Origin of the sequence: Aquitalea pelogenes (assembly GCF_041914625.1) — a bacterium.
Lineage (GTDB): Bacteria > Pseudomonadota > Gammaproteobacteria > Burkholderiales > Chromobacteriaceae > Aquitalea > Aquitalea pelogenes.
In genome coordinates, this window is sequence record NZ_JAYSDA010000024.1 from 1 (window position 1) to 56,530 (window position 56,530).

Annotated in this window: 53 protein-coding genes and 1 pseudogene (1 of these 54 cut by a window edge); 23 read left to right on the forward strand and 31 right to left on the reverse strand. The window is 59.5% G+C overall.

From position 1 onward, the window contains the following. Positions 1–368 precede the first annotated feature (368 nt). The gene (locus ACE3SE_RS16680; protein ID WP_374556930.1) at positions 369–1,025 is read right to left on the reverse strand and encodes an SOS response-associated peptidase; all 657 of its coding nucleotides are present in this window, start codon (positions 1,023–1,025) and stop codon (positions 369–371) included. Positions 1,026–1,173: 148 nt separating this feature from the next. Here ACE3SE_RS16680 and ACE3SE_RS16685 point away from each other — a divergent pair, with 148 nt between their 5' ends. Together ACE3SE_RS16685 and ACE3SE_RS16690 are read left to right on the forward strand one after the other, a co-directional pair. Continuing rightward, on the forward strand, positions 1,174–1,590 hold the full coding sequence (locus tag ACE3SE_RS16685) for a LexA family protein (RefSeq protein ID WP_374556932.1): 417 nt from the start codon (positions 1,174–1,176) through the stop codon (positions 1,588–1,590). Beyond that, positions 1,587–2,849, forward strand: coding sequence for a Y-family DNA polymerase (locus ACE3SE_RS16690; protein ID WP_374556934.1), 1,263 nt, complete (start codon positions 1,587–1,589; stop codon positions 2,847–2,849). The genes ACE3SE_RS16685 and ACE3SE_RS16690 overlap by 4 nt, the downstream gene beginning before the upstream one ends. A gap of 98 nt (positions 2,850–2,947) precedes the next feature. On the opposite strand, the gene ACE3SE_RS16695 is transcribed toward ACE3SE_RS16690, so the two are convergent. From ACE3SE_RS16695 to ACE3SE_RS16705, 3 genes are read right to left on the reverse strand one after another with little or no spacing between them, the layout of a single operon-like run. Beyond that, positions 2,948–3,511, reverse strand: coding sequence for a DUF4865 family protein (locus tag ACE3SE_RS16695; RefSeq protein WP_374556936.1), 564 nt, complete (start codon positions 3,509–3,511; stop codon positions 2,948–2,950). A gap of 10 nt (positions 3,512–3,521) precedes the next feature. After that, positions 3,522–3,920: a tautomerase family protein gene (locus ACE3SE_RS16700; RefSeq protein WP_374556937.1), complete on the reverse strand. Its 399-nt coding sequence runs from the start codon at positions 3,918–3,920 to the stop codon at positions 3,522–3,524. 7 nt (positions 3,921–3,927) lie between these two features. Next, the gene (locus ACE3SE_RS16705) at positions 3,928–4,248 is read right to left on the reverse strand and encodes a carboxymuconolactone decarboxylase family protein (protein ID WP_374556939.1); all 321 of its coding nucleotides are present in this window, start codon (positions 4,246–4,248) and stop codon (positions 3,928–3,930) included. A gap of 106 nt (positions 4,249–4,354) precedes the next feature. On the opposite strand from ACE3SE_RS16705, the gene ACE3SE_RS16710 reads away from it, so the two are divergent. The 3 genes from ACE3SE_RS16710 to ACE3SE_RS16720 all read left to right on the forward strand — a co-directional run bounded on the left by ACE3SE_RS16710 (position 4,355) and on the right by ACE3SE_RS16720 (position 6,763). Continuing rightward, positions 4,355–5,239, forward strand: coding sequence for a LysR substrate-binding domain-containing protein (locus tag ACE3SE_RS16710; protein ID WP_374556941.1), 885 nt, complete (start codon positions 4,355–4,357; stop codon positions 5,237–5,239). 108 nt (positions 5,240–5,347) lie between these two features. Continuing rightward, positions 5,348–6,055, forward strand: coding sequence for a helix-turn-helix transcriptional regulator (locus tag ACE3SE_RS16715; protein WP_374556943.1), 708 nt, complete (start codon positions 5,348–5,350; stop codon positions 6,053–6,055). A 72-nt stretch (positions 6,056–6,127) separates the two neighbouring features. Then, complete coding sequence (locus ACE3SE_RS16720) at positions 6,128–6,763, forward strand: glutathione S-transferase family protein (RefSeq protein WP_374556945.1); 636 nt, start codon at positions 6,128–6,130, stop codon at positions 6,761–6,763. A gap of 69 nt (positions 6,764–6,832) precedes the next feature. Here ACE3SE_RS16720 and ACE3SE_RS16725 read toward each other — a convergent pair whose 3' ends face one another. Then, positions 6,833–7,447: a DJ-1/PfpI family protein gene (locus ACE3SE_RS16725; RefSeq protein WP_374556947.1), complete on the reverse strand. Its 615-nt coding sequence runs from the start codon at positions 7,445–7,447 to the stop codon at positions 6,833–6,835. A 329-nt stretch (positions 7,448–7,776) separates the two neighbouring features. Beyond that, positions 7,777–8,676 carry a LysR substrate-binding domain-containing protein gene (locus ACE3SE_RS16730; RefSeq protein ID WP_374556949.1) on the reverse strand — a complete coding sequence of 300 codons (900 nt, stop codon included), beginning with the start codon at positions 8,674–8,676 and terminating at the stop codon, positions 7,777–7,779. Positions 8,677–8,896: 220 nt separating this feature from the next. On the opposite strand from ACE3SE_RS16730, the gene ACE3SE_RS16735 reads away from it, so the two are divergent. Then, positions 8,897–10,084: an MFS transporter gene (locus ACE3SE_RS16735; RefSeq protein WP_374556951.1), complete on the forward strand. Its 1,188-nt coding sequence runs from the start codon at positions 8,897–8,899 to the stop codon at positions 10,082–10,084. Positions 10,085–10,193: 109 nt separating this feature from the next. Here ACE3SE_RS16735 and ACE3SE_RS16740 read toward each other — a convergent pair whose 3' ends face one another. Next, entirely contained in the window at positions 10,194–11,108 is a 915-nt protein-coding gene (locus ACE3SE_RS16740) for a LysR family transcriptional regulator (RefSeq protein ID WP_045844720.1), read from the reverse strand. 197 nt (positions 11,109–11,305) lie between these two features. Between ACE3SE_RS16740 and ACE3SE_RS16745 the strand changes: the two genes are divergently transcribed. Next, a complete protein-coding gene (locus ACE3SE_RS16745; RefSeq protein WP_374556954.1) occupies positions 11,306–12,214 on the forward strand; it encodes a lysine exporter LysO family protein in 909 nt (302 codons plus the stop codon). 72 nt (positions 12,215–12,286) lie between these two features. On the opposite strand, the gene ACE3SE_RS16750 is transcribed toward ACE3SE_RS16745, so the two are convergent. Then, on the reverse strand, positions 12,287–13,924 hold the full coding sequence (locus ACE3SE_RS16750; protein ID WP_374556956.1) for a PHA/PHB synthase family protein: 1,638 nt from the start codon (positions 13,922–13,924) through the stop codon (positions 12,287–12,289). A gap of 659 nt (positions 13,925–14,583) precedes the next feature. Here ACE3SE_RS16750 and ACE3SE_RS16755 point away from each other — a divergent pair. Then, positions 14,584–16,461 (forward strand): methyl-accepting chemotaxis protein, encoded by a 1,878-nt coding sequence (locus ACE3SE_RS16755; protein ID WP_374556958.1) that lies wholly within the window; start codon positions 14,584–14,586, stop codon positions 16,459–16,461. Between the two features lie 235 nt (positions 16,462–16,696). On the opposite strand, the gene ACE3SE_RS16760 is transcribed toward ACE3SE_RS16755, so the two are convergent. After that, complete coding sequence (locus tag ACE3SE_RS16760) at positions 16,697–17,617, reverse strand: LysR family transcriptional regulator (protein WP_374556960.1); 921 nt, start codon at positions 17,615–17,617, stop codon at positions 16,697–16,699. Positions 17,618–17,751: 134 nt separating this feature from the next. Here ACE3SE_RS16760 and ACE3SE_RS16765 point away from each other — a divergent pair, with 134 nt between their 5' ends. Then, positions 17,752–18,510, forward strand: coding sequence for an SDR family NAD(P)-dependent oxidoreductase (locus ACE3SE_RS16765; protein WP_374556962.1), 759 nt, complete (start codon positions 17,752–17,754; stop codon positions 18,508–18,510). A 74-nt stretch (positions 18,511–18,584) separates the two neighbouring features. Here ACE3SE_RS16765 and ACE3SE_RS16770 read toward each other — a convergent pair whose 3' ends face one another. Continuing rightward, positions 18,585–19,091, reverse strand: a complete 507-nt coding sequence (locus ACE3SE_RS16770) for a hypothetical protein (RefSeq protein WP_062787821.1) — start codon at positions 19,089–19,091, stop codon at positions 18,585–18,587. Between the two features lie 113 nt (positions 19,092–19,204). Between ACE3SE_RS16770 and ACE3SE_RS16775 the strand changes: the two genes are divergently transcribed. The 5 genes from ACE3SE_RS16775 to ACE3SE_RS16795 all read left to right on the forward strand — a co-directional run bounded on the left by ACE3SE_RS16775 (position 19,205) and on the right by ACE3SE_RS16795 (position 25,026). Continuing rightward, positions 19,205–20,122 carry a LysR family transcriptional regulator gene (locus ACE3SE_RS16775; RefSeq protein ID WP_062787819.1) on the forward strand — a complete coding sequence of 306 codons (918 nt, stop codon included), beginning with the start codon at positions 19,205–19,207 and terminating at the stop codon, positions 20,120–20,122. 109 nt (positions 20,123–20,231) lie between these two features. After that, entirely contained in the window at positions 20,232–21,260 is a 1,029-nt protein-coding gene (locus ACE3SE_RS16780; protein ID WP_374556965.1) for a LacI family DNA-binding transcriptional regulator, read from the forward strand. A gap of 55 nt (positions 21,261–21,315) precedes the next feature. Further along, entirely contained in the window at positions 21,316–22,698 is a 1,383-nt protein-coding gene (locus tag ACE3SE_RS16785) for a sucrose-specific PTS transporter subunit IIBC (RefSeq protein ID WP_374556967.1), read from the forward strand. Beyond that, entirely contained in the window at positions 22,688–24,115 is a 1,428-nt protein-coding gene (locus tag ACE3SE_RS16790; protein WP_374556969.1) for a glycoside hydrolase family 32 protein, read from the forward strand. Before ACE3SE_RS16785 ends, ACE3SE_RS16790 begins: the two co-directional genes overlap by 11 nt. Then, a complete protein-coding gene (locus ACE3SE_RS16795; protein WP_374556971.1) occupies positions 24,112–25,026 on the forward strand; it encodes a carbohydrate kinase family protein in 915 nt (304 codons plus the stop codon). The genes ACE3SE_RS16790 and ACE3SE_RS16795 overlap by 4 nt, the downstream gene beginning before the upstream one ends. Positions 25,027–25,121: 95 nt before the next feature. Here ACE3SE_RS16795 and ACE3SE_RS16800 read toward each other — a convergent pair whose 3' ends face one another. The 5 genes and pseudogenes from ACE3SE_RS16800 to ACE3SE_RS16820 all read right to left on the reverse strand — a co-directional run bounded on the left by ACE3SE_RS16800 (position 25,122) and on the right by ACE3SE_RS16820 (position 32,460). Further along, on the reverse strand, positions 25,122–25,304 hold the full coding sequence (locus tag ACE3SE_RS16800; protein WP_374556973.1) for a hypothetical protein: 183 nt from the start codon (positions 25,302–25,304) through the stop codon (positions 25,122–25,124). A gap of 10 nt (positions 25,305–25,314) precedes the next feature. Then, a complete protein-coding gene (locus ACE3SE_RS16805) occupies positions 25,315–26,793 on the reverse strand; it encodes an efflux transporter outer membrane subunit (protein WP_374556975.1) in 1,479 nt (492 codons plus the stop codon). A 126-nt stretch (positions 26,794–26,919) separates the two neighbouring features. Further along, positions 26,920–30,048, reverse strand: a pseudogene (locus ACE3SE_RS16810) (efflux RND transporter permease subunit); the annotation flags it as partial. Between the two features lie 20 nt (positions 30,049–30,068). Beyond that, the gene (locus ACE3SE_RS16815) at positions 30,069–31,271 is read right to left on the reverse strand and encodes an efflux RND transporter periplasmic adaptor subunit (RefSeq protein ID WP_374556979.1); all 1,203 of its coding nucleotides are present in this window, start codon (positions 31,269–31,271) and stop codon (positions 30,069–30,071) included. Between the two features lie 286 nt (positions 31,272–31,557). Continuing rightward, positions 31,558–32,460, reverse strand: coding sequence for a LysR family transcriptional regulator (locus ACE3SE_RS16820; RefSeq protein ID WP_374556981.1), 903 nt, complete (start codon positions 32,458–32,460; stop codon positions 31,558–31,560). A 226-nt stretch (positions 32,461–32,686) separates the two neighbouring features. Here ACE3SE_RS16820 and ACE3SE_RS16825 point away from each other — a divergent pair, with 226 nt between their 5' ends. The 3 genes from ACE3SE_RS16825 to ACE3SE_RS16835 are packed head-to-tail and all read left to right on the forward strand — an operon-like array spanning position 32,687 to position 35,430. Beyond that, on the forward strand, positions 32,687–33,256 hold the full coding sequence (locus ACE3SE_RS16825) for a TetR/AcrR family transcriptional regulator (RefSeq protein ID WP_045844734.1): 570 nt from the start codon (positions 32,687–32,689) through the stop codon (positions 33,254–33,256). A 58-nt stretch (positions 33,257–33,314) separates the two neighbouring features. Further along, complete coding sequence (locus tag ACE3SE_RS16830; RefSeq protein ID WP_374556984.1) at positions 33,315–34,292, forward strand: aldo/keto reductase; 978 nt, start codon at positions 33,315–33,317, stop codon at positions 34,290–34,292. A gap of 43 nt (positions 34,293–34,335) precedes the next feature. Further along, positions 34,336–35,430 carry an MBL fold metallo-hydrolase gene (locus ACE3SE_RS16835; RefSeq protein WP_374556986.1) on the forward strand — a complete coding sequence of 365 codons (1,095 nt, stop codon included), beginning with the start codon at positions 34,336–34,338 and terminating at the stop codon, positions 35,428–35,430. 91 nt (positions 35,431–35,521) lie between these two features. On the opposite strand, the gene ACE3SE_RS16840 is transcribed toward ACE3SE_RS16835, so the two are convergent. Next, on the reverse strand, positions 35,522–36,268 hold the full coding sequence (locus tag ACE3SE_RS16840) for an SDR family oxidoreductase (RefSeq protein ID WP_374556989.1): 747 nt from the start codon (positions 36,266–36,268) through the stop codon (positions 35,522–35,524). Between the two features lie 133 nt (positions 36,269–36,401). Here ACE3SE_RS16840 and ACE3SE_RS16845 point away from each other — a divergent pair, with 133 nt between their 5' ends. After that, entirely contained in the window at positions 36,402–37,307 is a 906-nt protein-coding gene (locus tag ACE3SE_RS16845; RefSeq protein ID WP_131359676.1) for a LysR family transcriptional regulator, read from the forward strand. A gap of 138 nt (positions 37,308–37,445) precedes the next feature. On the opposite strand, the gene ACE3SE_RS16850 is transcribed toward ACE3SE_RS16845, so the two are convergent. The 7 genes from ACE3SE_RS16850 to cydP all read right to left on the reverse strand — a co-directional run bounded on the left by ACE3SE_RS16850 (position 37,446) and on the right by cydP (position 43,355). Continuing rightward, entirely contained in the window at positions 37,446–39,338 is a 1,893-nt protein-coding gene (locus ACE3SE_RS16850; protein WP_374556992.1) for an FAD-dependent oxidoreductase, read from the reverse strand. Between the two features lie 54 nt (positions 39,339–39,392). After that, on the reverse strand, positions 39,393–39,728 hold the full coding sequence (locus ACE3SE_RS16855) for a hypothetical protein (protein WP_131359673.1): 336 nt from the start codon (positions 39,726–39,728) through the stop codon (positions 39,393–39,395). Positions 39,729–39,943: 215 nt separating this feature from the next. Then, positions 39,944–40,048, reverse strand: a complete 105-nt coding sequence (cydX, locus tag ACE3SE_RS16860; RefSeq protein WP_370302624.1) for a cytochrome bd-I oxidase subunit CydX — start codon at positions 40,046–40,048, stop codon at positions 39,944–39,946. Beyond that, complete coding sequence (locus ACE3SE_RS16865) at positions 40,045–40,404, reverse strand: NifB/NifX family molybdenum-iron cluster-binding protein (RefSeq protein WP_374556995.1); 360 nt, start codon at positions 40,402–40,404, stop codon at positions 40,045–40,047. Before ACE3SE_RS16865 ends, cydX begins: the two co-directional genes overlap by 4 nt. 1 nt (position 40,405) lies before the next feature. Next, the gene (gene cydB / locus ACE3SE_RS16870) at positions 40,406–41,545 is read right to left on the reverse strand and encodes a cytochrome d ubiquinol oxidase subunit II (protein WP_374556997.1); all 1,140 of its coding nucleotides are present in this window, start codon (positions 41,543–41,545) and stop codon (positions 40,406–40,408) included. A 78-nt stretch (positions 41,546–41,623) separates the two neighbouring features. After that, a complete protein-coding gene (locus ACE3SE_RS16875) occupies positions 41,624–43,174 on the reverse strand; it encodes a cytochrome ubiquinol oxidase subunit I (protein WP_374556999.1) in 1,551 nt (516 codons plus the stop codon). Beyond that, on the reverse strand, positions 43,164–43,355 hold the full coding sequence (gene cydP / locus ACE3SE_RS16880; protein WP_062790996.1) for a cytochrome oxidase putative small subunit CydP: 192 nt from the start codon (positions 43,353–43,355) through the stop codon (positions 43,164–43,166). Before cydP ends, ACE3SE_RS16875 begins: the two co-directional genes overlap by 11 nt. 175 nt (positions 43,356–43,530) lie before the next feature. On the opposite strand from cydP, the gene ACE3SE_RS16885 reads away from it, so the two are divergent. After that, positions 43,531–44,874 (forward strand): sigma-54 interaction domain-containing protein, encoded by a 1,344-nt coding sequence (locus tag ACE3SE_RS16885; protein WP_374557002.1) that lies wholly within the window; start codon positions 43,531–43,533, stop codon positions 44,872–44,874. Positions 44,875–45,045: 171 nt separating this feature from the next. On the opposite strand, the gene ACE3SE_RS16890 is transcribed toward ACE3SE_RS16885, so the two are convergent. Both ACE3SE_RS16890 and ACE3SE_RS16895 read right to left on the reverse strand, forming a co-directional pair. Beyond that, complete coding sequence (locus tag ACE3SE_RS16890; RefSeq protein ID WP_374557004.1) at positions 45,046–45,609, reverse strand: cytochrome b; 564 nt, start codon at positions 45,607–45,609, stop codon at positions 45,046–45,048. 13 nt (positions 45,610–45,622) lie between these two features. Beyond that, positions 45,623–46,027 carry a cytochrome b562 gene (locus ACE3SE_RS16895; RefSeq protein ID WP_374557006.1) on the reverse strand — a complete coding sequence of 135 codons (405 nt, stop codon included), beginning with the start codon at positions 46,025–46,027 and terminating at the stop codon, positions 45,623–45,625. A 379-nt stretch (positions 46,028–46,406) separates the two neighbouring features. Here ACE3SE_RS16895 and ACE3SE_RS16900 point away from each other — a divergent pair, with 379 nt between their 5' ends. From ACE3SE_RS16900 to galE, 3 genes are all read left to right on the forward strand, one after another. After that, a complete protein-coding gene (locus ACE3SE_RS16900) occupies positions 46,407–47,894 on the forward strand; it encodes a hypothetical protein (RefSeq protein ID WP_374557008.1) in 1,488 nt (495 codons plus the stop codon). Positions 47,895–48,339: 445 nt separating this feature from the next. Then, the gene (locus ACE3SE_RS16905) at positions 48,340–48,990 is read left to right on the forward strand and encodes a phosphatase PAP2 family protein (RefSeq protein WP_374557010.1); all 651 of its coding nucleotides are present in this window, start codon (positions 48,340–48,342) and stop codon (positions 48,988–48,990) included. A 229-nt stretch (positions 48,991–49,219) separates the two neighbouring features. Beyond that, positions 49,220–50,233 (forward strand): UDP-glucose 4-epimerase GalE, encoded by a 1,014-nt coding sequence (galE, locus tag ACE3SE_RS16910; RefSeq protein WP_374557012.1) that lies wholly within the window; start codon positions 49,220–49,222, stop codon positions 50,231–50,233. Between the two features lie 67 nt (positions 50,234–50,300). Here the strand turns inward: galE and ACE3SE_RS16915 are convergent, their stop codons facing one another. The 4 genes from ACE3SE_RS16915 to ACE3SE_RS16930 form a co-directional block, all read right to left on the reverse strand. After that, positions 50,301–51,299: an acyltransferase gene (locus tag ACE3SE_RS16915; RefSeq protein WP_374557014.1), complete on the reverse strand. Its 999-nt coding sequence runs from the start codon at positions 51,297–51,299 to the stop codon at positions 50,301–50,303. A 70-nt stretch (positions 51,300–51,369) separates the two neighbouring features. Continuing rightward, entirely contained in the window at positions 51,370–52,683 is a 1,314-nt protein-coding gene (locus ACE3SE_RS16920; protein ID WP_374557016.1) for a nucleotide sugar dehydrogenase, read from the reverse strand. Positions 52,684–52,731: 48 nt separating this feature from the next. Next, positions 52,732–53,826 (reverse strand): glycosyltransferase family 4 protein, encoded by a 1,095-nt coding sequence (locus ACE3SE_RS16925; RefSeq protein WP_374557018.1) that lies wholly within the window; start codon positions 53,824–53,826, stop codon positions 52,732–52,734. Next, entirely contained in the window at positions 53,823–54,488 is a 666-nt protein-coding gene (locus tag ACE3SE_RS16930) for a glycosyltransferase (protein WP_374557020.1), read from the reverse strand. Before ACE3SE_RS16930 ends, ACE3SE_RS16925 begins: the two co-directional genes overlap by 4 nt. Before the next feature lie 147 nt (positions 54,489–54,635). On the opposite strand from ACE3SE_RS16930, the gene ACE3SE_RS16935 reads away from it, so the two are divergent. Further along, positions 54,636–55,016: a hypothetical protein gene (locus tag ACE3SE_RS16935; protein ID WP_374557022.1), complete on the forward strand. Its 381-nt coding sequence runs from the start codon at positions 54,636–54,638 to the stop codon at positions 55,014–55,016. Here the strand turns inward: ACE3SE_RS16935 and ACE3SE_RS16940 are convergent. Then, entirely contained in the window at positions 55,013–56,302 is a 1,290-nt protein-coding gene (locus ACE3SE_RS16940; RefSeq protein WP_374557024.1) for an endo-1,4-beta-xylanase, read from the reverse strand. The two genes, ACE3SE_RS16935 and ACE3SE_RS16940, sit on opposite strands and share 4 nt — an antisense overlap. A gap of 32 nt (positions 56,303–56,334) precedes the next feature. Then, positions 56,335–56,530: the 3' end of an O-antigen ligase family protein gene (locus ACE3SE_RS16945; RefSeq protein ID WP_374557026.1), read on the reverse strand. The gene runs 1,094 nt beyond the window's last position; 196 of the gene's 1,290 nt are visible here — the last part of the coding sequence; its start codon lies off the right edge, out of view — the gene reads right to left on this strand; it ends in the stop codon at positions 56,335–56,337.

Here is a 56,530-nt window from a genome sequence, read left to right on the forward strand (position 1 = left end):
AAGCAGCGGCCTGATTTATTCAAAAAGCGCGTAAGCAATCGTCCGGGACTGGACATCTACGGGGTATACAGTGGCTTTTTGAAGGACACCACCACCCGGCCATCCCCTTCAATCATGCCTTGATGCAACATCTTTCAGCTCCCAAGTCAGACCTCCCCAATATGGCGTTTTAACCATTAATACAGCTTGAGAACAGACATACCGAGTTGAGTGACCTGTTTGGTGATGGAGGTATGGAATAGCCGCGTTCAATAAGCTGCTTGACAGCTTCGATCTTGAAGTTTTGGGGAAACGCCCAATCAATGACTTTTGCATAAAAGCCAGTATGAGGCTTTCAAGCCATCAGGAAAAGAAGGAATGATTACAGCTCAATCAAACAAGCTGCCCTGCTCCGGTGCGGCTTCTTTCGGCTTGAGCGGTGCGGGAGCGGCGGTCATCAGTTCGGCGGGGTAGTGAGTAAGAAAGCTGCGTGCCTGTTCGGGATTGGAGCAGTTCAGCCAGTGCATGTACTGATCCGGCGGCACAATCACCAGCGAGCGCTTTTCATCGCCCGGCCGGTGCATGCGCTTCATCAGCGGATGGTGGTCGGCGTTGATGGTGATCTGGGTAAAGGTGTGGCTGATGCTGCCATCCGGCTCGGACCAGGCGCGCCACAGGCCGGCCACGGCAAACGGACTGCCGTCGGCCATGCCGATTTTCCAGCGCTCGGCGCGGCCGGATTCATAACACGGCTCGTAAAAGTGCTGCATGGGCACCAGGCACAGGTTCTGCTGCTGCCAGGCACGGCGGTAGTTAAACAGTTCACCAATGGTTTCGGCGCGCGCATTCATGGTGCTGATGCGCACGCCGGGTGGCTGGTGGCGTTTGGGCACCATGCCGTAGCTGGCCAGCTGCAGCATCGCTTCGCCGTGGCGGCCTTTGACAATGATGGGTGCCAGATAGTCTTGCCAGCACTCGTCCGGCCACAGCAGGTCGCCAGCTGGCAGATTGAAATGGCTTGCCAGCTGGCGCGGGTTTGGGGGCATGAAGTTGATGCACATGGCGGCATGGTATGCCGTCCGGCCCGGCCTTGCCAAGCGTAACGGCTTCGGTTTTTCTCGCGCAAATCCTCACCCTGCACTGCCTGCTTTCTGCTATATTTGATTTTGTACATAATCATATCGAGCAGTTGCCATGCACTACCCCATTCCCCTGTCCCGCTCCAGCCCGCTGCGCATTCCACTGGTGGCCAGCAGCGTGCGTGCCGGTTTTCCCAGCCCGGCCGACGACTACGTGCAGGACAATATCAACCTCAACACCCTGCTGGTGGACGACCCGGACTGCACCTTCCTGATGATGGCCAGCAACGATGCCATCCACGGTATTTTCAAGGGCGACTATGTGCTGATCGACAAAGCACGCAGTCCGGTACACGGCAATGTGGTGGTGGCCGCGCATGAGGACGGCTTTGTGCTGCGCCGCCTGCACAAGCAGCAAGGCATGCTGGCGCTGCTGGCCGATGCGCCCGGCTATCCGCTGATTCCGGCAGAAGGTGATTACACCTTGCAGATATGGGGGGTGGTGATTGCCGTGGTGCGGCGGCTGGTATGAGCACCTTTGCACTGGTGGATGGCAACAGCTTTTACGCCAGTTGCGAGCGGGTGTTCCGCCCGGACCTCATCGGCCGCCCCATCATCGTGCTGTCCAATAACGATGGCTGCGTGGTGGCCCGTTCGGCCGAGGCCAAGGCGCTGGGCATTCCGGCTTTCCTGCCTTTTTTCCAGATACAGCAACAGTGCTACAAGCACCGTGTGGCGGTGTTCTCCAGCAATTACGCGCTGTACGGTGACATGTCGCGCCGCATGATGAGTGTGCTGTCGCGCTTTGCCCCGCAGCAGGAAATCTACAGCATCGACGAATGCTTTCTGGACGTCACAGGCATCCCGGACCTGGACAGCCACGGCCATCGCATCCGCCAGGCGGTGTGGCAGGGGCTGGGTATTCCCACCTGCGTGGGCATGGGTAGCAGCAAGACGCTGGCCAAGCTGGCCAACCATGTGGCCAAGAAGCGGCCGGAGTGGAACGGCGTGTTTGAATGGGACTGGCTGAACCCGCGCGAGGCGGACCGGCTGCTGGCCGAATTCCCGGTCGGTTCAGTGTGGGGGATTGGCCGACGCATTGCCGAAAAGCTGACCCTGATGAATATCCACAGTGCTTTGGACCTGAAACTGGCCGACCCGCGCCACATCAAGCGCAAGTTCAATGTGGTGGTGGAGCGCACGGTGGCAGAGCTGAACGGCGTAGCCTGCCTGGCACTGGAAGACGTGGCTCCGGCCAAGCAGCAAATCATCTCCAGCCGCAGCTTCAGCCGCCTGGTGCACGACCTGCCCTCGCTGTCGGCCAGCATCAGCCACCACGTGGCCCGCGCAGCGGAAAAGCTGCGCGCCCAGGGCTGCGCCGCCGGGCTGATTGGCGTCAGCATCCGCACCAACCCGTTTCGCGACCTGGGACAGTACCACGGCTACACCTGCGTGCCGCTGGTGCACCCCAGTGCCGACACCCTGCTGCTCAACCAGGCGGCCCAGGCAGCGCTACGCGCCATCTGGCGCAAGGAGTTCAGCTACCACAAGGCTGGAGTCATCCTGATGGACATCGGCCCGGCCACCCGTCAGCAGCAGGATATGTTCTGCCCGCTGCCCGACCCCAAACGCAACCGGCTGATGGCCGCCATCGACAAGCTCAACCGGGACTTTGGCAGCGGCACCATCAAGCTGGGGGCCGAAGGCCTGACCGTGGACTGGCGGATGAAGCAGGAAAAGAAATCGCCCTGCTACACCACCCGCGTGGGCGACATCGTGCAACTGCGTTAAGAGCCGCTAACAAAAACCCTGCTGCTGTGTTGCGCCGCCTTGCCGTACTCCATGTACTGTCGGCGTCTGCACGGCTTGCTGGCGCTGATGCGGCACACTCAGGCCCCGGGCGCCACATAGCCAATCCGGTAACAGGTGCCGTCCATCTCCTGCTGCCGGAAGTCCTGTTCGCTACGCCAGGCCGATACCCGCAGCAGCTGCCATTGTCGCGGGTCGTAAGCGGTCAACACCGACACGGCGCCTTGCTGCTGTAGCCAGGCGGCCTGTTCCTGCTCCTGCTGGCGCAAGGCGTCAAACGGCTGACCAGGCAAAATGGCTTGCGTCTGGCAGAGGCACACGCTGGCGGTGGGCATGGCATGGCTCCCGATGCTGTCCCAGACCGGCCAGATATCCACATGCGGCCTGCCAAAGTCGGCGCACAGTGCCTTGAAACCGGGGCTGGAAAGAAAACGGTTGATGCCCTCGTTATCCCGCCACAGGTAGAGCGGCGCATAGGCATTGACGCTGCCCGGCTGCCGGACATCATGTTCGGACCAGAGATAGGCCTTCCATTCGAGCTGGGGAAAGCCATCCAGCAGATGGCCGCGTTCACGGATGCGCTGCCGGATGATGGCCATGTCGTAGTCGGCGGGCAGGACAAAACGGTATTGCATGGCAAGCATGATGGGTCTCCTAACTGTCGCATTCAGGCAGTGCCGACTTGCCATTGCCAAATGACCAGTCTTCCAGCCCGGTGGTGGTAATCACCACCATGATGTCTTGCTGGCGCAGGCCGGGGCTGGCCGCCAGCCGCTCTGCCAGCCGGGCAAAGAATGCGCGCTTGCACGCCGTGCTGCGCGCCCGCCCGGCGGTAATGTGGAACAGGGTGAAGTCCGCGCTGCGCGCACCTTCGGTGGCGAGATAGTCCCGGTCAAACACCAGCTCGCCAGCCCCACATTGCTGGAACACCTGAAAACAGTCGCCCGCCGGTACCTCGAAGCTTTCTTCCAGCGCCTGCTGCAGGCTGTGCGAGATGGCCCGGAGCCAGGACTCCGGCTTGCCGGCCGCCAGTGCGATACGGGTATAAGGCATGGCCGGCTCACTTTCCGTGCGGAATGGCGGCCAGCACATCCACCGCCGATGCAGCGGCAGGCCAGCCGGCGTAAAAGGCCAGATGGGTGATGAGCTCGCCCAGTTCGGCCCGGCTGATGCCATTGTCCATGGCCAGCTGCAAGTGAAACGGCAGCTGTTCCAGCCGGTATAGCGCGGTGAGCGCGGCGACCGTGGCAATGCTGCGCTCGCGCGGACTCAGGCCGGAGCGTTGCCAGACATCGCCAAACAGGAGCGATTGGGTAATTTCAGCCAGCCTGGGGGCCTCGGCTGTCATGTTCTGCATGCTGCGTGAAGAAGAGCTGGTCATGCCTGATTTCCCTGTCGTTTTTGACAGCACCCAGCTTAAGCAGTCAGAATGATTTTGATAATCAAAATGTTTTTGCATTACTGTTCACTTTTTCAGGACTATTACCGTGAGCCGCATCAGCCTGGACCTGGATGTGCTGCGCAGCTTTGTGACCGGTGTGGAGATGGGCAGCTTTGCCATGGCCGCCCAGCGCATGAACCGCTCCACTTCCGCCATCAGCGCCCAGCTGAAAAAGCTGGAAGAGCAAGCCGGCCAGCCCCTTACGCGCAAGGCAGGCCGGGGCCTGGTACTGACACCCGCCGGGGAAGTCATGCTGGCCTATGCCCGCCGACTGCTGGCACTGAATGACGAGGCGGTACAGGCGGTGCAAGGCAGCGGGCTGGAGCAAGGCTGGATACGCTTCGGCATGCAGGAAGACTTTGGCGAATCACTGTTGCCGGCCATTCTGGGGCAGTTTTCCCGTGCCCATCCGCAGTTCCGGCTGGAGGTAAAAGTGGCACGCAATCAGCAATTGCTGGATGGTCTGGCCAAAGGAGAGCTTGATCTGGTCCTGGCCTGGGATGGCGGCCAGCCCTGGCCATATCAACAGGTGATGGGCACGCTGCCACTGTGCTGGATAGACAGCAAGGCCAACCCGTGGCCATACCCGGCGGACAGCGCCCTGCCGCTGGTGGCATTTGAAGCCCCCTGCCTGATGCGGGCAGCCGCCTGCGCCGCACTGGAACAGGCCAATCTGGCCTGGCGGCAGGCTTTTAGCAGCAGCAGCCTGAGCGGGATATGGGCTGCCGTTGCCGCCGGGCTGGGCGTGACGGTGCGCACCCCGGTCGGCGTGCCGGATACGCTGCAATTGCGGCAGGACCTGCCCGCCCTGCCCGACATCCGCCTCATGTTGTATCGTGCCGAATCCACCGCCACAGTCGGCTGCGAACGCTTGTCAGACATTGTCAGCCAGTCCTTGCAGGACTATCTGCATGGACTGGGCGGTGCCTGAGCAGCATCCCGATACCGTCACCATGCTGCCGTGTCCGCGCAAATGCATGCCTGTCACCCGCGCCGCTGTGGCAAGATCGCTGCGTACTTATCACCAGACCAGTATTTCATGTCACGTACGGAAAGATTGTTCACCCTGTTGCAAGCCCTGCGGCAACACCGTTTCCCGGTGACCGGGGCCAGCCTCGCCGATGAGCTGGGCATCAGCCTGCGCACGCTGTACCGCGATATCGCCACCCTGCAGGCACAAGGTGCCGAGATTGAAGGCGAACCCGGCCTGGGCTATGTGTTGCGACCCGGCTTCATGCTGCCGCCGCTGATGTTCAGCGCAGAGGAAATCGAAGCACTGGTACTGGGCTCGCAATGGGTGGCCAAGCGCACCGACACCCAACTAGGCCGTGCCGCACAGAATGCGCTGGCCAAGATTTCCGCAGTGCTGCCCGCTGCATTGCGCCACAGTCTGGATAACAGTTCGCTGCTGGTGGGCTCCCCTTCACAGGCAGAAGCCGATGCGGTGGACTTGTCCATCATCCGTCAGGCCATTCGCGCCGGGTACAAGCTGAGCATCGACTACTGCGACTTACAGGGCAATGTCACCCAGCGCACCATCTGGCCGCTGGCCTTGGGCTATTTCGACCACGTACGCATGCTGGCCGCATGGTGTGAAACACGGCAGGATTTCCGTCATTTCCGGACAGACCGCATCTTTGCCCTGCGTGCGGGCAAGGAGCACTACCCGCACAGAAAGCACGAGCTGCTGAAAGCGTGGCGAGCAGCCGATGCCGCCCGGCAGGCCAAAAACAGTAACAACAGCTGACTACTGACAAAAACTGTCAGTGGCTGGCGTGACAATGGCATCACTCGAGATCAACCCACCGGAGTGAATGCCATGCGTCTTTATTACCACCCCCTGTCGTCTTGCAGCCGCCGCGTGCTGCTTGTTGCCCGGCAACTTGGTTTGCCGCTTGAACTGATACAGGTTGATCTGTTCCGTGGCGAGCAGAACACACCCGCCTTCCTGCAGCTGAACCCGAATCATCAGGTTCCTGTGCTGGAAGACAATGGCCATGTGCTGTGGGAGTCTTACGCCATCATGCAATACCTGGCAGAGCTGACGCCGGATCAGTCCCTGCATGCAGCCAGTGCACGCGAACGGGCCGACGCCAGCCGCTGGATGTTCTGGTGTGCCCAGCACCTGATGCCGCCAATCAGCAGCCTTAATTGGGAGAACGCAATCAAGCAAATGGCCGGGCAAGGCCCGGCCAGCGCGGTGGAAGTAGAACGGGCGGAAGCCGGTTTTGTCGCCGCCGGCCAGATTCTCGATCAGCACCTTGCCGGGCGGGAGTGGATATGCGGCCAACAGCCATCGCTGGCGGATCTGGCCATTGCCGCCCCGCTGGCCGACTGGCAGCAGGCCCGCCTGCCGCTCAAAGAGTTCGGGGAAATCGTCCGCTGGTTCGGCCAGATTCAGGCGCTGGACTGCTGGCAGCAAACCGGGCACATCGCCAGCGTACAGGCGGACTGAGCACGGCAGGCCTGCGCGGCAGCACAATGGCGTGCAGGCCCACACCGGCAAACAGGCGGTCAGCCTTGCTCAGGCCACGCTGTCCGCGCTCAGGTAGGGCGACACATGCTGTAAAGCACGTGCCAGGTAGTCTTCCTTCTCCCCCACCGGGGCCACGTAATGCAGTGCCTCCCGGGCGGCCTGCATGCCTTCAAGCCTGGCAATCAGCCAGAAAGCCAGATATTGCGAGGCCAGGCAGCCCCCTGCCGTTGCCACATTGCCTCTGGCAAAAAACGGCTGGTTCAACACGCTGATACCCGCCTCCTGCACCCAGGGCTTGGTAATGAGGTCGGTACAGGCCGGGATGTCCTGCAACAGTCCAAGCCTGGCCAGTATCAGCGTGCCCGAGCATTGGCCCGCCAGCAGCTGACGGGAGGGGTCCAGCCGCAGCTGCGCCATCAGCGTTTCGTCGGCCACTACATCCCGCGTTTTCAGGCCGCTGCCAACAATCACGGCATCCGCCTCGCAGGCCTGGGCCAGCGAAATGTGCGATTCCAGCACCACGCCATTCATGGACGTCACCCGTGCCGTCGGACTGGCAATGGATACCCGCCAGTCCGGCTTCCTGATGCGGTTCAGGATGCCAAAGGCAATCAGCGAGTCCAGTTCGTTGTATCCGTCGAAGGTAAGAATGGCAATGTGCATGACCGGGCCTCGCTTGTTCGAAGTAATGGTGAAATGCCAGCCTGAGAGCGGCTGACAAAATAGCGTAGCATCCCTGGTGCCAGGCGCGCCGACGCAGACAGTACAAGGGTACGGCAAGGAGGCGCAACGCCGCAGCAGGTTTTTTGTTAGCAGCTCCAGGCTGAATAAGCAGCACAAGCAAAAAACTGGCATGAATACAGGCCATGAACCCAGCAGGATGCAAGCGGTTTCAGGCCAGCTTGAACCTGTCGTGCGGCCTGCGGCACTGCATACCAGCGCCAGTATCATCCGGCTGCCCAGCGACTGCTGACTGGCACCCGGCGCACGGCTCATGGCTGCTGACTGTGCGCGCGCAACTGTCCGGACAGAAAGTCGACAAAGCACGCCACCCGCGCCGCCAGAAAACCCTGACGGTAATACACCGCCCACACCGGCTGCCGCCACGGCAGCATGTCATCGGGCAGCAAGGCGGTGAGATGACCGGCGGCAATATCCCGGTCGACCAGAAAATCCGACAGGCAGGCAATGCCGTTACCGGCCAGCGCCAGATAGCGTAGCGTCTCGCCATTGGAAGCGGTCATCGTCGGCTCTATCGCCAAACCGTCAACATGACCATGCCGCAAGGGCCACAGGTTCAAGGACGAGGGCTGGGAGAAGCCCAGCAGGCGCTGGCGGGCAAGCTCGGCCACCGAGTCCGGCGCACCGTGTTCGGCCAGATAGGCTGGCGACGCCACCAGACGCCAGCGGCTTTCAAACAGCAAGCGCGCATTCAGGGTGGAGTCCTGCAACTGGCCGACGCGCAAGGCCACATCGGCCCCCTGTTCAATCAGGTCCCCTACCATCTCGCCACTGGTCAGCTCCAGCCGTATGCGCGGATAACGACGACAGAACGCGGGCAACAAGGGGGCCAGCACATGATCGAACACCGGCGTGGCGGCATTGATGCGCAACAGGCCGGACGGATGCTCCGCCGCCGACTGCAGCGTCAGCTCCGTTGCCTGCATGCGGCCCAGGATGTCGCGGGCATTCTCCAGGAACCAGCGCCCCTCATCGGTCAGATCCAGCCGCCGCGTGGTGCGCCTGATCAAGCGCACACCCAGCTGTTTTTCCAGCTTGCCGATACTGCGGCTGATGCCGGATGGAGTCAGCCCCAGCTGTTCTGCCGCAGCAGAAAACGAGCCCTCCTCGATCACGGTGACAAAAGCCTGCATGGTTTCTGTGCTCAGCATTGTTGATTTCTAGTCACAAGACATTGGGTTTCAGACGTATTTTTCCTGCTTTTTCAAGCAATGATAATGCGAACTCTTCCTGCATTGCCAACCGACCTCCACGCAAACTCGTGCCGGGGCAGTCCGGTGTCCGCCATCCGCAACTGGCCCCCAGCTGCACCGGCAGGAGCGGAGTACGGGTCACCGGTGATGCCCTCACACTGCTTTAAGGAGTTTTTGCATGCCACTTGCCCTCTGGGCGCTGACACTCAGCGCGTTTGCCATCGGCACCACCGAATTTGTCATCGTCGGGCTGATTCCGACCATTGCCGCCAGCCTGCACGTATCGCTGCCCTCTGCCGGCATGCTGGTCAGCCTGTATGCGCTGGGTGTGGCCATTGGCGCGCCGGTACTGACCGCCCTCAGCAGCCGCCTGCCACGCAAAACCCTGCTGCTGACCCTGATGGCCCTGTTCACGCTGGGCAACCTGCTGGCCTGGCAGGCTCCGGCGTATGGCACGCTGGCCATCGCCCGCGTGCTGACCGGCCTGACCCACGGTGTGTTTTTCTCGATAGGTTCCACCATTGCCACCAGCCTGGTGCCCAGGCAGAAAGCCGCCTCGGCCATTGCGCTGATGTTTTCCGGCCTGACGGTTGCCCTGGTGACCGGTGTGCCACTGGGCACCTTCATCGGCCAGACCTTTGGCTGGCAAACCACTTTTCTTGCCGTCTCCGGCCTTGGCCTGATCGCCCTTGCCGGCAGCTGGCTGCTGGTGCCGGACAACATCGCCCGCACGGCGCCCACCTCCTTGCTCGGCCAGTTTTCGGTACTGGGCAAGCCGCGGTTGTTGCTGGTGTATGCCATGACGGCGCTGGGCTACGGCGGTTCATTCATTGCGTTTACCTATCTTGCCCCGATGCTGGAGCAGGTCAGCGGCTTCAAAGCCTCGGCCACCGGCGTGCTGATGCTGGTTTACGGTATTTCGGTTGCAGTGGGTAATGTCTGGGGTGGCCGCCTGGCCGACCGCAAAGGCCCGGTACGGGCGCTGCAGATCATCTTTGCAGGCCTGGCCCTTGCGCTGGTATTGCTGGCGCTGACCGCCAGTTCGCAATGGCTGGTGGTGCTCACCATCTTGCTGTGGGGTGCGGTGGCATTCGGCAATGTGGCCGGCCTGCAGCTTTACGTGGTGCAACAAGCCCAGCGCGATGCACCGCATGCGGTGGATGTGGCATCCGGCCTGAACATTGCCGCATTCAACCTGGGCATTGCATTCGGTGCCTGGGCGGGCGGCCTGATTGTCGAGGCAATGGGCATCATGGCCACCCCGTGGATTGGCGCGCTGATCGTACTGCTGGCACTGGCGCTCACCACCTGGTCCGGCGCACTGGACCGTCGTGCCAGCCCCACGCTGGCAAACTGCACGCCATGAGCGCCCCTGCCTGGCCACGCTGCCTTCCCTGATGACGGGTGGCGATTTGAAAAGGCGCTAGCGGGGAGTCAGCACGCTGTCACAGGCCGATATTGGACTGGCTGCGGTTTCAGGGCAGGAGCGGGAAAAACGCGGGATTGGAAAAGTCACTGACCAGCCAGTCGTATACCACGCGAACCCGCGCTGGAACCGGGCTGCGTTGTGGCCGGTACACACTCAGCGCCCACGGGGTAGGTGCCAGCTCGGGCAGCACCTCCACCAGCTCGCCGCTGCGCAGGTGCGGTATGGCGACAAAACCGGGCATCTGGGCAAAACCAAAGCCTGCCAATACCGCGGCACACTCGGCTTGCGTACTGTTGCTGATGAATGCCAGCTCCCGCGGAATCCACTGCGACTCCTGGCGGAAAAACCAGGGCCACGGTTTGCCGGTGCGCTGGTCGATGGTGCCGACCACTGGCTGTTGCTGCACGTCCTTCAGCGTGCGCGGTACCCCGCAGCGGGCCAGCAAGCCGGGGGCGGCCACCATGTAGAACGGCACTTCGGCCACTTGCCGCGCTACAAAGCGGCTGTCCCGGATCAAGCCGTGGCGGATGCCGATATCAATCTGCTCATCCACCACATCGGTTTCATCATCTTCCAGATGCAGTTCGAAATGCAGGCCCGGATACTGCTGGCGCAAGCGTGCCAGGCTGTGTACCAGGCTGGTCTGGCCGATGGCCTCCGGCGCGGTCAGCCTTACCGTGCCTTCCACCTGCTGGGCCGCATTGGCTTCCGCGCCGCGGAACAGGCAATCAATCCCCTCCACGCCTTGCCTGGCGATATGTGCCAGACGCTCGCCTTCGCGGGTAATCCGGCACTGGCGGGTATTGCGATGGAACAATAGCTCGCCGAACTGGCTTTCCAGCTCCTGGATGGCACGGGTCACCACCTGTGGCGAGATGCCAAGTTGCTGCGCGGCTTCCTTGAAATTGCGTGCTTCCGCCGCAGTACAGAAGATTCGCAGCATTTCCAGTCGATTCAGCATGCATCCACTCCCCTTGTGATACCGGGCAGCTTATTCCTGTTTCGGGAATTCAAAAAGCTTGTTTCATCCATTCCTGAGAATTCAGCAATTGGTGATACTGACGGCCTCCCGCGCCAAGCAGTACGACTGCGCATAGCAATCACCATGAAAAAAACAATCATGTTTACACCTTCGCCCTGCCTTGAAATGAGCCCGCCATGCAACTGATCCTGGCATCCATTCTCCCCATCATGCTGGCGCTATTGTGCGGTTACGGCATCGGCCTGCTGCTGCCGCGCCGCCATACCCGGCATTGTGCCCGCCTGCTGACGCCGCTGATCTGGCTGTTGCTGTTCTTTTGCGGCAAGGGCTTCGGCACGGTGCTGAGTGATGGCAGCATGCTGGGTAAAACCCTGGGGACGGCGCTGATTTTTGCGTCCCTGACCAGCTTGCTGCCATGGGGGCTGATTGTGCTGTGCATGCGTCAGCCGCGTGCCAGCGGCAAAACAGAGCCAGCCGAACGCCCGCCCGTCACGCAGTTTTTGCATGCACTGCGCGACTGCCTGCTGGCCCTGGGCATGGTGGGCATGGGGGCCGTTGCATCCGGGTTTCAGCTGGGCTGGCTGGATGCCATCAGCACCAGCCAATTGCTTTACCTGCTGATTGTGCTGGTTGGCATCGACCTGGTGGAGCTGAAGCTGGGCAGTGCCTGGCGCACGCCGGAGGTGATGGTGCTGCCGGTTCTGGTCATCATCGGCTCGCTGGCCGGGGGCATGGCGGCGGCCGTGTTTACCGGCGAAGGGGTGTGGACTTCATTGGCGCTGTCCAGCGGTTTTGGCTGGGTCACCCTGTCCAGCATTCTGGTGAGCAGCAAGCTGGGCAGCAACTATGGGGCCATTGCCATGCTGACCGACCTGTTCCGGGAGCTGATGGCCATTGCCATGCTGTACCTGCTGGGCGCACGTTTCAGCAGGGAGGCCATCGGCATTTGCGGTGCCACCGCACTGGATGCCACCCTGCCCCTGATCCGGCAGAAATGCGGCACTCATCATGTATCGCTGGCCCTGATCAGCGGCTTTGTGCTGACCCTTGTCAGCCCGCTACTGATCATGATTTCCCTGGCCTAAGGCATCGGGCCGCCTGCCCACAGCAAGCTGCGGGCAGGTGAACATCATGCGCTATCGACCAAATAGCCTGGCTCAGCTCTCCAGCACATAACTGCCAGGCGCATCACCCAGTGCCGGGTATTGCCGGCTGCTGACCGACGGTGCCTTGCCCAGCGCACCCGAGCGTGGTTTCAGCCATTGCATCCAGTCATCCCACCAGCTGCCCTGATGATGTTCGGCCGCTTGCTTCCAGTGTTCCGGGCTTTGGTGGCGCTCCGCCGGGGCCACCCAGAACGCGCGCTTGGGCGGATTGACCGGCGGGTTGACGATGCCCAGGATGTGGCCGGAGGTAGACAGCACGAAGCGCTTGTCGCCAGACAGGAAGTGATTGAGCCGGAAGGATTGTTTCCACGGTGCGATGTGGTCGTCTTCGGCGGCAACGGCATACACCGGCTGGCTGATGTTCTCCAGATTGATGGGGTGACCAGCCACGGTCAGCACGTTGGGCTTGATCAGATTATTGTGCTGGTAAAACTGGCGCAGATACCAGGAATGCATGGTTGCCGGCATGCGGGTGGTGTCCATATTCCAGTACAGCACATCGAAGGCCGAAGGTTTTTCACCGTACAGCCAGCCATGCACCACGTAGTGCCAGATCAGGCTGTTGGGACGCAGCATGCGGAAGGACATGGCCATGTCCTTGCCATCCAGATAGCCGGTTTCGGCCATTTTCCCGTCCAGCCAGTCCAGCGTGGCCGGGTCGATGAATACCTCGATGTCGCCCGGACTGTGATAGTCCACCAGCGTGGCAAAAAAGGTGGCGCTTGCTACCGGATTATCGCCATTGGTGTAGTGCTGGCTGCTCCATGCCAGCCAGGTGGCCAGCATGGCCCCGCCTATGCAATAACCCACCGCATTGACCTGCGGCTGACCGGACAGCGCGCATGCCACCCGGAAAGCCTGGTCCAGCCCGTCCTGCAGGTATTGGTCGAAGGTTGTGCCGGCCTGATCCGCGCCCGGATTGCGCCAGCTGATGATATAGGTGTCCAGCCCCTGCTCCAGCAGATAGCGGATCATGCTCTTTTTCGGGGTGAGGTCCAGCACGTAAAACTTGTTGATGCACGGTGGCACAATCAACACCGGCACCTGATGCACCGCCTTGACAGTGGGGGTGTAATGAATCAGCTCGAACAAGGCATTACGGAACACCACCTTGCCCGGCGTGGTGCCCAGGTTCTCCCCTACCTTGAATTCATCGGTACTGCTCATGCGCACCGCGCCCTGACGGGCATCTTCCAGAAAATTCTGCCAGCCCAGCCGCAGGCTTTCGCCATTGGTTTCGGCCGCCCGACGCATGGCAACCGGGTTGCTCCAGAAGAAATTGCTGGGTGCCAGTGCATTCAGCCAGTTACGGCTCCAGAACGCCGCCTGTCGGGTAGTGCGCGCCGACTGGCCTGGGGTTTCGTACACCATGTCTTGCAGGTGATGGGTCAGGATCAGATACCACTGTTTGGCGATATCAAAACTGACGGTATCCGACCATTCCGCCTCCACAAACCGGGTATCTTCCGGATGGGGTGACTCTACTTCCGGCCCTTTCACCCCAAGGCAGCGTCTGGCGGCATACTGCTGCAGATTGAACAGCTTTTGTGACAGCCGGGCATTGGATTCAGCCAGCTGGGCGGGATGGCACAACCAGGCCAGCTGGGTGTGGATGGCAGATCTGTTCATGCCAAATGGGTCAAAAATATTTTCCAGCACATGCACAAAATGCTGTGCATTCTGGAAGGAATCGATAAACCAAGTATTTTCCGTTGCTGGCTTAGTCATGAAGCTCTCCCCGCAGCATGTACCTTGAATGGTCAAGCCAGCATAGCCCACCCAGGCGGCTTGCTCATGCCTTTACCGGTTTTGTTTGATATAAAGCGGGAGTTGCTGCCAATAAGGCTGGGGCAAACACCACACATTCTCAAGCGAGCTTACCGTTTTTTGTCAGGTAATGATTTTTTCACTACAGCGCAAATCGCAAAATGTGCTGGCCATTTGGCTGTGTGTAGCCGCCCTGTTCCGCCAGCACCCGGTGGCTTGCCAGGTATCCATAATAATTGGCATGCAGGCAGACATTCGCAACAAATACCTACTCGCCCGGCAAAACATGGCCATTCATTTAGCAGAATGGCTTTGTAATGGTGCATCTATTGCTGGTGAGACTTGAAAGAAAAAGATTTAATAATAAGCTTCACTTTGAAATATGTTTTATTTTCCGCAGGCAAGCATCCATACTATCTGGCGAAGACGTCTTGCGTCTGAAATCAACTGGCAACAAGGCAGGTGGATACTGCCCACGGCACCTGCTAGCCGGAACATAAAACTATAAAGGAGTGTGGATAATGCGGTCGTTAAAAGCCAAACTGATTGTCTTTGTTGCAATATTGCTGGCCATCCTGAGCACCTGTATTGCCGCGCTGGTGTACAACCAGATGCGCAGCAGTATTGTCACCGGGGTGGAAAACGAATTAAGTGGCACAGCCAACGGCTATGGCACTTTTGTCAAAAGCTGGTACGACGAGAAGTTGCGCGCCGTGGTGGCAGGTAACCCGCTGGCCGACCATCCGGACCCTGTCCCCACCCTGGCCCGCATCAATGAAGCCGGTGGTTTCTCGCTGACCTATGTCGGCTTTGCCGATCACCACATTGTCTATTCCGACGGCCACGCCCAGAAGCCCGGCTACGACCCGGCCAAGCGCCCCTGGTACCAGCAGGCCGTAGCCGCAGGCAAGGCCACGGTGTCGGCCCCTTATGTGGACTTTGATACCGGCAAGCTGTGCCTGACCTTTGTTTCCCCGGTGTCCTCTGGCGGCGCACTCAAGGCCGTGGTGGGCGGTGACATTTTCATCGACGCCCTGGTAAAGACCGTGCTGTCGATCAAGCTGCGCGGCGATGGCTATGCCTTCCTGGTGGACAAGAGCGGCAACATCATCGCCCACCACAATCAGCAGCTGACACTCAAACCCATCAGCAGCATTGCCCCCACCCTGTCGGCCGAACAGCTGAACAGCCTGGCCAGCAGCAATGCCATGCAGTTGATCCAGATGGAAGACAGCAACAAATACGTGAAGGTGGTGGCCATTCCGGGTACCGACTGGTTGCTGGGCGTGGTGATGAACGACAGCGTGATCCGCGAACCACTGAACAAGCTGCTGCTGACCATTGTCATCATCGCCGTTGTTTCGCTGCTGGTGCTGGTGCCCATTGCCAGCGTGATTCTGGCCTCCATGCTCAAGGGCCTGCGTCACCTGAACCAGGCCATGAATGAAATTGCCCGTGGCGAAGCCGACCTCACCCGCCGCATCGAGGTATCCGGTCAGGATGAAATTGCCGAAACCGCCCATGCCTTCAATCTGTTCGTCGATCATCTGCGTGACATGTTCCGCCAGGTCAAACAGGAAGCGGACCGGGTGATCAGCGGAGTCGATGAAGCCGGCAGCACGGTACGCCGGGTGGCCGAGGACTCACGCGAGATTTCCGACGTATTCAGCGGCAACGCCGCCACGCTGGAGCAAATCACGGTCAGCATTGCCCATATTGCCGAATCCACCCGCGAAGCAGACCAGCTGGTGAGCCAGACCGACAGCGCCTCCACCCAGAGCGCCAGTGACATCAAGCAGATTTCGTCCGAAATGGCGCGCACGGTGGATGCCGTCAAGGGCCTGTCCGGCATTCTGGAAACCCTGGACAACCGTTCGCAGCAGATTACCGGCATTACCAATGTCATCAAGGATATTGCCGATCAAACCAATCTGCTGGCCCTGAATGCCGCCATCGAAGCGGCACGCGCCGGCGAGATGGGCCGCGGCTTTGCCGTGGTGGCGGACGAAGTACGCAAGCTGGCCGAGCGCACGGCGCAAGCCACACTGGAAATCACCAGCATGGTGAACACCATCCGCAGCGAAACCAGCCAGGCGGTGAGCAATATGCAGCAGACCGTCAACTCGGTGGATGGCGGGGTGGAAATCACCCAGGGCGCGGTCAAGCGTATCGACGACATCCGCCAGGCCATGCAGGACGTGGTGAACAAGATGAACGAGATTTCGCTGTCCACCAAGGAACAGCACAACGCCACCACTGCCATTTCGCAAAGCACCGAACGCATCAACAACCGCATCATCGACAGCGACCAGTCCTTGCAGGGCGTGCACAGTACACTGTCCACCCTAAATGACGCCGCCTCGAAAATGCGCGAAATGTTCAGCCGCTTCAAGGTGTAAACCCGCACCACACGGGCTGGCCTCTCCCCGGTCAGCCCCTTCCTTCATTCCCCAAGCATGGTATTGCTGCGAATACTCCACTCACTTTGCACTATGTACATGCCCCCATCTCTGCTTGGTCCTGCAACAGCAAGCAACACATCATCAAATGGAAACTGCGTTGAGCCTCCTTCCAGTTACGGCAACAGAACCACGCAGGCGGCAATCAATAATCCGGCAGACCACCGGTGGCATACTACCCGTCCATCTTCTGCAAGCGGGACTGTAACAAGTCGGTCATCCAGTTCATGAATACCTGCACCCGCTGCGGCAGCTGGCGACGGTTGGCATAGATAAAGGAAATCGGCATCGGTGCCGGGCGATAGTCGGGCAGTATTTCCACCAGCTGCCCGCTGGCAAGATAGCTGCGCATGCCCGGCTCGGGCGACTGCACGATGCCAAGGCCAGCCAGGCAGGCTGCGGTATAGGCTTCGGAATTGTTAACGGTGAGCACACCGGCCATGGCGACATGGTGCACGCTGCCCGGCGCTTGCGGGTCGACATATTCAAAACCGGGGTCCCGCCCGCCAAAATTGGCCTGGTAATGCACCAGCCGGTGCCGGTCCAGCTCGGCCGGTGACTGCGGCATGCCGTATTCGGCGATATAGCGCGGGCTGGCGCAGTTGATCATCCGGTACTGCCCGACCGGCTTGGCAATCAGGCTGGAATCCAGCAAGGTTCCCACCCGCAACACACAGTCAAAGCCCTCACGCACCAGGTCCACCCGCCGGTCGGTGCTGCTCAATTCCAGCTGCAAGGCCGGATGCTGACGCAGAAAGTCCGGCAGTTGCGGAATCACCAGCTCGCGCGCAATGGCCAGCGGCATGTCCACCCGCAAGCGCCCGCTGAGCGCGGCAGGCTCTGAGCGAAACATCTGCTGCAATTCGCTCATGTCGGCCAGCAGGTCCTTGCAGCGCTCCAGCACCACCTGCCCGTCCTGCGTCAGTTGCACGCTGCGCGTGGTCCGGTGCAACAAGCGGGTGCCCAGCTGGTTCTCCAGCTGCTGCACCGCCAGTGAAACCGTTGCCTTGGGCAGCCCCAGGCTTTCTGCCGCGGCAGTAAAGCCGGACAGTTCGGCAACGCGGACAAAAACCTGCATGGCGTCGAATTGATTCATGGTGGTGCGCCTTATTGTTAGCAAATACTGGACAGTCTAGCCATAAATTGCATGTTTATCGGCAAATTAATCGGCAATAGACTGCACAGCATCCGGCAGGCAATGCCCCACTCCACCTCTCGCAGGAGAACACCATGCAACAACGCATCGCACTCATCACCGGCGGCAGCCGTGGCCTTGGCAAGAATGCAGCACTCAAGCTTGCCTCCAAGGGCATCGATGTCATCATCACCTACCACACCCGGCGGGACGAAGCCGACGCGCTGGTCCACCAGCTAGAACAACTGGGCCGCCGCGCGGCAGCGCTGCAGCTGGATGCCGGCAATGTGCGCAGCTTTGCCACCTTTGCAGAACAGCTGAAAACCGTGCTGCAGGACAAATGGCAAACCGGGCGGATTCACCATCTGGTGAACAATGCAGGCATGGGCATTTACGGCAGCTTTGCCGAAACCACCGAGGAACAATTCGATGCACTGATGAATGTGCACCTGAAGGGGGTGTTCTTCCTCACCCAGACCCTGCTGCCCTTGATAGCCGACGGCGGACGCATCCTTAACATATCCAGCGGCCTCGCGCGCTTCAGCTTCCCCGGCTATGCCGCCTACGCCACCATGAAAGGCGCGGTGGAAACCCTCACCCGCTACCTGGCCAGGGAGCTGGGGCCGCGCGGCATTTCGGTAAACGTGCTGGCACCCGGTGCCATCGAAACCGACTTCGGCGGCGGCCAGACACGTGACAACCCGCAGGTGAATGCCATGATTGCCGCCAATACCGCCATGGGCCGGGCCGGACTGCCCGACGACATTGGCGACGCCATCGCCGCCTTGCTGACCGCGGACAGCAACTGGATTACCGGCCAGCGGATTGAAGCTTCGGGCGGGATGATGCTGTAAGCACATGGTCGTCATGACAGAACCGGAGGGCTATCCGGCGCAGGAATGCGACGCGGACAGCCCTCCGGCCACGTTCATGACTGCCGTGCAGCGGCCACCATGCCATCCAGCCAGTCCTGATGGCCGTTGATCATGGGATTGGGCCTGGTTTGGGCCAGCGCCTGCGCCGGCTTGCCCACCTGGGTTTCCTGCGTGAGGATGCGCACCCGGCCAGCAGAAAGCTCTTCAATCAGCCAGGCGTGATGTACATCCAGCCTGTCTTCCGCCGTGCTGCCGGCCCAGCCATGCCAGGCAATGCGGGCAGCCTGGCCGGGGACTGGCGCGATGTACTCCACCACTTGCGCCTCCACCGGGAAGCCGAAGGTTTCAAAGTAAAAACGGTCGCCCATGGCCAGTTCCGGCCCCTTGCCATCGTAAAAGCGCGGATTGGCCGAATTGGCATAGTAGCCAGGCCACAGCTGCGGTGTGTTCAGCAAGGTCCACAGTTTTTCGATGGTCACGCCAGTGACAATCACTTCATTGGAACAGTAATTGTCGGTAAAGCCGGGCACATAGCCGGCCGGCCAGATAATGTCGCTCATGATGTTTTCCTTGCGGCAGTTAACAGTAAGAAAGTCTGCTGCTACTGTACGCATTGCACATCAGCGAATAAATGGCGGTAAAATCACATCATCTGTTACATAAAAGAACAAATATGCCCGCATTCGACGCCACCCAGATCAGCACCATCGCCCTGTTTTGCAAAGCGGCAGAGCTGAGCAGTTTTTCCGCGGCGGCGGAAGCGCTGGGGCTGACGCCAGCCTCGGTCAGCCGGGCCATCAAGCGTCTGGAAGAACGGCTGGGTGTACGCCTGTTTGCACGCACCACACGCACCATGCGGCTGACCCACGAAGGCGAACTGTACTGGCAGCAATGCCGCCAGGCACTGGACCAGATTGCCGAAGCCGAGCGCACCATCACCGGCCGGCAGAAAGTGCCCAGCGGCCTGCTGCGCATCAGTGTTGGCACCCTGTACGCCAATTACCGCTTGCTGCCCTTGCTGGAGGAATTCACCAGCGCCTATCCGCAGATCGAACTGGAGCTGAGCCTATCCAACCGGGTGGCTGATATTGTCGAAGAAGGCTACGACCTGGCCATCCGCATCGGCACACCACAGGATTCCCGCCTGGTGGTGCAGAAGCTGGAAGACGCCACGCTTGGCATCTTTGCCACACCCGGTTATCTCGCCCGGCGCGGCGTGCCGCGGCAGATTGATGAGCTGGCCGGGCATGACTGCCTGCAATTCATCCTGCCCAGCACCGGCCGCGCCATGCCATGGCTGCTGACCCTGCCCGGTGGCGAAGCGCTGGACCATCAGTTCCACAGCCGCCTGCGCCTGCTGGACGATGCCCAGGGCTGCATCAGCTGGGGGATGGCCGGAGGCGGACTGTTCCAGACCTACCATTTCATTGCCGCGCCCGCACTGGCACGCGGCGAGCTGGTGGAGGTGATGCCGGATCACGCTGGCCGGGCACGGCAGTTTTCCGTCACCTACCCGCAAAACCGTCACCTGTCGGCACGGGTGCGGGCATTTGTCGACTTTCTGCTGGCCCGGCTGCGCCAGCCTGCCTGAAACCGGCCAGAAGCCGCACAGGCAGGCCCTGCCCCACCACGCAATACACCAGCCACACAACAGCCAAGCCGATTGACAAGGCCCCGGCCCTGCGGTTAGCCTGCGCAACATGGAAACGTTACCACAAACTGCCAACAGCATTCGCGAAGTGGCTGCGCTGGCGCAGACTTCCGTCTCCACCGTGTCGCGGGTGCTCAACCAGTCCGGCTATGTCAAAGCCGAGGTACGCGAGCGCATCGAACGGGTGATTGCCGCCACCGGCTTTGTCCCCAGCGCCGTGGCCAAGGGCTTGCAGCGCAAACAGTCCTCGCTGGTGGGCGTGGTGATTCCGCGTATCGACTCCTACAGCATCAGCGCCATGGTGGCGGGCATTTCCGCCGTGCTGGAAGCTGCGGGCTACAGCCTGCTGCTGGCGCATACCGACAATCAGGCCGAGCGCGAACTCAAGGCCCTGCAACTGTTCAAGGAGCAACGCGTCAACGGCGTGCTGCTGCTGGCTGCCGAACTGGGCGAGCAACACCGCCAGGCTTTTGCCATGCTGCAACGCCCGCTGGTGGTGCTGGGTCAGGACGCTTCGGCACTGGGCCTCAGCTGCGTATTGCAGGACGAATGCGCCGCCGCCACCGCGCTGACCCAGGCCTTGCTGGAGCGCGGCCATCGGCGCATTGGCTTTATCGGCGTCAATGCCCGCGACGTTCAAGTAGGCGGCGAGCGCAAGCGCGGGTACCAGAACGCCCTGGCAGCAGCAGGCATTACACCGGATGACACCCTGATGACGGCAGGCGGCTTTGATTTTGCCAGCGCGGCACAGGCCGTGGACCTGCTGATGGCCCTGTCGCAGCGGCCCACTGCCCTGCTGGCGGCCACCGACCGGCTGGCCATTGGCGCCATCAGCCGTCTGACAGAACTGGGCTTGCGCGTGCCGCAAGATGTTTCGGTGGCCGGCATGGGCGATATCGATATTGCCGCCATGATGCAGCCGCGCCTTTCCACCGTGCATTACGATTACCAGGCCAGTGGCCGCCAGGCAGCGCAATTGCTGCTGGACCAGTTGCAGCAAAAGACGGCCACCAGCAGCAAGCTGGTGATGCCGTTCACCATCAAGATGCGCGATAGCGCACGGCAGTTGGCCCCGTAACACTTTGGGGCTTTTTAAAACGCAAATGTGGTAACGTTACCATATGGAGGAGACAATGAATTACCAACAAATTGCCGCCGATATCCTGCCCCTGGTAGGCGGCGCAGAGAACATCGACAGCATTGCCCATTGCGCCACCCGGCTACGCCTGGTGCTGCGCGACACGCAGCGGGTGGACAAGGCCGCGCTGGATGCGCTGGACAGCGTGAAAGGCAGCTTTGTCAATGGCGGTCAGTTCCAGATCGTGCTGGGGCAAGGGCTGGTCAACCACGTCTGCGCGGCGTTGATTGCCAGCACCGGACTGAATCAGGCCTCCACCCAGGAAAGCAAGAAACTGGCGGCAGCCCGCCTGGGGCTGGCCCAGCGACTGGCGCAGACCCTGTCCAATATCTTTGTGCCCATCATTCCGGTCATCGTGGCCTGTGGCCTGCTGATGGGCGTCATCGGCACCGCCAAGACACTGGGGCTGGCCAGTAACACGCCCTGGCTGCAGATGGTGGACATGTTCTCCAACACCGCCTTCGTGTTCCTGCCCATCCTGATTGCCTTCTCCGCCGCGCGCGAATTCAATGGCAACCCATTCCTGGCAGCCGCGCTGGGCGGCATCATGATTCACCCTGCCCTGCAGAATGCCTGGACGCTTGGTTCCGGCATTCATGAATACTGGACGCTGTTCGGCATGCATGTGGCCAAGGTGGGCTACCAGGGCACGGTGTTGCCGGTGTTGCTGGCGGTATGGGTGCAAAGTCATATCGAGCGCCAGTTGCGCCGCATCGTCCCCAACAGTCTGGATCTGATCCTGACCCCGTTTCTCACGCTGATGTGCAGTGCGCTGATTGCGCTGCTGCTGATCGGCCCCTTCGGCCGCATGCTGGGGGATGCCATTTCCATCAGCCTGATGCTGATCTACCAGCATGGCGGTGCACTGGCCGGCCTGCTGTTTGGTGGCCTGTATTCGCTGGTGGTGATTACCGGTGTGCATCACAGCTTCCATGCCATCGAAGCGGGTTTGCTCAGCAACCCGGCCATTGGCAAGAATTTCCTGCTGCCCATCTGGTCGATGGCCAATGTGGCGCAAGGCGGTGCCGCGCTGGCGGTGTTTTTCCGCACCCGTGACAACAAGGTCAGACAGATCGCCCTGCCGGCCGCCCTGTCCTGCCTGCTGGGCATTACCGAGGCTGCCATCTTCGGCGTCAACCTGCGCTTTGTCCGTCCCTTTGTCGCCGCGGCGCTGGGTGGCGCACTGGGCGGCGCCTGGGTAGTGTTCAACCAGGTGTCGATGACTGCCATCGGCGTCACCGGCCTGCCCGGCATTGCCATTGTCCCGGCCGGCAGCATGCTGTCTTACATTGCCGGCCTGCTGATTGCCTTTGGCAGCGCCTTTGCCGCCAGCTGGCTGTTAGGCCTGAAAACACAGGATGCAAAGCGTGAGCAATAAGCACCACGCAGCCACTGGCAACTGGCGACCGGCCTTTCACCTGTCGCCCCCGCAAGGGCTGCTGAACGACCCCAACGGACTGGTTTATTTTGCCGGGCGTTACCATGTGTTTTTCCAGTGGAACCCCAATGCCTGCACACATGGTGCCAAATCATGGGGCCATGCCAGCAGCCCGGACCTGCTGGACTGGACCCTGCACCCGCCTGCACTGCAACCGGGCGAGCGTTATGACAGCCACGGCTGTTATTCCGGCTCCGCCTGGGTAATGGACGAGCGGCTGTGGCTGATATACACCGGCAATGTGCGTGACGGTGAAGTACGCCACAGCTACCAGTGCCTGGCGGTGTCCGACGACGGCATCCACTTCACCAAACTGGGCCCGACGCTGCAGCAGCCGCCCGCCGGTTATACCAGCCATTTCCGCGACCCGCGGCTATGGCGGGAACGGGACGGTTTTCACCTGGTACTGGGCGCGCAGCGCAACAACGGCAGTGGCACGGTGCTGCATTTTCACAGCCCTACGCTGGAAAAATGGACGCTGCGCGGCGAGCTGTTACCCGGCAGCAACAACGGCTATATGTGCGAATGCCCGGACCTGCTCACCCTGCAAGACCGCCAGCTGCTGCTGTTCTGCCCGCAAGGGCAGGCCGGCACAGGCTGGCCCTGGCCCAATGCCAATGCCAGCTGCTACACCAGCAGGCCGCAAGACAGCGCTGTATTTGACCTTCCGCAGGCGCTGGATTACGGCCCGGACTTCTACGCCCCGCAAACCCTGCACGGCCCGCATGGAGAACACATCCTGTGGGGCTGGATGGGCAGGCCGGAACAGCCCGACACCCCCAGCGTGGCCGATGGCTGGAGCCACTGCCTGAGCGCGCCACGGTTGCTGAGCTGGCATGACGGTGAACTGAGCCAGCAACCGCACCCGGCACTGCAAGCCTTGCGTGGCGAAGGCCTGTTACTGACCAATCAGGCCATTCACGGCAACTGGCAGCATGCCGCCGTGCACGGCGAGTGCGCCGAACTGCAACTGAGCCTGCACAGCGAGGACGCCAGCGCCTGTCACCTTGTCTTGCGACAAGGCCAGCACTGTCACACCCGGCTGAGCTGGCTGCCAGCCACGGCCGAGCTAGTGCTGGACACCCGTCACAGTGGCAGCGCACAAGGCCGTATCAGCCGCGCACCACTCCCCGCTGGCAACAGGCTGCAATTGCATCTGCTGCTGGATCGCAGCACGCTGGAAATCTTCGCCGTTGACGGCACAGTGGTGATGTCGGCCTGCATCTTCCCTGATGCAGACGCCCAGGGCATCAGCCTGCAAACAGAGGGCGACATCTATATCGAGCAACTGGCGTTCTGGCCACTCAATGCCATGCCGGTACGCATGGCCGCAAGCGGAGAAAGCCTGACAGCATGACGCACCCGCACTATCTGGTTTTTGGTGAAGCACTGACCGACTTCATCCTGCAAGACGATGGCCGCTGGCAAGACTATCCGGGCGGCTCCTGCTGGAATGTGGCGCGCGTGGCGGCACGGCTGGGTGCCCACGCAGCCTTTGCCGGAGCAGTCAGCCAGGACCGTTTTGGCGATGCCCTGTGGCAAGGCGCGCAAGCAGCGGGCCTGGACATGCGCTACACCCAGCAACTGCCCTACCCGCCGCTGCTGGCCATGGTGCCATCCACCCGGCCACCGCAATATTTTTTCATTGGCGACAACAGTGCCGACCTGCACTTCGACCCCGCCCACCTGCCTGCGGCTTGGGAGCAGTCGGTACGCATTGCCCATTTTGGCTGCATCAGCCTGGCACGCGAACCGCTGGCCAGTCGTCTGGTGCAACTGGCCAGACAACTGGCGGCACAAGGCTGCCGGATTGCCTTTGACCCCAACTTCCGCAACAGCATGCACACGCCAGGTTACCGGGTACATTTCAAGGCCATGCTATGCCTGGCTGACTACATCAAGGTGGCGGACGATGACCTGTTCGGCTTGTATCCCGAACTGGACAAGCACGCGGCACTGGCCACCTTGCGCCAACAGGCTCCGCAAGCCTGCATCCTGTTCACCCGGGGTGCCGACGGCATGACGCTGTTTGCCAACGGCAAACAGTACCAGCAGGCTGCCATGCAGGTAACAGTGGCCGATACCGTCGGCTGCGGCGACACAGCCATGGGTAGCTGGATGACGCACTTGCTGCACCAGCCGGAGGCCACGCCGCAAGACTTGCTGCGCTTTGTTGCCGCCGCTGCGGCCTGCACGGCAAGACAGCATGGTGCGCATGCACCCACGCGGGAAGAAGTGGCGCAGCTATTGGCTGAGCACAGCGGCTAAGCAGCGTGCATACCACCGATTAACGCTATCCGTAAAAAAAGGCCATGCACTGCATGGCCTTTTTTATGGTTCATCACGGATTACGGGACACTGACTCAGTGATGCTCACCTGCACGCTGGCGGTTTACCTCGCACGGGGTTCCGGCGGTGCAGAAGTCATCATTGGCATTGCGCTGGGCATGTTGCTGGGTTGTCTGGCTTTGCGCCGGAGTATCGGAGGCAAAGACCTGGCTGCTGCATGCCACCAGCAGCAGGATGGGGGCGATGAATTTGTTCATGCTGTTTCCTTTAATTTGGTTTCGGATTTGTTGATGTTTGCTGGCTGGCGTTGTCATCCCAGCTGCCTCCCAGTGCGCGGATCAGGCTGAGCGAGGCCAGATAGCGGTCCTGTCGGATGCTCAAGGCCTGACGCCGGATGCTCAATTCGCTGCGCTGGGCGTCCAGCAGTTCCAGTTGGCCGGTCTGGCCATTGCGATAGCGTGAGTCCGCCAGCGCACTGGCGCGGGCGGCGCTGTCCACTGCTTGCTGCTGGGCTACTTCCTGCTGCGCCAGCAGGCGGATGTCGCTGAGCGAATCCTCCACTTCTGCCAGAGACTGCAGGATGCTGTGGCGGTAATCCGCCATCGCCACCTCCATGTCGGCACGGGCCGAACCCAGCAGTGCCTGACGGCGGCCACCATCGAGCAGCGGCAGGGACAGCAGGCCTTCCACCGACCAGGCGCGGGCCGACCAGCGGAAGATGTCGCGCAGCTGCGAGCTGGCATAGCCACCGGCCGAGGTCAGTGTCAGATCCGGAAACCAGGCGGCTTGCGCCACGCCGACACGGGTCTGGGCGGCCAGCAGCTTGCGCTGGGCGGCTGCCACATCAGGACGGCGCGCCAGCATGGCGGCGGGCAAGCCCGCGGGAATCTGCGGCAGGCTGGCATTCCAGCGGCTTTCTTCCAGCCTGAAGCCGGACGCCGGCTGGCCGGTCAGCACTGCCAGTGCGTTTTCCAGTTGGGCGCGTTGGCGGTCCAGCGCAATGGCCTGGGCGCGGGTGGCTTCGCTGTCGGCTTCGATGCGCGCCAGTGACAGGCCGGACTCCTCGCCAGCCTGATAGCGCTGGCGGGTGAGCTGTGCCGTGCGGGCATAGGACTGCACGGTGTCTTGCAGCAACTGACGTTGCTGGTCGAGCAGGCGCAGGCTGAAGTAAGCCTGTGCCACCTGGCTGGCAACCAGCAGACGGCCGCCCTGCAGCAGTGCGGCGCTGGCTTCGGCATCCAGCGCGGCGGCGCGGCTGGTACCGGACAGGCGACCGGCCAGGTCGACTTCATAGCTGAAATTGGCCCCGACGCTGGTCAGCTTCACCGGCGTGGTGTTGCTGCTGTTCAGCAGGCTGGTACCGGACGGCCCGGCCCCGGCCTGCGTGCCGCGCGCATTGCCGACATTCACGCCCAGCTGCGGCATGCGGTCGGCATCGGCCACGCCCAGTGCGGCACGAGCCTGTTGCAGACGGGCCGCTGCGGCGGCAAGGTCGGTATTGTGTTGCAGCGCGGTGTCGATCAGCCGGTTCAGCGTGCTGTCCTGATACGCCAGCCACCAGTCGCCACGGGTGGCGGCATCGGCCGGTGCGGCCAGCGTCCAGCTGCCGTCGGCCAGTGTGGCCGCTGGCGGGTTCTTGTAGCTGGCCGGGGTGGCCGGCAGCTGGCTGCCATCGATGGCGGGCGGCGTGGCGCAGGCGCTCAGCGCAGCCGCCAGCAACAGGCCCAGGGTGATTCTGTTGATCATCTATCCGCTTCCTTATTCGACATGGTGTTGCTGGGCAGCCGGGTGCAGTGCATGGCCGTGCTCATGCCCCATGGGCGGCTGGGCGATCGGGTCCAGATGCGGCACTTCGCCGTGCAGCTTCAGTGGCCGGTTGCCGGACAGACGGCGCATCAGCACATAAAACACCGGGGTGAGGAACAGCCCGAATACGGTGACACCTATCATCCCGCTGAACACCGCCACGCCCATGGCATTGCGCATTTCCGCGCCGGCACCTTGCGCCAGCACCAGCGGCAGCACGCCCATGATGAAGGCCATCGAGGTCATCAGGATGGGGCGCAAGCGCAGGCGGCTGGCTTCAATGGCGGCCTGCAAGGGGCTGCGTCCGGCAAACTCCAGTTCGCGGGCAAATTCGACAATCAGGATGGCGTTCTTGGCACTGAGGCCCACCAGCACCACCAGGCCGATCTGGGTGAACACATTGTTGTCGCCGTGGCTCAGCCATACCCCGGCCATGGCCGCCAGCAGCGCCATCGGCACAATCAGGATGATGGCCAGCGGCAGTGCCAGGCTTTCGTACTGCGCCGCCAGCACCAGGAATACCAGCAGGATGGCGATGGGGAATACCCAGCTGCCGGAATTGCCCGCCAGGATTTCCTGATAGGTCAGCTCGGTCCACTCGTAGCCAATGCCCGGCGGCAGGGTTTGTGCTGCTACCCGTGCCACGGCCTCTTGTGCCTGTCCGCTGGAATAGCCGGGCGCGGCACCGCCGTTGATGTCAGCCGCCAGAAAGCCGTTGTAACGCATGGCCCGTTCCGGCCCGAAGCTAGGCTTGACCTTGAGCAGGGCCGACAGCGGCACCATGCTGCCGTTGGCCGAGCGCACCTGCAGCTGGCCCACGTCTTCCGGCCGTGCACGGAAGTTGGCATCCGCCTGCACCCGCACGGTGTAGGTACGGCCAAACTTGTTGAAGTCGTTGACGTACAGGCTGCCCAGATAAATCTGCATGGTGTTGAACACGTCGGTCACCTTCACCCCCAGCTGCTGGGCCTTGCTGCGGTCCAGATCAGCCAGCAGCTGCGGCACGTTCAGCTGGTAGCTGGTATACAGCCCGGCCAGTTCCGGCGCCTTGGCGGCACCGGCCATGAAAGCCTTCACTGCCTTGTCCATCGCCTCGTAACCCCGGCCGCCACGGTCTTCCAGTTGCAGCTTGAAACCACCGGTGGTGCCCAGCCCCTGTACCGGCGGAGGCGGGAACATCACCACAAAGGCGTCCTGCAACTTGCCGAACTCGGCATTCATCGCCCCGGCAATGGCATTGGCGCTCATGGCCTTGCCGCGCCGCTCCTCGAAGGGCTTGAGGGTGACAAACACGATGCCGGAGTTGGCACTGTTGGTGAAACCGTTGATCGACAGGCCGGGGAAGGCAATGGCGTGCTCCACGCCCGGTATCTTCAGTGCGATGTCGCTCATGCGGTGTATCACCGCATCGGTGCGGTCCAGCGTGGCACCGTCCGGCAACTGGGCAAAGCCGATCAGGTACTGCTTGTCCTGCGCCGGCACAAAGCCACCCGGAATGCTGTGGAACAGCCCCGCCGTCAGTGCGGCCAGACCGGCATAGATGGCCAGCATGACAAACTTGCGGCCGATGGCCTGCTTCACGCCCTGGCTGTAACGGGTGGCACCGCGGTTGAACAGGCTGTTGAAGCGGTCGAAGAAACCACCCAGCCAGCGGTCCATCTGGCGGGTCAGCCAGTCTTGCGGCGCATCGTGGCGTTGCAGCAGCAAGGCGGCCAGTGCCGGTGACAGCGTCAGCGAGTTGATGGCAGAAATCACCGTGGAAATGGCAATGGTCAGCGCAAACTGCTTGTAGAACATGCCGCTCAGGCCGCCGATAAAGGCCAGCGGCACGAATACCGCCACCAGCACCAGCGCAATGGCGATGATGGGGCCGGATACTTCACGCATGGCGCGGTAGGAGGCCGCACGCGGGTCCAGCCCGGCCTCGATGTTGCGCTCCACGTTTTCCACCACCACGATGGCGTCATCCACCACGATGCCGATGGCCAGCACCAGCCCAAACAGCGACAGGGTGTTGATGGTGAAGCCAAAGCCGTGCATCACCGCGAAAGTACCGACGATGGACACCGGCACCGCCAGCAGCGGAATCAGCGAGGCACGCCAGGTTTGCAGGAACAGGATCACCACCAGCACCACCAGCGCAATGGCTTCCAGCAGGGTATGCACCACCGATTCGATTGACGCGCGCACAAACTGGGTGGGGTCGTAGTCGATGGCGTAGTCCACCCCTTCCGGCATGGATTTCTTCAGCTCGGCCATGGTGGCGCGCACCTGGTCGGAAATCTGCAAGGCATTGGAGCCTGGGGCTTGCGATACCGGAATGGCCACCGCCGCCTTGTTGTCCAGCGTGGAGTGCAGTGCGTATTCCGAAGCGCCCAGCTCGATGCGGCCCAGCTCACGCAGGCGCGTTACCGCACCGTCGGCACCGGTCTTGACGATGATGTCGCCGAATTCCTGCTCGGTTTGCAGGCTGCCCTGCGCGTTGATAGGGAATTGCAGCTGGATGCCCTTGGCACTGGGCGAGGCACCGATGCTGCCGGCGGCGGCCTGCACGTTCTGTTCGCGGATGGCGCTCACCACCTCGCTGGCCGACAAGCCAAGCATGGCCACTTTTTGCGGGTCCAGCCAGATGCGCATGGAGTAATCGCCCGCGCCATACAGCCCCACCTGCCCCACCCCGCTGATGCGTGCCAGCCGGTCACGCACATTGAGAATGGCGTAGTTGCGCAGATAGGTCATGTCGTAGCGTCCATTGGGCGACAGCAGGTGCACCACCAGCGTGAGGTCCGGGCTGCTCTTGATTGTCGTCAGGCCCAGGCGGCGCACGTCTTCCGGCAGGCGCGGTTCGGCCTGCGCCACGCGGTTTTGCACCAGTTGCTGCGCCTTGTCCGGATCAGTGCCGATCTGGAAAGTCACCGTCAGCGTCATCAGGCCGTCAGTGGTGGCCTGGCTGCTCATGTACAGCATGCCTTCGGTGCCGTTGATGGCTTCTTCCAGCGGTGTGGCCACCGATTCGGCAATCACCTTGGGGTTGGCACCGGGAAACTGTGCCCGCACGATGATTTGCGGCGGCACCACTTCCGGGTATTCCGAAATCGGCAGCACCCGCAAGGACAGCAGGCCCGCCAAGAAAATCAGCAGCGACAGCACCCCGGCAAAAATCGGGCGGTCGATGAAGAATTTGGATAGGTTCATGAATGTCTTTCGCGTGGAAATCAGCTATTGGCCGCCGCAGTGGCCGGGGGCTGCATCGGCACCATGTGCGGTGCTACCGTTGCGCCCGGCTGCACTTTCTGCAGGCCGTCCACAATCACCCGCTCACCGGCACGCAGGCCGGCGGTGACTATGCGCAGGCCATCGACACTGGCCCCCAGCTGCACCTGGCGGTAACGTGCCTTGCTGTCCTTGTCGACCACCATGACAAAGCGCTTGTCCTGATCGGTGCCGATGGCCTGCTCGTTCAGCAGCAGCGCCGGATGACGCTTGGCCTGGCCCAGCCGGATGCGCACGAACTGGCCGGGAATCAGCACGCCGTCGCGGTTATCCACCGTGGCGCGCAGCTTGACCGTGCCGCTCTTGCCATCCACCTGGTTGTCCACCAGTTGCAGCTTGGCGGGGAAGGTTTGCGCGGTGCTGGTGGCGACCTGCAGCGGAATGTCACCCAGCCGCGCACGGGCAGCGCCGGCATCCGGCAGCTCGGCCAGCGCCTTGTTCACGGTTTCCTCGTCGGCATCAAAGCTGGCATACACCGGGTTTACCGACACCAGCGTGGTAAGCACCGGCGAATCCGGCCCGGCCGATACCAGGTTGCCGGTAGTCACCAACAGCTTGCCCACCCGGCCGGATACCGGCGCGCGGATGGCGGTGTAGCCCAGGTTCAGCCGTGCCGTCTGCAAGGCGGCCTGCGCGGCCTTCAGGCTGGCATCGGCGGCGCGGGCAGCGTTGTTGCGCTCGTCCGCATCGCGCTGGGCAATGGCGTGGTCGGCCAGCATGCGGCTGGCGCGTTCCTGCTCGCTGCGGGCGAATACCAGCTGGGACTGGGCGGCGGCCACCTGGGCGGCGGCACGGTCCACCTCGGCCTGATACGGCGCAGGGTCGATAGACACCAACAGGTCGCCGGCCTTCACCAGCGCACCCTCACGAAAGTGCACGGACTGGATGGCACCGGCCACGCGCGAGCGCAGCTCCACCCGTTCCACCGCCTCCAGGCGGCCGGAAAAATCCTGCCAGGTGCTGACTTCCTGCTGCACCAGCAAGGCAGCAGAAACAGGAACAGCCTGGCTGGCGGCAGCCGGGGCATCCGCCTGCACTGCCTGGCTGTGCAGGCCAAGCCAGGCCGCCGCGCCAATGGCAGCCAGCACGGCAAAGGAAATGGCAGTCATGGCCAGCGGTCGCCGGCCCTTGTTGGGTGGGTTCATGTGTTTGGTTCCGTAAGGTCAGCACAGATGGCCAGCGCAATACGCGTGACCGGTCAGGTAAGGCGACGCAGTGCCTGTGCGGGCTGGCCGCATTGGCGCTGTCTTGTTGTCGGGTGAACACGGCACAAGGGCCGGCACATGCCAGCCGGGTATTCACCGCTTGATCAGGGACGCAAATGTATCAGCTGGGATTTTGCTGAACTAGATGCAATTTCATGCATGCCATTGTGAGATAAATTCATCAATGACAGCGCAAGCTGCACGGAAGACAGCGCGACGGGGAGAGTTATGCCTGGCTGGCGTGGTAACGCAAGGCATCCACCAGCAGCATCAGCGCACGCGAAGACTGGCGGCGGCTGGGGTAGTAGAGATGAAAACCGGGAAATACCGCGCACCAGGGTTGCAGCACTTCCTGCAGGCGGCCATCGGCGAGATAAGGCTGCACATAATCGCGGGCGGTATAGGCAATGCCCATGCCGGCCAGCGCGGCATTCAGCATCTGCGGCAGGGTGTTGATGATGAGCTGGCCACCCACCCGGATGGAAAACTTGTGCGCGCCCTGCTCGAACTCCCAGGCGTACAGCCCGCCATAGGTGGGCAGGCGCATGCTGATGCAGTTGTGTTCGGTCAGCTCGCGCGGGTGCGCTGGCACACCATGGCGGGCAAAGTAGGCTGGCGTGGCCACCACGGTGGTCTGGATATCCGGGCTGATGCGCACGGCAATCATGTCGCGCGCCACCTGGTCGCCAAAGCGGATACCAGCATCAAAGCGCTGCGCCACAATATCGGTCAGCCCGTAGTCGATGGACAGCTCCACCTGCACGTCCGGGTAGTCCGGCAGTAGCTGCGCCAGCTTGGGCAGCAGGTAGTGCTCGGCGGCAAAATCGGTCGCAGTGATGCGGATGCTGCCCGCCGGTTTGTCACGCTGCTCGCGCAGTACCGACAGCTCGGCTTCAATTTCGTCCAGCCGGGGGGCAAAAATGGCCAGCACCTGCTCGCCTGCCGTGGTCAGCGCCACACTGCGGGTGGTGCGGGTAACCAGACGCATGCCCATGCTTTCCTCCAGCGCGCGCATGGTGTGGCTCACCGCCGAGGGCGATACACCCAGCTTGGCCGCCGCACGGGTAAAGCTGCCTTCGCGGGCTACCAGGACAAAAGTGCGCAGATCATTCAGGTTTTCACGGGCCATTATTGAAATAATCTCATTTGGACTGGCGCATTATTTTGCAAGATGGCGCAATGCGCCAGCACAATCTGCCATCTTCGCCGGTGGCCCGCTTGCTGAGCCCGGCAAGTAGCAACAGCAACCAGCCAGACCATTGCCGCAACACATCGCCCATGGGGTGTGCAACTCACTTGCGCCTGACCAACCCGCACAGCTAGAATGAGTAATTACTCACTTACTTTCCCCACCCATGGCCCTCCCCCGCAGTGAAGAAAAGCGCATCGCCTTGCTGGAATCTGCCGCCGACATCATGGCTGCGCAGGGGCTGGGTGCGTCCACTGCGTCGATCGCCCGTGGTGCTGGCGTGGCCGAAGGCACGCTGTTCCGCTATTTCGCCACCAAGGATGTGCTGTACAACGCGCTCTACACCCACCTGAAGCTGGATCTGGCTGCCGCGCTGCGCCAGCACATGGCCGTGCACGACAGTCTGGACGGACAGGTGCGTGCGCTGTGGGATGCCTACATCGACTGGGGCGTGAGCAATCTGTCCTTTTTCAAGACGCTGAACCAGCTGGTGGTATCGGACAAGGTAACCGATGAAACCCGCTGCACAGTGGCAAGCCAGCTGTCCGACATCAAATGTGTCGCCCAGGCCTGCTCCGACAACAACGGCCTCTCCGCCCTGCCCGGTGGTTTTGCCGATGCCGTGTTCATGGCGCTGGCGGAAACCACCATCCAGTTTGTGGTGCGCGATCCGGCCAATGGCCAGGCCTACAAGAGCGCCGGATTCCGGGTGTTCTGGTCCGGCTCGGTGCGCTGACAATTGCACCGGTTTTTTTGCCCAATTAATGAGTGAGTACTCACAACAGGACTGTGCCATGCACTATGCGCGACTGGGCCTTGGCGGCCCCACCCTCTCCCGGCTGGCCTGTGCAGTACCGCGGCCAGACCCGGCCTGCCCGGATGCTGCACAGCAGACAGCCCGCGGCATAGCCCAGGCACTGGATGCCGGCATCAATCTGTTTGATGCCACCAGCTGCATGGACGGCATGGCGGAATCGCTGCTGGCCAAGGCACTGGGCAAGCGCCGTGCCGAAGTGCTGGTCAGCAGCCGGCTTGGCGCGCGGCGCAACGGCACCCACAGCCACCCCGGCCTGTCGCGCAACGATATTGTATGGTCCATCGAGCAAAGCCTGAAACGGCTGGGCAGCGACTGGCTGGACCTGTGCGTGGTACCGCATGAAGACCCGTACACGCCGCTGGAAGAAACCCTGCAAGCCCTGGACGACATGGTACGTAGCGGGAAAGTCCGTTATCTGGGCTTTGCCAACTGGCCCGCCTGGAAGGCGGCCAAAGCGCTGGAATTGCAACAGCGTCACGGCTGGGCACCCTTCTGTTTTGGCGAGCTGCACTACGCCCTGAATACCCGCAGCCCGGAGCGGGAAGCCATTCCCATGCTGCAAAGCTATGGCCTGGGGCTGATTGCCAAGGCCAAGCCAAGCGGCCTTAAGCCCAGTCAAGGTCACGCCAGCTGCCCCACACTGACAGACAGCCCGCGCAGCAATCACCGGCTGGCCGAACTGTTACGTGACATTGCAGATGGTCATCAGGCCAGCGCCACGCAGATTGCGCTGGCCTGGCTGCTGGCCCGCGATGCGGTTTCCAGCATCGTGCCGGCATTCAACAGCACCATGCGGCACACAGAGGCCCTGCACGCCACCACCTTGCAGCTGTCCGCCACCGAATTACTGCTACTGGATGCTGCCAGCGCCCCCACCCCGCTCTTGCCAGACTGGTTTGCGCCGCAGGAGCAGATGCCGGCAGCACAGGGCGAGCTGGCAAGAAGCTGCGCCTGAGCCAGCTGCAAGCCATTTCATTTCCCTCACCAGGAAGAACCTCATGCCCACCTTGAACACAGACCAACCGGTAGTCGAAGCCGGCCAGCCATCGCCCGGCGGCAGCCTGCTGCGTGACGGCCGCTATCGCAACGCCCAGCCACGCCGCGCAGGCGGGCTGCGCGACACCCTGCGCATCATGCTGCGCTTTTTTACCGACAAATCACCGCAGGCTGTACCCGCCCAGCCGATACAGCCACTGCCCCTGAGCCCGGCCGACCTGGCCGCTGCACCAGACAACAGCCTGTGGCGGCTGGGGCACTCCACCGTACTGTTCAAGCTGGATGGTGCTTTCCTGCTGACTGACCCGGTGTTCGGCCAGCGCGCTTCGCCTTTTTCTTTCATCGGCCCCAAGCGCTTCCATGCGCCACCCATCGCACTGGATGACTTGCCACCGCTGGATGTGGTCATCATCTCCCACGACCACTACGACCATCTGGACCGCAGCACCGTCATTGCCTTGCAGCAGCGAACCAAGCTGTTCATCACCCCGCTGGGCGTGGGCCAGCGCCTGCAGGACTGGGGCATACCGGCGGATAAAATCCACCAGCTGGACTGGTGGCAAAGTGTGACTGCCGGGCCGCTGCACATCACCGCCACCCCGGCCCAGCACTTTTCCGGGCGTGGCCTGCGGGATGGCAACCGCACCCTGTGGGCGTCATGGGTGATTGGCAGCAGCCAGAGCCGGGTATTTTTCAGTGGCGACAGCGGTTATTTCGACGGCTTCCGCCAGATTGGCCTGCGCCATGGCCCCTTCAACCTCACCCTGCTGGAGAACGGTGCCTACAACGAAGACTGGGCCGATGTGCACATGTACCCCGAGCAAACCCTGCAAGCCCATCTCGACCTGCGTGGCGAAGTGCTGATGCCCATCCACAACGGCACCTTCGATCTGGCACTGCATGGCTGGACCGAACCGCTGGAGCGCATCAGCACACTGGCCGCCCGGCACGATGTCTGCCTGCGCACACCACGCTTTGGCGAGCGGCTGGACATTCTGCACCCAGCCCAGACCCAGCCGTGGTGGCGTCAGAGCGAAGCTGGCAGACCACGCCTTGGTGCAATAGCCCACGCCGACCCTCTGACCGAGGCAGACTAGTCAGCGCCAATATCAACCCTGCGGCCGGACAAGACAAAACGTCCCGCTCGCGCCTGTACGCGAGGGGACGTTTGCATTTACGGTTACAGGTTCAGAATTCCTGCACAGTCGGGCGCAATACCACTTCGTTGATGGCTACATCTGCCGGCTGTTCGATGACGTAGGCAATGGCGCGGGCAACCGAATCGGCCGGGATGGCCTCTTGCTGATAAAACGCCACGATTTCCTCACGGCTGGCAGGGTCACTGGAGCCGAACTTCAGCTCGCTCTCCACGGCACCCGGCTCGATGGAGGTCACCCTCACCTTGCCGGCCAACTCCTGGCGCAAGCCATCAGAAATGGCGCGCACGGCAAACTTGGTACCGGAATACACCGTGCCGCCCGGCGCAAACACCTTGATGCCGGCAACCGACGAAATATTGATCACATGGCCACCGCCCTGCTGCTCGAACAAGGGCAGAACAGCGGCGATGCCATACAGCACGCCCTTGATATTGATGTCTATCATGCGGTCCCACTCGTCGCTGCGCAGTTGCGACATGGGGGCAATGGCCATCAGACCGGCATTGTTGACCATCACGTCAACCCGGCCAAAGGCAGCACGACCGGCCTCCACCAGCGCCTGCACTTGCGCCTTGCTGGTGACATCGGTCACCGCATGTACTGCCTCGCCGCCAGCCTGGCGGATATCCTCCACCAGAGCCTGCAGGCGATCGTCACGGCGTGCGCCCAGTACCACCCGCGCACCCAGCGCCGCCAGGTGACGGGCCGTAGCTTCGCCCAGCCCGCTGCTGGCACCCGTAATCACCACGACTTTTCCTGCGATTCCATTCGACATTGCTTGCTCCATGTGATGGCGGGTCCGTCCCGCCTTGCAGAGCAGTATCCATCAGCAGAAAACACCAATAAATGAAATTGTTTGCATTTTATAATGACAAAAAATGGAATAAATCAGCGACGGGAGCCAAACCATGTTGAACCGGCTGGAAATGCTGCGCATCTTTTGCGTGGCCGCGGAATGCAGCAGCTTCAAGGAAGCGGCACAGCAACTGGGCAGCTCGCCACAGGCAGTAACCCGTGCCATCAAGGAGCTGGAACAGCTATTGGGCGAAGTACTGTTCTACCGCAATACCCGCCATATCCGCATTACCGAGTTTGGCGCCAGCCTGGCAGTGCGTGCCAGGCACACGGTGCGGGAAATGGACCAACTGTTCCAGCATCAAGGCCCGCAGGCGGCGGATGAAATCAGCGGGCTGGTGCGGATAACCGCCCCGGCCGCCATCGGGGATGCCTATCTGACACCGGCGCTGGCCAGCCTGCTGCCCTTGCACCCCGGTTTGCGGGTGGATTTGCGCCTGTCCGACGTGCTGAGCAATACGGTTGATGAGCAGATCGACATCGGCATCCGGGTGGGCTTCATGCGTGACAGCCGGGTGATTGCCCGCGCCGTGTGCCCGGTGCCGTTTCACATCGTGGCCAGCCCGGCCCTGCTGGCCCGTTGCGGCACCCCCAGCACGCTGGCCGAGCTGGAAGCGCTGCCGGTGACGGTGAGCCTGGACCCGAATACCGGCAAACCCTGGCCGTGGTTTCTGGCCGGTGAACAACAGTGGCAGCCGCCTGCCCCGGTATTCATGGCCAGCGATACCCGCGCCGAATGCCAGGCCGTGCTTGGCGGCATCGGCTTTGGCCAGCTGGCCGGTTTCATGGCCGCGCCGCTGATGGCCAGCGGTCAGCTGCAAGCGGTATTGCCGCAGCTGGCCCCCGCGCCATGGCAGCTATATCTGTACCGACCGCAGCGCGGGCCGGTACCCGCCCGTATCCGCGCCGTATTCGACCACTTGCTGCAACACTTCAGTCAGGCCGCGTTTTTCCGCTGAATCCACTGCGGCACACACCGCGGCAGATGCAACATGACAAAGGCGCAGCCGGAAGCAGCCCGGTCTTATATCTACACATACACAAGCCTTTGCATGTCAGTTCAATGTGCGCAGACCATGCAACTGGGCATAACCATCTCAAACCGCATAGCGCTTGAGTTCCCGCACCGCCTTCCATGCTGCATCAATAGCGCCATCAACATAGGCCCGGCCAGTGGCATCGGCATTGGCCATGGCTATACGCCCATGACGCATGCTTGACGTCAGGTAGGCCGGACGTTTGTTATACATGGCATCTTCAAATGTATAACCATGAGACCAGCGGTTAACGGTAATTGCTGCGATATCCTTGTTTACATCCAACCCGGCAGGCCCATACATGGCTGCCAATTGCTGGCGGATATTTTTCTCATAGGTCGCAAAGTCGGTACTCAGCACCTCCGCGCGCCCTTGCCGCAACAGATCAGGCACCGACCCCTCGGCAAATGCAGGGCATGGCATGCGTGACATGAACAACACCGTGGGCTTGTCTGGCGAGCGGTCAGGGGCATAACTGGAGAACCTGACCGGGAAGTCCATTTGTACAAACTGATAATAAGAGCCCGGACAGTAAGAAGCCGCCACACCGCTTTTCTGGATGGCTTTCCAATTGCGTAAAGCCACCTGAGCATAGATCAGAGGCATTTTTATATTTGCCTTCATGGCAGCCTTCTGACTGGCTGGCAAGCTGGGAATGATATGTGCGGCCATCATATGCCAGGCCGCCATCACGCAGCAGGCAGACCTGGCCTCGTATAATTTTCCATTCCTCACATACTGGACAAAAGTTCCATTATCTTTGTTATCCGCCTTCACCACCGTACTGGACAAACGGATGCGCACCGGATTATTCGGATTATCCAGTTTCTGATAGTCAAACCGGCTAAGCAGGCTTTCATCCACCGTCTTGAAATTTGCCACGCCCGGAATCAGCTTTTCCACCAACAGCCTTGCCAGCGTGGCATTCCCATCCGGAAAGTGATAGGTATACTCATCGCCGCCCTCAGCATCAGGAATCAAAGACGCATCCCCCAGCACCCGGGCCAGGCTGCGGCCATCCGGAATACCCAACAAGCCGGACTCCTGCGCCAAGGGCATTGACACGCCACGCCCGCCCAGTGCGGCTTCTTCCGCCAGGGTCATGGAAAGCAGTTTAAGCAGCCCCTTGTCTTTTATCTGATAAACCGCAGACAGGTAGTCAATATAGTTTCCTTCATAGAATCTTTTCTCACCCAAGGCGCCCTTGAAGTAATCCACCCCGCGACTGGAACCAGCCAATACCGTGCGTAGCATTTTTTTCTGGGCATCCGTCAATGGTGCACGCTGGATGACATCCTGAAATGCTGGCGGAGCCAACAGGCCGGGCAGCCATTGGCTGATTTCACCGTCCACACTACCGGCAACAGGCATGCCACTTTTCAGCAGCATTGATTTGCCAAAATCAGCCTCATCAAAAAACACACCGGAAGTCATTTGGTATTTTTTGAAAAAATCCTTGTCGTAGCTTCGCGCCAGCGCGGATAAATCAACCCCCAGCTCCGACAACATGCGCAATGTAGTTTTTCCGTATGCAGATGGATTATCCAAAGACTGCGCCCCGCCATAGCTGATGTACTCTCGTCCACCGATCAAGAATTCATTGCGCTTGGCATGGCCACCAAAATCGTCATGATTATCCAGAACAAGAATTCTGGCATTTGACTTGACATGTTTTCGATAAAAATAGGCAGCAGACAGGCCACTGATGCCACCTCCGATAATAATCAAGTCGTAGTTCTCGACACCGGCCTCGACTTTACCGAAGTCTCCGCCACCTCCCCATGCCAGCCCATGCGCCACTTCAAACGAGCCAGGATGATTTCCACGCAATCCAGTCAGCCGGGGTGGATAAGGGCTTGAAGCGGCAGCCAGTGCATCTGCCGGACGCATCAATCCGGACAAACCAAGCATAGCCATTCCGTTCAAAAAATCTCGCCGCGATATTTCAGGCATAACAACCTCATTCAGGATTCACACAACACACGTGCCAATAACTGAAAGCAAGTATCAAAGAAATACGGACAGCATGATTCCTGCAAACATGACCACCACACCAAAAAAATAAATCCATAGTGTTCTGTTATAAAACTTGACCATGTCGTCTACCTGCACCACTGATAGCATTCTGAATAGGGCAATAAACAGACACACGACACCGACAAAGCAACCACCAAAAATGAACTGATCGTCCAAGCGATCCAGATTAAAATCGCTTTCCGTGACCCACTGTCCAAGAAAACCAATCAGAAAACCCAGAATAACCCCGATTGATGTCACCATGGGCTGTCGGTAATCTTTCAGATCCACCACAGACTTGACACTACCACCAGAAATTTCAGACATGATTGCCTCTGCAAAAACCCGGTAGTCTTACGATGTGGCAGATTCAAATGAATAAGTATAGTCTGATAATTATTAAGAAGTGTCTTTAAAAATAGCATGGTGCCCCGGAAGCACCTGCCAGGCGGCTGCACAGAACAGCATCTGGCGCTGACAACATGACAACGGCGCAGCCAGGACTCACCCGGACTGCGCCGCTTTGCTTCACATCATCCTTATTACTGCTGTTTGCGATCCTGCTCGTACTCTCCCCACATGGCATTCAGGATGCCCAGCGATACGGCAAAACCGATACCCAATACCCAAGCGAAGTACCACATCATGCTCTCCTTATCATCATCTGGCAGCGGCCTTTTCCCGGCATCTGCACTGCGGTTTTGCGCCCTGCCAGCCAGGCCTGGGCCGCCCGCAGAGGGTCACTTTCCTCCGTCAGGGCCAGCACCGTTCCAATGGCTGCCAGGCGTTGCGCCAGTGGCTGTCCGGCACTGAGGGCCAGAACGACATCGACTTGCTGCAAGGGGTGTCCATCCAACCCTGCCGACTGACTCAGCATCTGCTCCGGCAGCAAACGCAGGCTGACACAGCTGCCCTGCTCACTATCCACCACCCAGAAATGGGTGCATTTGCCGGCGTGGGCGGTGCTGGTACGCCGGTTCTGACTGGCTATGGCGATTTTCATTTCAATAGGCACTGTGATTGTTTTCCCGCACATAGGCGGCGGTCACCTTGCCGCCCATCACCTTGTAGGCCCAACGGGTGTACAGGATGATCAGGGGCATGAAGATCAGCGTGGCCACCAGCATCAACTGCAGCGTGAGCTGGCTGGACACGCTGTCCCACACCGTCAGGCTGGACGCCGGATGGCTGGACGATGGCATCACGAAGGGGAACATGCTGACACCAGCCGTACCGATCACCCCGGCCAGCCCTACGGCGGAAGCCCAGAAGGCAGCAAAACTGCGGCCATTGCGCAAGAGCAGCATGGCCACAATACAGCCCAGATAGCCGGTGGCCGGCAGCAGCATGGTGAGGGGCCAGCGCTGGTAATTGCCCAACCAAGCGCCAGCAGCGCGGCTGACGGTTTTGGCCAGCGGGTCCGGCAGTGCATCCGGCTGTACGGCCGAGCTGATCACATAACCATCAATCCCCCGCGCAAGCCAGATGCCGGCCAGGGTGAAACCAAGCAGCCAGATCAGCCCCGTCACCCGCACCCAGGCTTTTGCACGCTGCTGGATAGTGCCCTCGGTGCGGTGCGCCAGATACACCCCGCCGTGGAAGCTGATCATGGCGCTGGACACCACGCCGCACAGCAGGGCAAACGGATTGAGCAGACCCCAGAAGCTGCCGTCGTAGGTGGAGAGCAGATTGTTGTCGAAATGAAACGGCACGCCTTGCAGCAAATTGCCAAAGGCCACGCCAAAGATCAGCGGCGGCACCGTTCCGCCGACAAACAGGCCCCAGTCCCATACCGAACGCCAGGTGGGGTTGTCTATCTTGCTGCGGTAGTCAAAGCCCACCGGGCGGAAAAACAGCGCCCACAACACCAGCAGCATGGCCCAGTAAAAACCGGAAAACGCGGTGGCATACACCAGCGGCCAGGCGGCAAAAATGGCACCGCCCCCGGTGATGAACCACACCTGGTTGCCGTCCCAGTGCGGGCCGACGGTGTTGATCACCACCCGCCGTTCGGTATCGTCCTTGCCGACAAAGGGCAGCAGCGTGCCCACACCCATATCGTGACCATCCATGATGGCAAAACCGACCAGCAAGACGCCAACCAGCAGCCACCAGATCACCTTCAGACTTGCATAATCCAGCATGATTATTCCTTTGTGCTGTGCACGAAGCAGCACAACAGCCCTGCCGCAATACAGCAGCAGATCTGTTGTAAGCCGATATCAGTGAGCGGTTTCATTGTCGTAGCGGCCGGTGCCCAGGCTACCCGGCCCCTGGCGGGCAAAACGCACCATCAGCATCATTTCCACCACCAAGAGCACGGTGTAGAAACCGACAAAACCCGCCAGCGAACCGTACAGCGACTCCACCGACAGCGTGGACACCGACAGCCGGGTGGGCAGCACGCCGTAGATGGTCCACGGCTGGCGGCCGTATTCCGCCACCACCCAGCCCAGCTCGCAGGACAGCCACGGCAGCGGCAGGCAGCACAAGGCCAGCTTCAGCAGGCGCGGACGGTGCTGGAAATCCCCCTTGAGCGAAGCCCAGAACGACCAGCCGAACAGCAGCAACATGGCCATGCCCATGCCCACCATCAGGCGGAAGGACCAGAACATCGGTGCCACGCGAGGAATGGTGTCGCGCGCGGCGGCATCAATCATCTGTGGTGTGGCGGTGGCCACATTGGCGGTGTACTTCTTCAGCAGCAGGCCAAAGCCCAGATCCTGCTTGTGCGCTTCCAGCACCTTTAGCGCAGCACTGTCCTTACGATCGCGCCGCACGGCTTCCAGCGCCTGAACCGCCAGCATGCCGGACTGAATGCGCAAGCGGTTTTGCGCCATGATTTCGTGGATGCCGGGAATCTGCTTGCTGACAGAGCGGGTGCCAATCAGGCCCATCACCCAGGGAATGCTCACCTGCCAGTCGTTTTCCATGCGTGTTTCATTGGGCCAGGCCAGCAGGTTGAACGACGCCGGGGCCGGCTCGGTATGCCACATGGCCTCGATGGCGGCCAGCTTGGTCTGCTGCGCCTCGCCCACGGTGTAACCGGACTCATCCCCCAGCACAATCACCGAACAGATGCTGGCAAAGCCAAACGCCGCGGCAATGCGGAAGCTCTTGCGAGCAAACTCCACATTGCGCCCACGCAGCAGATACCAGCTGGAAATGGACAAAACAAACATGGCCCCGGTGACATAGCCGGCGCTGACGGTATGCACGAACTTGGCCTGGGCATCCGGATTGAACAGCAGCGCGGCAAAGTCGGTCATTTCCATGCGCATGGTCTGGTAGCTGAACTCCGCCCCCACCGGGTTCTGCATCCAGCCATTGGCAATCAATATCCACAAGGCCGACAGATTGGTGCCAATGGCCATCAGGATGGTCACCAGCAAATGCTGCTTGCGCGACAGGCGGTTCCAGCCAAAAAAGAACAGGCCGATCATGGTGGATTCCAGAAAGAAGGCCATCAGGCCTTCAATGGCCAGCGGAGCGCCGAAAATATCGCCCACATAGTGCGAGTAATACGCCCAGTTGGTACCAAACTGGAATTCCATGGTGATGCCGGTAGTCACCCCCAGCGCAAAGTTGATGCCGAACAGCTTGCCCCAGAAACGGGTCATGTCCTGATACACCTGCTTCCCGGTCATCACCCATACCGCCTCCATGATGACCAGCATCCACACCATGCCGATGGTGAGCGGCACAAACAGAAAGTGGTAAAGCGCCGTCACGGCGAACTGCAGTCGCGATAAATCGACGACATTATCTAGCATTGTTTTTCTCCAGTTGTTGGCTGCTTTGTGCCGGATTCAGCACCTTGCCGGCGACGGAATCGGCATCCACCGCCACGCGGTAAGGCGCGATGAATGCCTTCCAGATGATCAGCAGCAATACCAGCTTGATACCGATGATCCAGGCCAGCTCACGGCTCAGCTTGCTTGATGTCTTTTTCATGGGCTGATTCCCGTTATCAGGGTAAACAGAGCCACACCGGCCATTCCGGTTGGGCCCACCCTGCCTGACAGCGCTGATTGCAAGTGCCATGCCAGCAGCCAGAGGGCGAAAATTCGCTGTATTGGCGGCATTTTCCGGGCTAACATGACACTTTCGTCATGTCATTTACGTCACCATGTCACCACTGACCACCGAAGCCAGCCTGGACACCATCAGCCGCATGCTGGATGAACTGGACGAGCCACGCATCGTCATTACCGAACAGTTTGAAATCCTGCATGCCAACCCGGCGTATCAAGCCCTGTATGGCCAGGTGGTGGGTCAGCGCTGTCATGCGGCATCCCATGGCTATCAGCGGCCTTGCAATGAAGAGGGCGAATCCTGCCCGCTGCAAATGACGCTAAGCAGCGGCCAGCCGGAACGGGTGCTGCATATTCACCGCACCGCGCATGGCGAAGAGCATGTGGATGTGGAATTGATGCCGCTGGCCGACATCAGCGGGCACCGCCATTTGTTCATCGAGAAAATGCAGCACCTGCCACAAGCCAGCAGCCAGCCAGCACCGGACAAGATGGTGGGGCGCAGCCCGGCATTTCGCAGCATGCTGCTACTGGCGCAACGCGCGGCCCCGTCCCGCGCCGCGGTGTTGTTGATTGGCGAATCCGGCACCGGCAAGGAAGGCCTGGCCCGTGCCATCCACAATAGTGGCGGCGATGCCAGGCGGCCCTTCATTGCCGTAGACTGCGCCAGCCTGACCGAAACCCTGCTGGAAAGTGAATTGTTCGGTTATGAGAAAGGCGCGTTTACCGGCGCACAGCAGCGCAAGCAGGGCCTGGTGGAAGCGGCCGACGGCGGCACGCTGTTTCTGGATGAAATCGGTGACCTGCCCTTGTCGCAGCAAGTAAAACTACTGCGCTTGCTGGAAAGCGGCAGCTTCCGCCGGGTGGGGGGCATCCACAGCATACCGGCCAATTTCCGCCTGATAGCCGCCACCCATCGCGATCTGGCGCAGATGGTGGCCGAAGGAAGCTTCCGTGCCGACCTTTACTACCGGCTGGCCGTGTTTCCCATCCGCCTGCCACCGCTGCGCGAGCGGCGCGAGGACATTCCGCTGCTGGCCGCCGCCCTGCTGGAACGGGTGGCCCCGGGCCGTCAGTTGCAACTGGACGCTGACGCCCGGCAATGGCTGGTAGAGCAAGCCTTCCCCGGCAATATCCGTGAACTGCGCAATCTGCTGGAACGCGCCAGCCTGCTGAGCGACGGCGAGCAGATCAGCCGCGAGCACCTGAATGCGCCATCCGGCCTGCAAAGCGACAGCATACCCCAGCCTGCAGCACCGGCACCGATGCAGCCCTTCCAGTGCGGTCTGCTGCCATTGGCCGAAGTACAGGCCCGCTATCTGCAATGGGCGGTTCGCCACAGTCAGCTGGGCCGCAAGGAACTGGCAACCCGCCTGCAAATCACCGAACGCACGCTATACCGTCAGTTGGCGGCACTGGAAAAGAAAACCCCCACCTGATGGGCGGGGGCAAAGAGAATGCAACCTTGGTGAAGCAGTCTCAAGCAATCTTTGTTCCAGCAGACCAAGCCGCCAGGCGGCGCAGCCGTGCCAGACACAGCAGTCCGGCTCAACAAACAGCCTGGCAATCAGCCGCGGCCAACAGCCAGGCCGGCCTGCTGCGAAAGGCAATCAAAAAGGCAGCATCCTTTTGAATACATTGCGCCTTTCCATCATCACATGCGCCACGCCACCGGCAATGTGCAGACCGATCAGCATGGCCAGCAGATAAGCGCTGACCGAGTGCAACTCGCCGAACAAGGACGACAGCTCACGGTTTCTCTCCATCAGTACCGGCAGCTCCACGGTATCAAACAGCACCAGCACATGGCCCGCCGCATTGGTTTTCAGCCAGCCCAGCAAAGGCACCAGCACCATGCCGGCATACAGCAGCGTGTGCGCCAGCTTCTCCACCCGGTATTGCAAGGACCCGGCCTCGTTCACCGAATCCGGCATCTGCTTGCGGTAGGCAAAACGGCAGAACAGGCGCAAGGCTGAAAACGCAAGCACCAGCACACCAATGGAACGATGCAGGTCCAGCAGCTCGGTTGCGTCATCCAGCAGCCAGCCGGTGACCAGATTGGCTGCAATCCCGCCCGCAATCAGCCAGTGCGCCAGGATGATCAGCAAGGGGTAGCGCCTGGCCGATTGCCCTGCATGGCCTGAGGAAGCGGATAGTTCTCCGGACATTTCCATCAACACTCTCCTTTCAATTCAGATAGTTATGGTATTTTTTCTTGATCGGATTGACGTCACTCAAAGCGGATTTGGCTCCCGCCAGATTATTCGCCTTAATTTGCGTATCAACCGCAGCAAGCTGAAATTGCAGTTTCTGCATACCTTCCTTGTACAAGGCCGGGTCAGCCCGCCAGGCCTGTTCGCCGGCCAGCTTGGCATCGTTCTGCAAGCGGGAGAAATTCTGGGAAAACTCAGGCATGGATTTGCTGGCCATCGCCTGCTGCATGGCCACTTTCATGTCTTTCATCAGTTTCTTCACTTCACCGGCCTGTGCAGCAGACGCCAGAGAGAAAGACAGCAAGGCAATGGAAAGCACGGCACTGGTTTTTTGCATGAAACGAGACATTGGGTACCCCTTCTGGATGGATGGGGCCATGTTAAAAGGCAGTGCTTAACGCAAACTTAAAGCCGCGCAATGACAACAAAAAGCTAAATCCGGCATGGCAGCCAGTACCTGCCATCGCACTGCGCGCCCCGGCCTGCCTGACAGAACGCAGCTCTTGCAGTCCGCAATACAGCGCAAGCCCACATCATCCTAGGTGGATATGCGTATCGTTCATTCATGACAGATTCATTAGAATCATGCAGCTTCATGAACAGATGGCCCGCACTGCACATGCCTGCTAACCCACCAGGCCTGGCAGCATCCCAATCGCACAGTACCAATATCCAGTCGCGGCACCCCGCGCACGGTACGGTCAGCCATCAAGCCGGTGCAAACGCCGCCTTCATACAGAACAATGGATTGAACCCACATGCGTCTGAACTCTGCTCTCGGTCACAATAAAAACCAGAAAACAGTCAACAACTGGCTGGAGCGGTTACCAAGGGGCGATCTGCGTGGCAGCGGCGAACAACTCATCGAGATACATGGCTTCATTTGCCAGAATGCCATACAGCCCGCACAGCGGCTGGCGCTGCAACAGCAATTGTTCGATCACGTCTGCCGCTGGCTGCACCAGCTGGAAATCCAGTTCAGTGAAAATGCCTGCAACCACCCTGCCCTGCGCCTGGCCCGCATGGGCAGCAAGGTTTTGCAGCACCTGCTGGAACCGCTGCTGCAAGACCTGCGCAGCACACTCAGCAGCCGTCCGCTGCTGACCTGGCGCAGACGCGCCTTGCAACAACTGACACTGGCACTGTGTGTGGCCAGGCGCTATGCCAGCTTTGCCCTGCGCTGTCATGTGGAATTGAATGGCAGCTTCTGGCTGGCCACCCACTACCTGTACTACAACGCCAGCCAGCACAACTGGTTGCAGCATCAGCTGCCCGACGGCCAAAGCATCCTGCACGGCTACCACCAGCTCCAGCTGATGGGCATCACCGATGGCAAGAACCTGAGCCCCAGGGAAGTCGAAGCCACCCTGCTGTGGACTGCGCGCCTGGCGGACAAGGTGGCGCTTCAGCCACTGCCCGCCGCCGACACAGCCAGGGCCGGACATCTTTACTTGCTGGACCTCACCCGTGGCGCCCCGCCGCAATTCCTGCTGGAAACCGACGCCCTGCCCCAGCGCGAACACTGCCTGTCCTGCGACCTTGGTGCAGCCATTGATGTGCTGAAGACCCATACCAGCCAGGCCGGCATGCCCGGCCGCGATGCCTTGTCGGTCATCGTCGCGCAAAGACTGATGGATGGCTGGCAATCGCCGCGCCGGCGCCGTCATCAGCGCCAGGCCGTGATGCAGTCCATGGCACTGATCGCACAAATGCGCTCCATCCGCCAGATACTGGGCGGTGGTGCCGTCCGGCCGGACATGCAGGCCAGGCTGCGCGACCGCATGCCGCCATCGCAGATATCCATCTTCCAGGCCATCAACAAGAGTGAAAGCGGCTTGCTGCTACGTGGCGACCCAGGCTACCAGTCACTGAAAATCGGCGAACTGCTGCTGATTGCCGACAAGCAGGCACATCGCACCCCATCGCTGTATGCCGTGCGCTGGACCGCGGTATCCGAACATGCCAATGAAGTCTCCTGCGGTGCAGAACTGATAGGCAGCGACCCGGAAGCAGTCGATGTCAGCCCGCTGGCAGCCGGCCAGCATGCCTGCTATCAGCCAGCGCTGCGCCTGCCCGCGGCTGATGGCGATCACAATGCCGACCTGCTCATCATCCCGGGACACTCCTTGCTGCGCGGCAAGGAATTCCGCCTGCGCGACCAGCGTGGCGAACACCGGGTGAAGGTAACGCGCATGCACATGAATACCGGCCTGTATCAGGCCATGGAATTCCAGCTGGCAAGCTAGGAGTCACTAACAAAAACCTGCCGCTGTGTTGCGCCCTCTTGCCATACTTTTATCTTGGGCCTGAGTCGGCGTGCATTGCCGCAGGCGCGCTACGCTGCCTCCCTGGCCGCTTCAAGAGCAAAAAACCTGCTCGCCGCAATGGCTGCAAGGCATCAGGCAGCGCAGCCTGCACACGGCAACGCCACCTCCGCGCCAGTCGCTCTGGCTCAGCAAGCCGTCACTGGTCAGCAAACGACCTGCCTAGCGGACAATCGCCGCCATCCCGTCCCAAACGCTGCCCGGCACGTGACTAAACAAGCCATCTCAACAGACAGCATCGCAGCAGCTCAGAACTTTCCCAGCCGACCCGCCTCCAATCACGCCATCCGCCAACAGGCCCTGCCGTATAATGAGCCGCCCGCCAGCACAGCGAGCCGGGCAGCCAAATCAAGGAGCACCCACCCGCATGTGGAACAGATTCACCAACCTTGGCGACCTCGCCGTCATGCTGCCGCTGGCCGCCACCATTGCCGTCTGGCTGGCCGCACAGAAGCAATTTTCCAGCAGCCTGCGCTGGCTATTGGCCTTCGGCAGTGCCGGACTGCTGGTCGCCATCAGCAAGATCGCCTTTATCGGCTGGGGCATAGGCAGTAGCGATTTCGACTTTACCGGCATCAGCGGCCACACCATGCTGGCCACCGCCACCCTGCCGGTACTGCTATACCTGCTCAGCCGCGCCTGGCTACCGCGCCACAGCACCCTGGCCCTGGCCATCGGCTGGCTGGGCGGCGCAGCCATTGGCTACTCGCGCCTGGAAGTCCACGCCCATTCGTTGTCAGAAGTGGTGCTGGGATTAGCCTGTGGTTTGCTGGCCAGCAGCTGGTTTGCCAGCAAAACTGCAGAACGCTACAGCAGCAAAGCGGCAGTCTGCCTGCTGATACCGGCACTGGTGGTATTCAACCTGCAATTTGGCAACAAGGCACCGGGGCAGGACATCATCACCCGCATTGCACTTTTTGTTGCCGGGCACAATCACCCATTTGAAAGAAAAGACCTGAAAATACAAGCCAGAATATTTACAGAAAAACAGCAATCCACAATAAATGCTGGTAATTAGTACTCCGCGTTGGTTCACAAAACGTAATCAGACCAGTTGCCACCTATTTGTCAAACAGCCTTGAATTACTGAAACAAAGCCGCAACAGAAATTACCCACGTCAAGTAATCTGGAATTTGTAGTGCAGAAAATGACTGCCGCTTGAAATACAAATCACAGCACACTGAATTTTGGATAAAATAAGAACAGCAATAACATCCCCCAACACGGACCAGACACCCCAATTGTCATGACCAACTCCATTCTCGTCACAGGTGGCGCCGGCTATATTGGCTCACATACCGTCGTTCAGTTGCTAGAGCAGGACTATCACGTAACCATACTGGACAATTTCAGTAATAGTTCGCCTCAGGTGCTCGAGCGCATCCAGCGCATTACCGGCAAGCAAGTAGCACTGATCAAGGCGGATATCAGGGACCGGGAGTCAGTTCGTGAGGCATTCAAATCCCGCCAGTTCGATGCAGTCATCCATTTTGCCGGTCTGAAAGCAGTTGGAGAGGGCGAAGCCTTTCCGCTTAAGTATTACGACAACAATGTGACGGGCAGCCAGGTATTGCTGGAAGAAATGCTGCAAGCAGGAGTAAACCGTATTGTATTTTCCTCATCGGCTACGGTTTACGGCGCTCCTGGGCAAACGCAATACCATGAAAATCTGGAACTGGCACCCATTAATGTATATGGCCGTACCAAGCGCATTGTCGAGGACATGCTGCGGGATACCAACAAAGCCCAACCCCAGCTGCGGATTGCCCTGCTGCGCTATTTCAATCCGGTTGGAGCACATCCATCAGGATTGATTGGTGAAGACCCCAACGGCATTCCAAACAACCTGATGCCGTTTATTGCCCAGGTTGCTGTTGGCAAAAGAGAAAAACTTTCCATCTTCGGTAACGACTACCCCACACCGGATGGCACAGGCATGCGGGACTTCATTCATGTCCAGGACCTCGCATCAGGCCATCTGGCAGCACTGAATTATCTGGCGGAAAACGACAGCCCCCTGATCGTCAACCTGGGAACAGGCCGCCCCTACAGCGTACTGGAAATGGTCAATGCCTTTGGCAAGGCATGCGGCAAGGACATTTCCTATCAGTTCTCCCCCCGCCGCGCCGGTGATCTGGCTGAATACTATGCCGACCCTGCCCTTGCCACTTCCCTGCTGGGCTGGACAGCCAAACACGGCATAGAGGAAATGTGCATGGATACCTGGCGGTGGCAGTCAGAAAATCCTGATGGGTATTAATATAAAAAAGCCGGCTCAACAGCCGGCTTTTATTCACAATGCTTAACCATATTAGAATATTTATAGCTTACCCCCCGAATACACCTCGACCGAAGGGAAATCTCCTCACCAACACGACAACTTTCCATGACGCAAAGAAAACAAAAAATGACATCACTGGAATCAAAACAAACAAATAGAGTGCATTACTTATAGAAAACATGAAGCCCAATGGAATCAAGAACAAAGGATGTATCAGATAAATGCCAAAAGAACTCTCAGACAATGATACATCTGTTGGAAAACTGGGAAATTCCTGCACTGGCAGAGAAAAAATTAAAAAAGAAACAATAATAACCAATGGACTTAAATAGTCGTAAGCCACCCAAAGGCCCTTAATTCCATAAAAATGAATTGCCCAGCCCGCACTTAAGGCAGTCAGAAAAATCAACACCACCAAGAGGAAGGCCAGACGCAAGCCCTTCACGCTTAATTGCACATCCCCCAAAAAATAACCACCAAGAAAATAACATAAAAACGGAACAAACTTAACCAAGAAAAAATCAGGAATCCAATCTAAAAATAAATTTGCAACAGAAAGAAGTGAGAGAAAGACAACAAAACAGACTCCAAACGCCTTATTCACCGACTTTACAAATTTACGCAAAATTGGAAATACCAGATACAAACCAATAAGCATGTACAAATACCACAAGTGCACATATGGAGCACCAGCCATCAATACAACAGGAATATCATTAATTTTAATATTCTTAAATATAAAAACACGTATACACAAATATAAAACAGACCAGAAAATTAGCGGAATACAAATCCTAAAAAATCTCTTCCTGAAAAATGTAAAAATCGGCTCCTCACTCCGTAACAAAAGAGACCCAGATATCAATATAAAGACCGGCACAGACCATCTACAACTCGCATCAAAAAAATTCGCCACCCACCATGCCATGCTATCGGAACTATGAAGTTTGACTAGATAGCCTGCCGCTGTATGCAGCATTACTACAGCAAAAGATGCGGCAATTCGCAAAGAATCTATTTTATAGTTTCGTCCAACGATTGCCACGATAACCTACCCCCCATAAAATAGCTTCCAAGTCATCTTAACGATGACTTGGAAGCATTATCAAACTAGATCAAGCCTTGACGATGTGGTCGGCGGGTTCCAGATACTTGCCACGGCTGTCGACGATCAGCTGGGCATGTTGCTTCAGCAGCGTGTAATCGAACTTGTCATGGTCGGTAGCCAGCAACACGCAGTCGTAGCTGGCAATGGTGGCCGCATCCAGCACCACGCTGGACAGCTCGAAGTGGTGCTCGCGCATCTTGGGGAATACCGGCACGTGCGGGTCGCTGTAGGATACTTCCGCGCCCAGGTCGCGCAGTTTTTCCATCAGGAACACCGACGGGCTTTCGCGCATGTCGTCCACGTTCTTCTTGTAGGCAATGCCCAGCACCAGCACGCGGCTGCCGTTGATGGCTTTCTTGCGGGTGTTCAGCGCAGCGGCCACCTTGGCCACCACCCAGTCGGGCATATTGCTATTGACTTCACCTGCCAGCTCGATGAAACGGGTGTTCACACCGTATTCACGCGCTTTCCAGGTGAGGTAGAACGGGTCGATCGGGATGCAGTGGCCCCCCAGGCCCGGGCCCGGATAGTAGGGCACGAAGCCGAAAGGCTTGGTGGCGGCAGCGCGGATCACTTCGTGAATGTCGATGCCCATCTTGTCGGCCACGATCTTCATTTCGTTGACCAGACCGATATTCACCGCACGGTGGATGTTTTCCAGCAGCTTGGTCATTTCCGCGGCGCGGGTGGAGGATACCGGCACCACCTTGTCGATCACCGCGCTGTACAGCGCCACGCCGATTTCCTGGCAGGCCGGGCTGTAGCCGCCGCATACCTTGGGAATGGTGCGGGTGGTGAAATTGGGGTTGCCCGGATCTTCACGTTCCGGCGAGAACACCAGGAAGGCGTTTTCGCCCACCTTGAAGCCGCGGGACTCCATGCGCGGCAGCAGTTCTTCGTCGGTGGTGCCCGGGTAGGTGGTGGATTCCAGCGATACCAGGTGGCCTTCGCGCAGATAGGGCACCAGGCTGTCCATGGTGTCCAGCACGAAGCTCAGGTCCGGCTCGCGGTATTTGTTCAGCGGGGTCGGCACACACAGAATCAGGGTGTCGGCTTCCGGCGCGCGGGAGAAGTCGGTGGTGGCTTCAAAGCCGCGGGTACGGGCCGTGGCAATACTGTCGGCGCTGATATGCTCGATATAGCTCTTGCCGGCGGTCAGGGCATCAACCTTGCTCTGGTCGATGTCAAAGCCCAGGACCTTGTAGCCCACTTCGGCAAAACGCAGCATCAGCGGCAGGCCGACATAGCCCAAACCGACAATGCCGATAACGGCGGATTTATTAGCGATACGTTCAAGAAGCACGTCTTTGTTTGTCGTCATGAAATCATCCTGGAAAATTTAAATGACTTATAGTAGTTATCAATCACATCACGCAGCCAAATACACCGCCGAAGTTTTCTGGGCGATGGCTGGCCAGTCGTAATTCTGTTTTACCCAATCTGCAGATTCAAGCCAGCGTACGGATAAGTCTTCAGCGGCATACTGTTGCAGGCGGGCAGCAAGTTGAGCGGTATTACCCAGTGGGAAATAGCATCTCTCCGGCAATGACATTTCGAGGTGCGGGGGAATATCGCTGACGATCACCGGAGCCGCCAGGCTAAGGGCTTCAAGCAAGGCAATGGGCAAACCCTCATGTGAGGATGGCAGCACAAAAATACCGCAATACGCGTACAGATATGTCAATTGCTGAACGTTTTGTCGCCCCAGAAACACCACCTGATCACTGGCACGTTCCAACACCGAGCGGGAATAATCATCCGCATGGTCTGCTTCTCCGGCAAAAACCAGTTTCCAGCCCGGCAATGCCGCCTTGTTGAATGCGTCAATCAGGTCGTGATGGCGCTTTTCCGGTACAAAACGGCTGACATGCAGAATATAACGATAAGGCTGCAAGCCAAGCTGTTCCACATTCGCCGGACTGATACTGTCAGTGTCAAAGCCGGTTACACCATTAGGAATCAACTGGGCGGGCCGTTTCAGGACATTCTCAACCAGGTCTTGCAAACCATGCGAGATAACAATTACCTTGCTGGCACATTTCACCCCAAGATATTCGGCGGTGCGCAAGAAAGCCTTGGCCCCCCTGCCCCATTTTTGCCGGGCGTAGTCTTGTCCATGGTGAGTCATCACCACCTTCATTCCCAGCAAGCGCGCCAGCGGAACAAAAAACGACGGGCCGATTGCATGAATATGCACAATCTGCTGACGCTGAAAGAAAGCCAGCCAGATAGCCAGAAAGGTATGCAGCAAGGTCTCGGTGAACTTATGCTGGGGGGACCATACTTTGCAAATACGTACCCCTCGCCATGAGTCATGCTGAAAATCAGCCATATATGGTGCTCTGGCATACACGGTAACTTCATGCCCCGCTGCCACCAACAACGGGGCAAGCGATTCGACATGACGCTCCACACCACCCTGGACATCCGGAATACCGCGCAAACCAATAATGCCTACTCTCATGCCCTAGCAACTCCACTTACCGGTTTACGGGCTTGCAGACAACGCACAATCCCTTCAACAAAATTGTCAGCCATATTCTCCACCGTATAAACGGTTGCCGCCTGCAAAGCCTGTTGTTGCAAAGCGTGCAAGGATTCAGGATCCGCCATTAATTGCAGAACCTTGTGTGCATACGCAGGTACCGAATCGTTAATCAGGTAGCCATCCACACCATTACGCATGAAGCCGATTTCCGGGCCATGCTTTGCGCTGGCCATGGTGAGCAAGGGCACGCCTGAAATAAAGGCATCCAGAATATTCAGACCCACCGCCCCCGGGCACAGCGTCAAGGCAGACATGCGGAATAACACCGCTTTTTCGGCACCATGACGGCCACCGGCAAAATGGGCCCACGGCCTGCTGCTGCACATCTGTTCAACATAGGGCTGCTGGGCACCGGAACCTACAATCAGCAAGCGGAACTGCGGTGCAGATGCATGCACGATATCGGCAATCTCAAACAACTGATCCAGTCGCTTGTCCGGATAAAGCGAACCACAATAAATACCGACGAAATTATCTTCGTCCCAGCCCAGTGCCTGTCGCTGTGCATTGATTTGCGCATCGCTGACAGCAGCGAGCTGCTGCTGGAAATCGACATTGTCAATTGCATTGTTCAGCACGGTTATCTTGTCCGCCGGAAAGCCGGAGGCCTCCACCAGCTGCCTGGTATGCTGGGTATAGCCGAACCACCAGTCAGGCCAGCGCAAAGTCATTTGCTTCCACCGCTCACGCAAACCACCTGGAGCATTGGACTGGAAATCCCGGCCATGGCCCCAGAAAGCCACTTGTGGCGTCTTGCCAAGGCGACGACGCAACAGCCAGTAGTAATTGGCCAGCAATCGGTTTTCATGCATGAACACAAACAAATCCGCATCACGCACTGCGTCAGGTGCAGGTTGCCAGCAGATATCCTTCTTCTCCTTGATGGGGAAGTAGGTATTTTTTACCGGAATTGCCCAGTCCAGCTTGCCGGTATCCTTTTTCTTGATTTCATCCCGGTAAGGCTGCCCATATACCACATCCAGCTGAATACCGCGCTGCTGGCACTTTGTGCGCATCAGTTCGAACAACTTGGTCCGATAATGAAACAGGCGATACTGAAAAATCGTGACTTTCATGCATTCCTCAAATCAGGCTATGCCGCTTAATTACTGCTGATAAATACCGGATCGGCAAAATTACGTGTCAACGCACCAAGCGATGATGCATTACTGGTACGTATATTCAGCGTCAAGCCATTGAACAAGTGCACCTTTACCAGGTCTGGATTAGCTGCCAGCCAGCTGGCGGGTTCAAGCGGAATCCCCCATAAAACACGCCCTACCAGCTCATTCCCTTCATACACAGCACAATTGGCCTGACTATCCGACAGGCTGCAACCTCTTATCTTGCGCCCATGCGAGAACCACTCTTTGGCATTCTGATAAGCAATACCCAGCCCATTGAGTTGGCCAATCTTCTTGTTTGGCAAGGTACTACCCATTGAAGAAGAGTCATGAGCAAACCAGTAAGTACGTGCCACACCGCCATTACTCGACGCAACTTGTACTTTCAGCATCAAGCTGGAGGCTTCATCATCGCCATATACCTTCGCCAACGCACTTCCGGCAGCACCACTACGTACCTGATTGCCGGAGGAACCAACCAGCACACCCATTTCAGTGTTCCAGACAGGTTTGTTCTGCAAATTGTAACGAACCAATAACTGGCGAATTTGCGACAGTAATGAGGTAAATTCATTCACGGAACCGGTCTTCAAATAAAAATGAAAACCGATTACATCGCAGTCCTTCCCCCCCCCCTGGGCCAGAAAATATTCCAGCCGCTTGATACCCAGATCGGAACCGTCCATCGCCGGACACACAACCAGCGCCCGCGGATCGGCAGCATGAACAGCCTGGGCTGCCAGCTCGGTCATCCGCACCAGTTGCTGAGTGCTTCCGGAGAAAAAGCCAGGCGAGTACATCTTGATTGCCTCACCAATACGCGGCTCATTCATCACCTCATAGGCAGATATCCGACCACGATAACGCTGGGCAACCTTGCTGACGTACTCATACCAATCATTCATGTCCAGTGGTTCGGCTGCAGCACCCAGACCGAAATTACCAAGTTCGCTTGGCCTCGCACTTGCCCATACAGGGGTTTGGCCCAGTGTGTACATGATGTCCATGCCACGCTCTTCCGCTAACGCGACATGCTGGTCCAGCGTGGAAAAATCATACACACCCTGTCGTGGTTCGATATCACGCCACAGTGTTTTTGGATTACCCCATATACGGATCCCATCAAACTGCTTTGCAGTAATTGGACGGTAGGAATCAGGATAGAAAACATGCTGTCCAAAGAAAAAAATGTTGTTCGCGCAAACAATACCCGAAAATATTGCCACAAAAATAATAAAAAGGCTTCGAATCAAAAGAAATAAGGGCACAACAACCTCCACAATGAAGAATTTACTTCACACTACTGCCCATATTTATTCTTAGCAGCAACTGCAAAAACTCGAGCCAGAGACGCAAAAAATACTATATTAAGAAAAACAACCAATCTAAAAAATGTACTTTCCGCGTAATTTTCAATTAAAATAAAAATGAAAAATGAAAAATGAAAATAAAACTCAGGCGCCCCAGCTGCAAATTGCTTAGCTATAGCAACAAAA

Bases quoted from the DNA above. Each gene is read 5' to 3' on its own strand.
- ACE3SE_RS16680 (WP_374556930.1), bottom strand. From the start codon at position 1,025: ATGCCCCCAAACCCGCGCCAGCTGGCAAGCCATTTCAATCTGCCAGCT.
- ACE3SE_RS16685 (WP_374556932.1), top strand. From the start codon at position 1,174: ATGCACTACCCCATTCCCCTGTCCCGCTCCAGCCCGCTGCGCATTCCA.
- ACE3SE_RS16690 (WP_374556934.1), top strand. From the start codon at position 1,587: ATGAGCACCTTTGCACTGGTGGATGGCAACAGCTTTTACGCCAGTTGC.
- ACE3SE_RS16695 (WP_374556936.1), bottom strand. From the start codon at position 3,511: ATGCTTGCCATGCAATACCGTTTTGTCCTGCCCGCCGACTACGACATG.
- ACE3SE_RS16700 (WP_374556937.1), bottom strand. From the start codon at position 3,920: ATGCCTTATACCCGTATCGCACTGGCGGCCGGCAAGCCGGAGTCCTGG.
- ACE3SE_RS16705 (WP_374556939.1), bottom strand. From the start codon at position 4,248: ATGACCAGCTCTTCTTCACGCAGCATGCAGAACATGACAGCCGAGGCC.
- ACE3SE_RS16715 (WP_374556943.1), top strand. From the start codon at position 5,348: ATGTCACGTACGGAAAGATTGTTCACCCTGTTGCAAGCCCTGCGGCAA.
- ACE3SE_RS16720 (WP_374556945.1), top strand. From the start codon at position 6,128: ATGCGTCTTTATTACCACCCCCTGTCGTCTTGCAGCCGCCGCGTGCTG.
- ACE3SE_RS16725 (WP_374556947.1), bottom strand. From the start codon at position 7,447: ATGCACATTGCCATTCTTACCTTCGACGGATACAACGAACTGGACTCG.
- ACE3SE_RS16730 (WP_374556949.1), bottom strand. From the start codon at position 8,676: ATGCTGAGCACAGAAACCATGCAGGCTTTTGTCACCGTGATCGAGGAG.
- ACE3SE_RS16735 (WP_374556951.1), top strand. From the start codon at position 8,897: ATGCCACTTGCCCTCTGGGCGCTGACACTCAGCGCGTTTGCCATCGGC.
- ACE3SE_RS16740 (WP_045844720.1), bottom strand. From the start codon at position 11,108: ATGCTGAATCGACTGGAAATGCTGCGAATCTTCTGTACTGCGGCGGAA.
- ACE3SE_RS16745 (WP_374556954.1), top strand. From the start codon at position 11,306: ATGCAACTGATCCTGGCATCCATTCTCCCCATCATGCTGGCGCTATTG.
- ACE3SE_RS16750 (WP_374556956.1), bottom strand. From the start codon at position 13,924: ATGAACAGATCTGCCATCCACACCCAGCTGGCCTGGTTGTGCCATCCC.
- ACE3SE_RS16755 (WP_374556958.1), top strand. From the start codon at position 14,584: ATGCGGTCGTTAAAAGCCAAACTGATTGTCTTTGTTGCAATATTGCTG.
- ACE3SE_RS16760 (WP_374556960.1), bottom strand. From the start codon at position 17,617: ATGAATCAATTCGACGCCATGCAGGTTTTTGTCCGCGTTGCCGAACTG.
- ACE3SE_RS16765 (WP_374556962.1), top strand. From the start codon at position 17,752: ATGCAACAACGCATCGCACTCATCACCGGCGGCAGCCGTGGCCTTGGC.
- ACE3SE_RS16770 (WP_062787821.1), bottom strand. From the start codon at position 19,091: ATGAGCGACATTATCTGGCCGGCCGGCTATGTGCCCGGCTTTACCGAC.
- ACE3SE_RS16775 (WP_062787819.1), top strand. From the start codon at position 19,205: ATGCCCGCATTCGACGCCACCCAGATCAGCACCATCGCCCTGTTTTGC.
- ACE3SE_RS16780 (WP_374556965.1), top strand. From the start codon at position 20,232: ATGGAAACGTTACCACAAACTGCCAACAGCATTCGCGAAGTGGCTGCG.
- ACE3SE_RS16785 (WP_374556967.1), top strand. From the start codon at position 21,316: ATGAATTACCAACAAATTGCCGCCGATATCCTGCCCCTGGTAGGCGGC.
- ACE3SE_RS16795 (WP_374556971.1), top strand. From the start codon at position 24,112: ATGACGCACCCGCACTATCTGGTTTTTGGTGAAGCACTGACCGACTTC.
- ACE3SE_RS16800 (WP_374556973.1), bottom strand. From the start codon at position 25,304: ATGAACAAATTCATCGCCCCCATCCTGCTGCTGGTGGCATGCAGCAGC.
- ACE3SE_RS16805 (WP_374556975.1), bottom strand. From the start codon at position 26,793: ATGATCAACAGAATCACCCTGGGCCTGTTGCTGGCGGCTGCGCTGAGC.
- ACE3SE_RS16815 (WP_374556979.1), bottom strand. From the start codon at position 31,271: ATGAACCCACCCAACAAGGGCCGGCGACCGCTGGCCATGACTGCCATT.
- ACE3SE_RS16820 (WP_374556981.1), bottom strand. From the start codon at position 32,460: ATGGCCCGTGAAAACCTGAATGATCTGCGCACTTTTGTCCTGGTAGCC.
- ACE3SE_RS16825 (WP_045844734.1), top strand. From the start codon at position 32,687: ATGGCCCTCCCCCGCAGTGAAGAAAAGCGCATCGCCTTGCTGGAATCT.
- ACE3SE_RS16830 (WP_374556984.1), top strand. From the start codon at position 33,315: ATGCACTATGCGCGACTGGGCCTTGGCGGCCCCACCCTCTCCCGGCTG.
- ACE3SE_RS16835 (WP_374556986.1), top strand. From the start codon at position 34,336: ATGCCCACCTTGAACACAGACCAACCGGTAGTCGAAGCCGGCCAGCCA.
- ACE3SE_RS16840 (WP_374556989.1), bottom strand. From the start codon at position 36,268: ATGTCGAATGGAATCGCAGGAAAAGTCGTGGTGATTACGGGTGCCAGC.
- ACE3SE_RS16845 (WP_131359676.1), top strand. From the start codon at position 36,402: ATGTTGAACCGGCTGGAAATGCTGCGCATCTTTTGCGTGGCCGCGGAA.
- ACE3SE_RS16850 (WP_374556992.1), bottom strand. From the start codon at position 39,338: ATGCCTGAAATATCGCGGCGAGATTTTTTGAACGGAATGGCTATGCTT.
- ACE3SE_RS16855 (WP_131359673.1), bottom strand. From the start codon at position 39,728: ATGTCTGAAATTTCTGGTGGTAGTGTCAAGTCTGTGGTGGATCTGAAA.
- cydX (WP_370302624.1), bottom strand. From the start codon at position 40,048: ATGATGTGGTACTTCGCTTGGGTATTGGGTATCGGTTTTGCCGTATCG.
- ACE3SE_RS16865 (WP_374556995.1), bottom strand. From the start codon at position 40,404: ATGAAAATCGCCATAGCCAGTCAGAACCGGCGTACCAGCACCGCCCAC.
- cydB (WP_374556997.1), bottom strand. From the start codon at position 41,545: ATGCTGGATTATGCAAGTCTGAAGGTGATCTGGTGGCTGCTGGTTGGC.
- ACE3SE_RS16875 (WP_374556999.1), bottom strand. From the start codon at position 43,174: ATGCTAGATAATGTCGTCGATTTATCGCGACTGCAGTTCGCCGTGACG.
- cydP (WP_062790996.1), bottom strand. From the start codon at position 43,355: ATGAAAAAGACATCAAGCAAGCTGAGCCGTGAGCTGGCCTGGATCATC.
- ACE3SE_RS16885 (WP_374557002.1), top strand. From the start codon at position 43,531: ATGTCACCACTGACCACCGAAGCCAGCCTGGACACCATCAGCCGCATG.
- ACE3SE_RS16890 (WP_374557004.1), bottom strand. From the start codon at position 45,609: ATGGAAATGTCCGGAGAACTATCCGCTTCCTCAGGCCATGCAGGGCAA.
- ACE3SE_RS16895 (WP_374557006.1), bottom strand. From the start codon at position 46,027: ATGGCCCCATCCATCCAGAAGGGGTACCCAATGTCTCGTTTCATGCAA.
- ACE3SE_RS16900 (WP_374557008.1), top strand. From the start codon at position 46,407: ATGCGTCTGAACTCTGCTCTCGGTCACAATAAAAACCAGAAAACAGTC.
- ACE3SE_RS16905 (WP_374557010.1), top strand. From the start codon at position 48,340: ATGTGGAACAGATTCACCAACCTTGGCGACCTCGCCGTCATGCTGCCG.
- galE (WP_374557012.1), top strand. From the start codon at position 49,220: ATGACCAACTCCATTCTCGTCACAGGTGGCGCCGGCTATATTGGCTCA.
- ACE3SE_RS16920 (WP_374557016.1), bottom strand. From the start codon at position 52,683: ATGACGACAAACAAAGACGTGCTTCTTGAACGTATCGCTAATAAATCC.
- ACE3SE_RS16925 (WP_374557018.1), bottom strand. From the start codon at position 53,826: ATGAGAGTAGGCATTATTGGTTTGCGCGGTATTCCGGATGTCCAGGGT.
- ACE3SE_RS16935 (WP_374557022.1), top strand. From the start codon at position 54,636: ATGGCCCCAGAAAGCCACTTGTGGCGTCTTGCCAAGGCGACGACGCAA.